Source organism: Microbacterium testaceum (assembly GCF_006539145.1).
Classification (GTDB): domain Bacteria; phylum Actinomycetota; class Actinomycetes; order Actinomycetales; family Microbacteriaceae; genus Microbacterium; species Microbacterium testaceum.
The window spans coordinates 789,835-842,184 of the sequence record NZ_BJML01000001.1 but is presented as its reverse complement, the minus strand read 5'-3'; the positions used below and the strand labels follow the sequence as shown (position 1 = coordinate 842,184).

The window sequence follows — 52,350 nt, the reverse complement described above, 5'->3', positions numbered from 1 at the left end:
CAACCCTGGGCGAGGATGGAGTAGAGCTTACGGCGGGCCTCGTCGAGGATCTCGACGGCTTGCGCCACCTGCTCTTTGTCACCCGTGCGTGCGACCTGGGCCGCTGCCTGCGCGAGTTCGACGCCCGCCTTGGGCAGTGCCGTCATGCGGCCGCTGTCGCGCGAACCGGCCGACTCCCACGGGGCGGTGCGCTCGGTGGTCTCATCTCCCGCCGCGGCGCGCCCCTCGGCGGTGAGCGAGTACGTCTTGCGGCCGTTCGACTCCTCGGCCTGCACGAGGCCCTCGTCGGTGAGCAGCTGCAACGTCGGGTAGACCGAGCCGGGGCTCGGCTTCCACGAGCCGCCGCTGCGGTCCTCGATCTCGCGGATGATCTGGTAGCCGTGCATCGGCTGCTCGAGCAGGAGCGAGAGGACGGCCGATCGCACGTCTCCCTTGTTCATGCGCGGCGTCGAGGCGGTCTTCTGCTCGAACTGCGTGCGCAGCTGCTCGAGACCCTCGAGGATGTTGGACATCGGCCAGCCGGGGGTGTTGCTCCCACCTCGCCCGCCGAACGCGTCTCCCAGGAATGAACCACTCATGACGACCTCCTTCGCGCGGACCCGACCTGAGTCAGCGATACATAACGATATATCGCTGACGCAGAGCGCGGGTCACCGTCGAGGGGATTCTCAGTACCAGTTCATCGCCTGCGAATGCCCCCAGGCGCTGCACGGCGTGCCGTAACCGCGGGAGATGTAGTCGAGGCCCCAGGCGATCTGGGTCGCCGCGTTCGATTCCCAGTCGGCACCGAACGACGCCATCTTGCTGCCGGGGAGCGCCTGAGGGATGCCGGTGGCCCCACCGTCGTTGTTGTAGGCCTTGTAGTTCCAGCCCGATTCCTTGGTCCACAAAGACGAGAGGCAGGAGAACTGGTCGCTCCCCCAGCCGTACTTCTCGGACGCGAGCTGCGCGGCGTACGCCTTGGCTCCGTCTGTGGTGTTGACGCGGGCGAGAGCCGCCGCGGCGTCGGCCTGGCGCTGAGCCTCGGCGGCAGCTGCGGCCTCGGCCTGGCGCTGCGCCTCGGCGGCGGCGTCGGCGGCCGCCTTCTCTGCCTTGGCCTGGTCCAGGCTCCCCTGGACCTCTGCGACACGGGCGCTCACGCGCTCGGTCTCGGTCTGAGCGTTCTGACTCAGGGCGGGAACGAGCAGCACGGGGAGCAGGTCGCGCGAGGTGAGCCGATCCACGGCATCCTGCAGGGCACTCGTGTCGATCGAGGCGTCGCCGATCGCGAGAGGGAGTCCGGTCGCGGCGACGTCAGCCTGCACCGCGTTCGCGCTCGAAAGCGCCGTCTGCGCTCCATCGAGGGCGGTGCTCGCCCCCGCGGTGACGGCGTCGAGGGTCGGCGCCGTCGACACGGGCACCGAGGTGCCGGGGGCGGAGAAGGAGGAGGCCGACGCGTCCGGCAGGGACAGCGGGGACGCCATCGCGAGGCCGGTCGTCGCGACCATGCCGAAGGCGAGGCCGGCACAGGTGGCCGCCGTGACCAGGGTGCGTCGGGCGCGGTTGACGTGGGTGAGTTTGATGTCGGAACGCAGCAAGAGAGATCTTTCGTCGGGGGCGCGCTCGTCGGGATCGAGCGCGATGTCGTGCCGTCGGGTCGGCACGGGCCCCGAGTGTGGGTGCTGGTTCTGGACGTTATCTTTTCGTTACCTGGAAGACCGGTGGGAGCCGAGTGCCGGTCGCACCGCGAGGCACAGGGCCTGAGCCGGTGAGTGCGTCTGTCGTTCGCCGCTATCACGGGGAGGCGAAAATAACCGCGTGAACTGGGATTATTCGACAGACCCATCGACCCGGATCCGTCAGTGTCCACTGAGCGTCCCCTCGCGCACAGCGAAAGGCCGATCCGGCGAAGGAAAAATCTCGCCCGATCGGCCTTTCGACATCGGATCTCGCCGTCGGACGGCGTCCGGCGGGCTAGCCGCGGTGCGCCCGGTAGTAGTCGAGCAGCGCACGCGTGGAGGAGTCCTGGGCGGCCAGGGCCTCGTCGTCGCCCTCGATCGCGGGGGCGATCTGGAGGGCGAGCTGCTTGCCGAGTTCGACACCCCACTGGTCGAAGGAGTTGATGCCCCAGATCGTGCCCTGCGTGAAAGTGATGTGTTCGTAGAGCGCGATGAGCTGACCGAGCACCGAGGGGGTGAGCGACGGCGCGAAGATGGATGTCGTCGGGCGGTTGCCGGGGAAGGTCCGGGCCGCGACGAGAGCTCCGGTGGTCCCCTCCGCCTCCACCTCTTCGGCGGTCTTGCCGAACGCCAGCGCCTTGGTCTGCGCGAGGAAGTTCGCCAGGAACAGTCCGTGCACATCGCGACCGTCATCGGCGCGGGGGTAGGCCGGGTTCACGAACGCGATGAAGTCCGCGGGGATGAGCCGCGTGCCCTGGTGAATCAACTGGTAGAAGGCGTGCTGACCGTTCGTCCCCGGCTCACCCCAGAACACCTCACCCGTGTCGGTCGTGACGGGCGTACCGTCCCACCGGACGGACTTGCCGTTGGACTCCATCGTGAGCTGCTGCAGGTAGGCCGCGAAGCGGTGCAGCTGCTGCGCGTAGGGCAGCACCGCGTGCGATTGCGCGCCGAGGAAGTTGGTGTACCAGACGTTCAGCAGTCCCATGAGGACGGGTACGTTCTGCTCGACCGGGGTGGATGCCACGTGCTCGTCGACCGTGTGGAAACCGGCCAGGAGCTCGCGGAACACGTCGGGACCCAGGGCGATGGCGAGCGACAGCCCGATCGCCGAGTCGACGGAATAGCGTCCGCCCACCCAGTCCCAGAAGCCGAAGGCGTTCGTCGGGTCGATTCCGAACGCTTCGACCTTGTCGAGCGCGGTCGACACGGCGACGAAGTGGTGGGCCACGGCGTCGGTGCGCGCGGCATCCGAATCGTCGATCGCACCCTTCTCGGCGAGCTGCGCCCAGAGCCAGTCCCGCGCGAGGCGGGCGTTCGTCAGGGTTTCGAGCGTGGTGAAGGTCTTCGAGGCGACGATGAAGAGGGTGGTCTCGGGATCGAGGTCAGCCGTCTTCTGCGAGATGTCGGTGGGGTCGATGTTCGACACGAAGCGCGCGTGGATGCCGGCGTCGGCGTACGGCAGCAGAGCCTCGTAGACCATCACCGGGCCCAGGTCGCTGCCGCCGATGCCGATGTTGACGACGTGCGTGACCTTCTTGCCGGTGACGCCGCGCCACTCGCCCGAGCGCACGCGGTCGGCGAAGGCGCTCAGCCGGTCGAGCACCTCGTGCACGTCGTGATCGATCTGCTGACCGTCGACGACGAGCGCGGGCTCGGCGCCGGCGGGCCGACGCAGAGCGGTGTGCAGCACGGCACGGTCCTCGCTGGTGTTGAGATGGGCACCGCGGAGCATGTCGGCGAAGCGCTCGCGGACGCCGGTTTCATCGGCGAGCGCGACCAGAGCATCGAGGACTTCGGGGGTGACGAGGTTCTTCGACAGGTCGACGTGGAGGTCGCCGACCGTGCGGGTGAGGTCGCGCGTGCGGTCGGCGTCGGCGGCGAACCAGCCGCGCAGATCGGGGGTGAAGCTCTCGCGCAGGGCGCTGAGGCGGGACCAGGCGGAGGTGGTGGTGGGGTCGATAGGCGCAGTCACGAAACCCACGCTAGCGACCTCGGACGATCGCCACGCCGCGGATGACGAAGTGCGCCTCACGCGCTACGACCGGGCCGGCGGCCCGGATCGGTCGCGGGCGCCCGCGGCGGCGTCGGCCAGGGGGATCTCGCGCGATCCGTCCCAGGGCTCCGTCCACCCGAGGCGGTCGAACAACCCGTCCAGCACCATCGCGGTGAATCCCCACACCGTCTGTGGGCCGCGTGCCGTCTGCAGGGCGAAGGCGGGCCCCCGCCACTCTCGACCATCACGACGCAGCACCGTCACGCCTCGGCGTTCGGGATCGAGCAGATCGGCTACGGGGGCGCGGAAGACCTCGGCCGACTCCGCCGCATCCACGGCACGGACCGGGGTCGGGCGCGCCCACCATCCGATCACCGGGGTGACCTCGTGGCGAGAGAAGGCCAGGGGCAGCGGCTCGAGGGTGCCCAGCACCTCGACACCGTCGGGCTCGAGCCCCGTCTCTTCGCGCGCTTCCCGCAGCGCCGCCGCCACGGCATCCGCGTCTTCGGGATCGACCCGGCCACCGGGGAACGCGACCTGGCCCGGGTGAGCGCGCAGGGTGCTCGCCCGCGCGAGCAGCAGCACGTCGAGATCGCGCGGGACGGTGCGCGAGACCCGGCGGCTGGGTACCCCGTCGAGCACACCGAAAAGGATGAGCACCGCGGCCGCTCGTGCCTCGCCCTCGACGGGTAGCGCCTGCAGCGCCGGGGAGACGTCGCCGAGACCGCGCGCGAGCAGGGCCTCGAGCTGGGCGCGGGGTGAGGGCATTCTTCGAGGCTAGCCGCGTCGCCGGCCGGCCGTGTCGAGCGATGCCGTCAGCGGGAGCCGTTGCAGGCCAGGCCGTCTCCATCGCCGTCGAGCTTGTAGATGTCGGAACCCACGACCCGGGCGACGCCGTCGAAGTAGGACGGGCCGTTGCCCTTTCCGCCCGCGCAGTCGACATCGGAATCGATCGGCACGCACGCGTCGGCGTAGTTCGGGTCGCATCCGCCCCCGCCGCCCGACGCCTTCTCGACCGGAGCGGGAGGAGGCGGAGCGACGAATGTCCCTCGTGAGGTGACCTCGGAGACCGGCGCTCGTCCGACGGATTCGCTGATCAGTACCCGCTCGGACTCCACACCGTCGATCGTCGTGACGCGGAACACCGAGACCTTCTCACCGTCGACGCCCGGCGTCGAGATGCGCGACTGCCCCGACGGGATCGTCGCGTCATCCACGGTCGCCCGCTCGAACGGTACCGCGGAGGTGACGGATTGCTCGGAAACGACGACGACGGGTGTCGGTGACGGCGTCGCGGACGGAGACGGTGCCGACACTCGACGGGCGTTGTCGGTGGCGGCCGGATCGGCAGCGGAGGTCGAGGACGAGCACCCCGAGACGAGCAGAAGCGCTGCCGTCACCGCTGTCAGCATGGAGACGGACCGCCCCCATCGGGTGAGGCGCGGGCGCGCCACGGCGCGATCGTTCACAACGGTCATCGAGATGTTCCCCCCAGAACAGGAGCCACGCCCCTTCGCGTCGCCACGGCTCAGCAGACCAGATCGGGGTCGCGGACGCAAGCGCAACCCCGGCCGCCTCGCTCACCTCGTCGCTTCGCGTCGTTTTCGCTGCGCTCCCTGACATCAGCGGCCGCCGGGCATGGCGCCCGCGGTCGGGGTGGTGGTGGTGTCGACGCGCACGCCGAGGGCGACCGTCCAGCCGGTGGAGTTGTCGCCGGTCGCGGTGGCGAGCTCCAGGGCTCCCCCGTCGTCGCCGAAGACGTTGTCGCTCTCCAGCGACACCCGGGACAGATTGGATGCCGAGGAGGGATACGCCGCGTCGGCGTAGACCACGTCGCACGCGGCCTGCGGCAGGGCGACCTGCGAGGTGGCGATCGCGTTCGAGGCGTCGGTGATGGCATCCACGTTCGGGTACACCTCGAAGTGGATGTGCGGCCACCGGCCGTCGTAGCAGCCGGGGAAGATCGAGGTGAACGACACGACACCGTCACTCCCGACCACCTGGACGCCGCGGAGGTAGCTCTCGTTCTCGATCCCCGAGGAATACATCGAGTAGCGCCCCTGGTCGTCGCAGTGCCAGACGTACACCGCGGCCCCCGTGAGGGGCACGTCGCCGGTGGCGGTGTCGAAGATCGTGAGGTTCAAGGTCATGGGAACGCCCGCGGCCGTGGCTCCGCCGTCGAGGCTCGAGCGCAGGTCGCTGCGGACGATTCCGGACTGTTCGAGGATGTCGGGGCCGTTCGAACCGTCGCCCGGGTAAGGGCCGGCGGTCTCGTCGGGGATCTCGCCCGAAGGAAGAGCGGCGGCCGCACTCGTCGCGGTGGCGCTGGGGGTCGCGCTCGCCGTGGGCGTCGCTGTCGAGGTCGCCGTCGCGGCCGTCGTGGCGGCGCCGGAGGCCGACGGGGCGCACGCGGCCAGCGTGGCGGTGCCCGCGCCCAGCACGACCAGGCCCAGGATGCCGCGCCGCGAAACCAGCGTGCGGATGTCGAAGGGCGCGCCCTGATCGACGACGGGCTCGTCGGCGCGGTCGAGCAGGCGACCTTCGTAGGCGGGACCGTCGGGGGTCATCTGGGTGTCGGGGATTCTGCTCATGGTCTGCTCCACTGGTCGCTGCGGGTGTCGATGAAGCGACGATGACGCAGCGACCCTGCCCCCTCCCTCACCGAATCTATGGACCGGCTATGCGCGCTGGATCCGCACGGTATTTACCGTCCCCGACCCCGGTGCGCGTGTCAGGATGAACGAGGGAGGTACGCGATGACCGGAACGCTGCACGCCGTGACCCTCGTCGTGAACATGCCGATTACCAAGATCGACGCCCTCGACGCGATCGCCTTCGCCGCCGACGGAGGCGTCGACGGTGCGGGCACGATGAGCCCGCGCGTCTGGCTCGCCCCGCACGCGTGGGCCGAGGTCGAGATCCCCAAGTTCGCCGATCCCCCGCCGTTCGCGATCGACGTGTACTCCGACGTCTCGGGCGCGGTGGCGTGGGCGCAGGCCCGCCGCCTGTTCGACGCCCTCGAGCGCTTCGGCTGGAACGTGAGCCCGCCGCGCGCGGGAGTGCAGTGAGCGAGGCCGCCGCACCGCGGCCGCGACTGCTCTACGTCGAGGACGACGCCGAGATCGCCGCGATGACGCTCGAGGTGCTCCGCGAGACCTACGAGGTCGCGCACGAGGCCGACGGGCTCGCGGGCCGCGATCGGGCGCTGCGCGACAGCTTCGAGGTGATCCTGCTCGACCGGCGTCTTCCCGGCCGCGACGGCGCCGAGATCGTGCGCGACCTGCGCACCGCGCACATCACGACCCCCGTGCTGCTGCTGACGGCGCTGGGGGCGGTCGCCGATCGCGTCGAGGGACTCGACGCCGGAGCGAACGACTATCTGCTCAAGCCGTTCGACTTCGACGAGTTGCTCGCCCGACTGCGGGCGCTGCGGCGCGGCTACCGGGCCGAGGGACGTCGCCGGGACGTTTCGGACTGGACCTATCTCCCCGACACGGCCGTGGTCTACGGTCCCTCCGGCGAGCGCGTCGCCCTCACCTCGACCGAGAACGCCGTGCTCGAGCTGCTCACCCGGAGCCCCGACCACGTCTACTCTCGCGAGGAGATCGCCCGCGCGGTGTTCTCGTCTCCGGATGCCATGACCACCGTCGACACGTACGTGCATTACCTGCGCCGCAAGACCGCGACCGACCTCGTCGAGACCGTGCGCGGGCGCGGGTATCGCGCGGGGGCCGAGCGGTGAGCGCCGACGACGACCGGCGGGTCGTCCGGCGGGCCGCCCTGCGGGTGGGCACGCTCGTCGCGGGCGCGTCGGCCGTCGCGATCGCCGTGGGGGTCGGCGTTCTCGTCTCTGTTCTGGTGGCGCAGGCGCGCACCGAGGGCAGCGGTCGGCACGGCCCGGGCGGCGCACCGACGGGCGATCGCTTCGTCGTCGACCTCGACGACGTGCTGCCGTGGGTCATCGGCCTGGGCCTCGTCGGGGTCGTGGTGCTCGGGCTCGTCGGCTGGGCCGCGGCTCGCTGGTCGGTGCGACCACTCGATGAGGCCCTGCGCCGGCAGCGCGCGTTCGTCTCGGACGCGAGCCACGAGCTGCGCACGCCCCTGACCGCCCTGACGAGCCGCATCCAGATCGTGCAGCGTCGCCTGCACCGCGGAGAACCCGCCGACGAGCCGCTGGATCAGCTGCGGCGCGACGCGCAGATCATGGACGACGTGCTCGCCGACATGCTGCTGACCGCCGAGGGCGAGGTGCACACGGGCACCGCGCGGGTCGACGACAGCGTGCGTGCGGCGACCGACGCCCTCGCCTCTCTCGCGGATGACGCGGGCGTGCACCTGCGTCCAGGCGCGCTGACGAACGCGACGGTCGCGATGCCGGGGGTCACCGTCGTGCGCGTGTGCACCGCCCTGCTCGACAACGCCATCGGGCACACGCCCGCGGGCTCGGAGGTCACGATCACCGCCGACGCCGACGAACGCGAGGTCGTCGTGCGCGTGGAGGACGGGGGAAGCGGCATCCGCGACGACGATCTGCCCCGCATCTTCGAACGCTTCGCGCGCGGGGCGGAGTCGGGCCGGCGCCGCGGCTTCGGGCTCGGGCTGGCGCTCGTGCGCGAGGCGGCGACCCGCTACGGCGGCAGCATCGAGGTGGAGCGCACCTCTCCCACGGGCACGGTGTTCGCCCTGCGACTCCCCCGCGCCAGCTGACGAGCGGACTCAGCCGACGAGCGCGTCGTGGAACGCCGACACCTCGACCCGCCCGGCGAAGCGACGCGTGCTGCCGTGTTCCCAGACGATCCCGGATGCCACGGGGGCCACCGGCAGCCAGTCGAGGTCGTCGATCCCGGCGATGGCCGCCACGGTGGCCCAGGCGTCGGCGGTGGTGAGGTCGTCGGCGACGATCGTCGCGCTCACGGGACCCGCGAGGTGTACGCCCGTGCGCGGATCGACGAGGTGCGCGCCGCGCTCGGACGTGCCCGAAGTGGCCACGGCCCCGTCGACGACCTCGACCGTGGCCAGCAGCTCCCCCTCGTGGGTCGGGTGCGCGATGCCGATGCGCCAGACGTGCTCGCTCGTCGCGGCCGTGCGCAGGCGCATGTCGCCGCCCACGTTGACGCCGACCGCCTCGATCGCGCCGTCGGCGAGAAGCTCGTCGAAGGCCCGGGTCGCGGCATCCGTCGACCATCCCTTCACGTACCCGGTCGGGTCGAACCACCCGCGCCAGTGCGCGTCGAAGCGGCCGCCGCTGCGCTCGCGCAGGTCGCGGCAGTCCGCTGCGACCTCGGCCACCCGCGGATCGACGTCGCCGAGCTCGAGACCGTCGTCGCGCAGCCGCGAGATGTCGGAGTCGTCGCGGTAGGTCGAGAACACCCGCTCGTCGTCGCGCAGGCGCGCCACGCACGCGGCGATTGCCCGCTCGACCCGCGCCGTGCGCTCGCCGATGACGGTGATCGAGGCGACCGTCCCCATCACGGGTTCGACGACCGTGAACCCGCCGGTCATGCGCGGGCCCGGTCGAGGGCGGACTGCAGCGAGGTGCGGTACCCGGTGCTGGTGTAGGTGGCACCCGAGACCATGTCGACCTCGGCGCTCTGCGCCTGCACGGTCTCTTTCACCAGCACGGGAAGGGCGCGGGAGTTGATCTGCTGGTCGCGTCCGCTCTCGGAGGGGTACTGCGGCACCTGCACGTCGGTGATCGCGCCGCCCGACACGGTGATCTGCACCTGCACGGGACCGAAGCGGGTGTTCGCCGCCTGGCCGGTGTAGGTGCCGTCGGTGAGGCCGCTCGACGAGGTCTGCACGCTGGACGATCCGCTGGAGGTCGAGCCGCTCGAGGTCGAGCTCGAACCCGAGGAGGTGGATGCCGAGGGGCTCGGCGTGGTCTTCGGCACCGTCGCGACACCCGACGAGGGGGCGTCGGCGAGCGCGCTCGTCGACTCGGGCACCGTCGAGGTGCGGTAGCTGAACAGCAGCACGAGGCCGGTGACGGTCGCCATGAGGGCGTAGACGATCTTCTTCATCGGATTCTCCTCAGACGGTGAAGGCTTCGAGGTGGACGCGCTCGGCGGGGACCCCGGCGCGGCGCAGGTCGGCGCGCACGGCATCCATCCACGGCTGGGGTCCGCAGAGGAACACGTCGGTGTCGGCGGGGCGCGGCGAGACGTAGCGGATGAGGTCGGCCCCGGCCCACGGGGCGTGCGAGGTCGGTAGCCACGACGAGGTGGTCAGTGCGCGACGGCCGGGCAGCGGCGCGTGGCGCAGGCCCCGCTCCCGCACGAGGTGATCGATCGCGTCGGCGCGGAGGGCGTCGGCGGCGCTGTGGTCGCGCACGATGAGCGTCGCCTCGCCCGGGGCCCAGTCGGCCTCTTCGAGCATGGCGACCAGCGGCGCGACTCCCGCACCCGCGCCGATCATGAGCAGGTGTCCGCCGCGGCGCTCGTCGGCGGTCATCGTGCCGTAGGGGCCCTCGATGAGCACGCGCGTGCCGGGGCGGAGCGCGGCGAGCCGCTGCGTGCCGTCGCCGACGAGGCGGGCCGAGATGACGAGCTCACCGCCGGCCGGGTCGGTGGCGAGCGAGAAGGGGTGTCCGCGCGTCCAGCCCGCCCCGTCGAGGAAGCGCCAGACGAAGAACTGTCCGCCTCGGGCCTTGAGGGCGCCGATCCGGCGCCCGGTCATGCGCACCGAGACGCCGCTCTGGCCGTCGCGTTCGACGGCGCTGACCCGGATGCCGTGGCGCAGCGACGTCGCCAGCGGAAGCCCGAGGCGGAAGACGACGACTGTCGCCACGGTCACGCCCCACATCGCCCACCAGTAGACGGTGGCGGCGGGCGAGACGGTGAAGTCGGCGCCCGTCCACAGCATGTGCGGAATGGCGAGGCCGACGCCGAGGTAGCCGTACAGGTGCAGCAGGTGCCACGACTCGTACCGCAGACGCTTGCGCGCCTTGCGCACCGAGGTGACCACGACCAGCAGCAGCAGGGCGGTCCCCGCGGTCGCCAGCAGCATGCCCGGGTACTCCCACACGAACTGCCACGCCTGCTCGAGGGGGTTGATACCCGCCTGCACGGCGTAGCCGAGGATCTGCAGCCCGATGTGCGCTGTGAAGAGGGCAAACGACCAGAAGCCGACGATGCGGTGCAGGCGGGTGATGCCGTCGCGGCCGAAACCGCGCTCGAACAGCGGCACGCGGGCCATGAGCAGCACCTGGTAGAAGAGCAGGTTCGCGGATGCCAGGCCCGCGGCGCGACCGAGGGAGTTGAGCGAGTCGACTCCCCCGGCCAGCAGCGACTGCACCTCGCCACCCGCGACCCAGACGGCCACGACGACGAGACTCGTCGCCCAGATGACGACGATCGCGGCGAGGTTCCACAGCGGCCGGGTGTTCGGCCTCCTCCGCGAGACCTGGCGAGCGCGGCGCACGGTGGCGACGGGCGGGGCGGCGAGGGCGGGTGCGGTGGCCATGCGGTCAGCGTGCCCGCGTGCTCCCCAGACGGCTCCAAGAATGCGGCGCACGGAGGTGATGCATAGGAATTGCGTAGGTTACGGCTTCGCCCGCGCCGAGTCGGCTACCTCGCGACGGGCGTGCTGAAGAGGTTCACGACGTTGCCGTCGGGGTCGTGCATCAGGGCCGACCGATTGCCCCACGGCATGGTGGTCGGTTCGAGGACGACGTCTCCACCAGGCGCCTGAAGCGCGGCGAACGCGGCGTCGACGTCGGCGACCTCGAACTCGATGAACACGGACCGGTTCGCGGCGGGCACGAGGGCTCCGTCGAGCATCGCGACCGTGGCGGTGCTGGCGATCGCGAGGGTCGCGCCGGGGCCGCTGAACTGCGCGAAGACGGGGGCGGGCCGCTCGGCCCGCTGACCGGTGACCCGCTCGTAGAACGCGACGAGCGCGTCGAGGTGATCGGTGACGATGCGGACGGAGGCGAACGACATGGGATTCCTTCGGTGAGGTCGGTGGAGGGAAGCTCCAGCCTCACCGGGGAGCGCGACACCGTCCTGTCGGTGTTTCGCGAAGTCCTTTCCGTTCAGTCCTCGATCACCGACCGCAATCGTCCGTACGGGATCGCGAGGTCGGCGGCACGCAGTGCGCGCTGCGGGGGTCGCTCCTCGGTCACCTCGATCGCCAGCATCCGATCTCCCCGGAAGGCTCGGACCCCGTCGCGCAGTCGACACCACGCGATGAGGTACCACTGCCCGTCTTTGCCGATGGACCCGAGGGGCTCGACCTCTCGAACGGACTCGGTGCCGCCGGCATCTTGGTAGCGCAAGCGCACGACGCGGTCGGCGCGCAGGGCTGCAGCGAACTCGGGCGGGGCGACGACCTCGTCCTCACCCTCGAGAAGGTGAACGCGTGAGGCGAGGGCGCTGGCGCGCGCCGCCTCGCCCTCCGGCATGACCGCGAGCATCTTGAGGGCTGCCGTGCGGGCGGAAAGCCGAAACGGGCTGCGCCCGAGGGTGCCGAGCCCGATCAGTACCGCGAGCGCCTCGTCGAGCGTGAACCCGGCCGGGCCCAGCGTGGCGGACGCGTCGATCACATACCCACCGGTGCGGCCGGGCTCCGCCCAGATCGGCAGACCCGATTGCTGTAGCGCCGAGAGATCCCTTTCGATGGTGCGCACCGACACCTCGAACCGTTCCGCGAGACGACGAGCACTTCGCGGTCGCGGCGAGACGGCCCGCAGTTCTTCCACCAGGCCATAGAGACGATCGGTGCGGTTCACTCCCCCATCATCGGACGCCTCGTCGCCCGGAGCACTCCGCGACGCCTCAGTGAGGTACTGGCGCAGATCACGCCTGGAAGGATGCCGTCACCCGTCTCGATGGGCGGGGAGGAGCGGATCGGACATTGCCCGACCAGTCGACTTACAGCGTAAGCTGATGCCGTGGAACACGAGAGCATCGAAGACTCGCCTCCGCGCCGTTCTCGTGTGCAGTTGCAGGAGTGGGTGCAGGAATTCGTCGATCTCGGGCACCCGATCGCCAGCCGGATCCGCGTTGCGGAGCAAGAGGACGCGGACGGACGCGACACCGGCCTCGTCGTCGTCGAGCTCATCCACGGCGGCGGATGGGTCTCGCTCGAACCCCGCGGATACGACGATCCCGTCTGGCAGGCCGCCCTCACCGGTGGGGACGACGACGTCATGCTGTCGCCCTACGCGCTGGCGGGGCTCGCGGCCGACCTCGTCGTCGCCGGCAACCTCTGCGCTTACCTGCAGTGGAAGTCGCTGGAGTGGGACCGAGCAAGCGGACGCCACATGGCGGGAGGGGCGAAAGATGCCTCAGGATGACGCGCACGAACTCCTGTCGAACATCCTCGACCGTTGCGCCGCCATGGAACGCCCGTTCTGGGAGGTCAGCGCCGAGAAGAGGGCCGAGGTGGCGCGCAACTTCGGGTCCCCCGCCGTGATCATGCGGGTCGGACACGCGGCCGACGAAGATCTGCGCATCGCCGGCGGGGCCGATCTCTTCTTGGGAACGGCGCTGTTGGCCGAGATCGCGATCGAGATCGCGGAGCAGGCGCACACGGGCCGCAGTCGGACGGAGGCCGTCTCCGCCCTCCGCGCACGCCTGAATGCTCTCCTCGGGCCAGCAGCCCACCCCGAAGACGCACCCGATCGGCACCGCGGATGAGGCGCGGGCCGGCCACTACTGGGACAGCTCACGGTCCAGTCGGTCCAGAAGCGCCTCGAGCGATTCCTCGAACTCGTCCTCGGAGCGATCCCTGCTGAGAAGACCGCGCAGTCGCTGCACGTGAGGAGTGTCTGCGAGCTCCTTCTCGGCGTCGCCCTGCCCGATCGCGGCTCCGCCCTCGTTGAGAGGTTCCTCGACCGGCGCGGTCTCGGCGCCGCGCACGGCCGCTTCGAGGAGCAGGTTTCCGAGCAGGAAGCTGCTGAACGAGCGGTAGGCCCTCACCGCCCGCTCATCGTCGAAGCCGAAACCGATCATCGCAGTGAGGAAATGCTCCACCACCTCCACGCTCCGCAGCGGCGGGCGCAGCCAGGGTGCCGCCGGGTGACGAGTGGCGACAAGGGGGAACGCCTTCGGGTGTTCGATCGCGATGCGACGGACTTCGTGGGCGACGACCTGGAGATACCGCTGCCACCCGTTGTCTTCCGCCACGAGCAGTGCGTCGGTGAGACCCCCCATGAGCCGATCGACGACGCCCTCGAGGAGATCCTCCCGGCCGTTCACGTACCGGTACAGCGACATGGCCTCGACCCCGAGCGCTTTGCCGAGATGGCGCATCGACAGCTCGTTGAGACCCCGCTCGTCGATCAGCGACAGGGCCACATCGAGGATCGCGTCCCGGCTGAGCCGAGGGGTGTTCGTCCGTTCGGTGTCCACGATGTTCTCGCCCATGTCCCACTCTCCGTGCGTAGAACACCATCGTGGCCGAGATCGGCTCCCCGAGGAGGTAGCTTGCCCCTCGAGCGAGGCGTGCGCTAGCCCGCCGTCGTCGGAGTCAGTCGTCGAGACCGACCAGCACCGCGCTGCGTTCCCATAGCTGCCGTGCGACCAGGGGGTCATCGGCGATGCGGCTGGTCGTGGCGGGTTTGTTGTTCGAGTAGAAGCCTCCGGGGGTCCAGTCGACACCGGGCTTGCCGAGCGCGAGCCAGGTCAGACGTGCGCCGCCCACCGCGGTCGAGGTCATGAGGCTCTTCGCGAGCGGGCCCCCGTAGAGGAACTTCCACGGTCCATCGCTCGACGATCCGAAGTTCGAGGCGATGACCCCCGGGTGGAAGGCCACGGCCGACACACCCTGGTCGCCGAACCGGCGGTTGAGTTCCTTGGTGAACAGCACGTTCGCGAGCTTCGCGTTGCCGTACGCCGCGGTCGAGGAGTAGCGGCGCTCACCCTGCAGGTCGTCGATGTCGAAGCGGGGGAAGAGTTTCGCCGCGGCGCTCGAGGTCTGGATCACCGAGGCGTCCGACTCGATGAGGCGCTCACGCAACAGGTTGGTGAGCAGGAATGGCGCGAGGTGGTTGACCTGGAACGTCGTCTCGTAGCCGTCCTTCGTCAGGGTGCGCTCGCCGAAGACGCCGCCGGCGTTGTTGGCGAGCACGTCGATGCGAGGGTATTTCTCGAGGAGGGATGCCGCGAGCTCCCGCACCTGCGCCAGGTCGCTGAAGTCGGCGACGAAGGAATCCACCCCGAGCGACCGCGCGACGCGGGCGGTCTTGTCGGGATTGCGCCCGACGACCACGACCTCCTCGCCCACCTGCGTAAGCTGCTTCGCGGCTGCGGCGCCGATGCCGTCGCTGGCTCCGGTGATGACGATCGTGCGGGTCATGCGTACCTCCTGGTCGATGTCGCCACGCTAGTGCGGGCACCGATGAGAACTCCGGGGCTTGCTCTCGGCATCCACTGTCGCGGAGAACTCACAGCCCGCTCCCAGCCCCGCGGGACCAAAACCGACGTGCCCCGCGTTCTTACCCGTGACGCCCGCCACAGGGCGACACGACGAAGGGATATGCACCGTGAGCACGGAGTACCGGAAGACGTCGGAGGCGCTGAGTCGCCTCACCGACCGCCAGTTCGCCGTCACGCAGGACGACGCCACCGAACCGCCGTTCCGCAACGAGTACTGGGACAACCACGAGGACGGCATCTACGTCGATGTCGTATCGGGACAGCCGCTGTTCTCCTCGACCGACAAGTTCGAGAGCGGCTCGGGATGGCCGAGCTTCACCAAACCGATCGACGACGCCGCCGTCGTGAACAAGACCGACCGCTCACTCTGGATGACACGCACCGAGGTGCGCTCATCCGGAGCCGACAGCCATCTCGGACACCTCTTCGACGACGGCCCCCGGGACGCCGGCGGACTGAGATACTGCATGAACTCGGCGGCGATGCGCTTCGTGCCCGTCGGCGAGCTCGAGGCACAGGGCTACGGCGCCTACCTCCCCCTGTTCCGAGAGAGCCGGGCCTCATGAACCTCTTCCCCTTCCGCAACCGCAAAAGGAGCACCACCATGACCAGCGGACCTTCCGACACTGGCGAGATCACCCGCCGCCCCGGCACCGAGACCGCCGTCCTCGCGGGCGGATGCTTCTGGGGCGTCGAAGACCTCATCCGGCGCCAGCCCGGTGTACTCGACACGCGCGTCGGCTACACCGGCGGTCAGAACGATCACGCGACCTACCGCAACCACCCCGGTCACGCAGAGGCCGTCGAGATCGTCTTCGACCCGACGCAGACCTCGTACCGCGACATCCTGGCGTTCTTCTTCCAGATCCACGACCCGTCGACCCTGAACCGTCAGGGCAACGACATCGGCACGAGCTACCGCTCGGCGATCTTCCCGCTCTCTCCCGAGCAGGAGAAGGTGGCGCGCGACACGATCGCCGACGTCGACGCGTCGGGCATCTGGCCCGCCAAGGTCGTCACGACCATCGAGCCCGAGGCGCCCTTCTGGGAGGCCGAGCCCGAGCACCAGGACTACCTGGTCCGCATCCCGAACGGGTACACGTGCCACTTCGTGCGCCCCGGCTGGGTGCTGCCCAAGCGCGAGGAAGCCTCGGCGTAAGTCGAGGACGAGGGCCCGGATGCCGCGGCATCCGGGCCCTCGTCGTATCAGCCGACGACGGGGCTGCGCCGCTCGATGAGGACCGTGTCGCGCCAGACGCCGCCGGCGTCGCGGGCGATGCGCTCGCGAAACCCGACGGTGCGGAACCCGTGGCGCGCATGCAGGGCGAGTGAGGCGTGGTTGTCGGCGAAGATCGACGACTGGATGGTCCAGACGCCGTCGCCTTCCGTCGAGGCGATGACGGCCTCGACCAGCAGGTGACCGATCCCCCGTCCGCGAGCGTCAGCCTCGACATAGACGGAATGCTCCACGACTCCGCGGTAGACGCACCGCGACGACACGGCCGACACGGCCGCCCAGCCGACGACGCGACCGTCGATGACCGCGACGAAGCGATGCGCGGCCAGCTTGCCGGTATCGAAGTCGTCCCATGTCGCCGGCGGCTCCGTCTCGAAAGTCGCGTGGCCGGTCGCGATGCCCTCCGCGTAGATGCGGCGCACCTCCGGCCAATCGTCCGCGGCGAGCGGGCGCAGCGACGCGCTCACGCGCAGCAGGACCCCGCGTCGGTCGTGCACACGCCCGTCTCGGGCAGCACGAGATCGACCTGCCGTGCCGCCACCCGGTCGCCGGCGAGTTCCGCCGCGATCGAGCGCACCTGCTCGTATCCGGTGAGCAGAAGGAAGGTGGGCGCCCGCCCGTACGACTTCATGCCCGCGAGGAAGAAGTCGGGCTCGGGGTGCGTCAGTTCGGCGACCCCGTGCGGCGGCACGGAGCCGCACGAATGCAGATTCGGGTCGATGAGCGGGGCGAGCGCGCGCGGTGCCTCGACGATCTCGTCGAGACCGAGGCGGATCTCGCGCAGCATCGTCAGGTCGGGACGGAATCCCGTGGCGTTGACGATCACGTCGACCTCGAGGGCGAACGGCTCTCCCGACCGCCGCCCCGTCACCCGCACGCCGTCGTCGCACAGCCGCACGTCGTCGATCTCGAACGAGGCGATCTGCTCGACACGGCCATCGGCCACCAGGTCGTGGACCGCCGTGCCGAGGCGTCCGCGCGCGGCGAGGTCGTCGGCGGCGTCGGCGGCCAGGCGTGCGGTGCCGTCGTTGCGCACCGCCCACGACACACGCGTCGCCGGATCCTCCTCGGCGAGAGCGGCGAGGGCGATCAGGGTGTTCGCCGCCGAGTGCCCCGCACCGACGACGAGCACGCGACGACCGACGAAACGATCGCGGTCGCGTCCTCGCACGTCGGGGAGTGCCGTCGTCACGCGATCACCGAGGTCGTCGTGCGCGAGACCCGACGACAGCAGCGACCGCGGCGAGCTCGTGGTGCCCGAGGTGTCGATGACGGCGCGAGCCGTGGCATCCGTCGTCTGCTCGGCCGTGCGCAGTCGCAGCACGAAAGGAGTGGCCGCCCGACCCACCGACCGCGTGCGGTCCATGCCCTGGCGGGCCACGGCCTCGACGCGCGTGCCGTACCGGATGACGGATGCCAGGGCGGCGGTGCGCGCGAGGGGTTCGAGGTAGCCGTCGACCAGCTCGTCTCCGGTGGGGAGTCCCTCGGCATCCGGGGCGGTCCACCCCTCGGCCTCGAGCAGGCGACGCGCGGCGGCGTCGACGACGTAGCGCCATGGCGAGAAGAGACGGGTGTGCCCCCACGCGCGAACGGCCGCGCCGGCGGTGTCGCCCGCTTCGAAGACCACGACCGGCAGCCCGCGTTCGATGAGGTGCGCGGCGGCAGCCAGGCCGACGGGGCCGGCGCCGATGATCGCGACGGGCAGACCCGCGCGGCGATCGGCCTCGAGCCGCGGCGGGACCGTGAGGGTCAGGCTCATGCGTCGACCCCGAGCTCGCGCAGCAGCGTGGTCACCCGCGCCTTGATGTCGTCGCGGATGGGGCGTACCTCGTCGAGACCCTTGCCGGCCGGGTCGGTCAGCTCCCAGTCCTCGTAGCGCTTGCCGGGAAAGATCGGGCACGCGTCTCCGCAGCCCATCGTGATGACGGCGTCGGAGGCACGCACGTCGTCGGTGAGCAGCAGCTGCGGCACCTCGGAGCTGATGTCGATCCCCTCTTCGGCCATCGCGGCCACCGCCATCGGGTTGAGAGCGTCGCCGGGAGCGCTGCCACCCGAGAGCACGCGTACGCGGTCGCCGCCCAGGGTGCGGGCGTAGCCCGCGGCCATCTGCGAGCGGCCGGCGTTGTGCACGCAGACGAAGAGGATCGTGGCGGTGTCGGACATGACGTTTCCTTCGAGTCGGGACGAACGGGAACAGCATGACGCAGTACATCGACGTTCGTCAATATTGACGTTCATCGATGAGCCAGCGATGATGGATGCCATGACCCCCGGTATCGCTCTGCCCCTGCTCGACGCCCCCTGCTGCGTCTCATCGGGCGATGCCGCGATGGCCCCCGCCGAAGCGGAGACCCTGGCGAAGACGCTCAAAGCGCTCGCCGATCCGGCTCGCCTGCGGATCGTGTCGATCATCGCCGCGCACGACGCCGGCGCCACCTGCGCGTGCGACCTGCAGGAGCCCCTGGGCCTCTCGCAGCCCACGGTCTCGCACCACACGAAGGTGCTGGTGGATGCCGGCATCCTGACCCGCGAGAAGCGCGGCACCTGGGCGTACTTCTCGCTCGTGCCGGGCGCTCTCGACAGCGTCGCTGCGGCAATCGCGCCCCGTCGCTGACGTTCGCAACCCCCGCTCCGCCCGGCTCGACCCTCCTTAGGCTCGCCCCATGAACGACTACGACGTCATCGTGGTGGGAGCCGGTCTCGCGGGGCTGCGCGCCGCGACCCGGCTGGCCGAGGCCGGGCGCGACGTCGTGATCCTCGAGGCGAACACCGCGGTGGGCGGGCGTGAACGCACCGACATCGTGGACGGTTTCCGCCTCGACCTCGGGTTTCACGTGCTCAATCCGGCCTACCCGGCCGTGCGGCGCTGGGTGGACATCGACGCCCTCGCCCTGCGGCGGTTCCCGGTCGCCGTCGGCGTACGGCTCGATGACCGGATCGCTCGACTGGCGCACCCGCTGCGTCACCCGTCCGCATTCCCCGAGACACTGCGCAGCGGACTCGTTCGCCCCGCCGATATCGCCGCCCTTGCGCGATGGGTAGGCCCCACCCTGCTGTCGGCACGGGCCGCCAAGAAGGGCCGCGATGTATCACTCGACGAGGGCTGGGACCGGGCCGGCCTGCGCGGCCCCCTCCGCGAAGCGATGCTTGAGCCGTTCCTCGCCGGGGTGATCGCCGACGACCGCCAGCGGACGTCCGACGCCTTCGTGCGCCTGCTGATCCGCAGCTTCGCGCTCGGGCGTCCGGGCGTTCCCGCCGCGGGGATCGGCGCCCTCCCCGCGCAGCTCGCCGACACCGCGCGACGTGCGGGTGTCGGCATCCGCCTCTCGCACCGCGTCGTGTCGACCCGGCGGCGCGCGCACGGCTGGCACATCGGGGTGGAGGGTCGGGATGCCGTGACCGCCCACACCCTCGTGCTCGCGAGCGGCCTGGACCACGCCCTCGACGCCCCGCACCCTCCCACGCGGGGCCTTCAGACCTGGTGGTTCGCCGCCGAAGAGGCCCCATCGGGCGATGCCGCGCTGCGGGTCGACGGCCGTCGCCGCGGGCCGATCGTCAACACCGCGGTCATGACGAACACCGCGCCCACGTACGCCCCACGCGGGCAGCACCTCGTCCAAGCCACGTGCGTCATGCCGTCCGCCGCCACCGAGCACGAGGTGCGGCGTCAGCTCGGCGACGTCTGGGAGGCCGACACCCGGCCGTGGCGTCTGCTGCGACGCGACGACATCACCCACGCGCTCCCCGTGCAGGATCCGCCTTTGCGCCTGCGCCGCCCCGTGCGGCTCGACGACGGTCGCTACGTCGCGGGGGACCATCGCGACACCGCATCGATCCAGGGAGCGCTCGTGTCGGGGCAGCGTGCCGCCGAGGCCGTCCTGGCCGACCTCGGCGGCTGAGCCGGGGCTCGCACCCGGCACGGAATGCGCGCAGCCACGGCACACTGGAGGCATGCCCGGTCTGCACCACCTCGACGTCTGGATCGCCCACGCGGACGAGCTCGACGATTGGTCGTGGCTGTTCGCGCGGCTCGGATGGAACTCGGACGCCTCTTGGACGGGTGGCGCGACATTCGCCGCCGGCGCCGTCTACATCACCGTCACGACGACCCCGAACACCGCGAATTTCCCACACGACCGGCGGCGCCCCGGTCTGAACCACCTCGCCTTCACGGGTGGGACCTCGGCCGAAGTCGACACGCTGATGGCGGAGGCTGCAGCGCACGGTTGGCGGCCCCTGTATGCCGAGCGGTACCCGCACGCCGGCGGTACGCAGCACTATGCCGGATGGCTCGAGAACGCCGCCGGCTTCAAGGTCGAGATCGTCGCGGTCTGAGCGCGCCGCGAACGCTACCGGCCTCGCGCCGCCAGCGCCGTCAGCGCGTCGCCGGTCACACGACGGGTCGTCCACTCGTCCATCGCTTCGGCGCCGAGCGCGCGGTAGAAGCCGATCGCGGGCTCGTTCCAGTCGAGCACCGTCCACTCCAGGCGCGAGTAGCCCCTGTCGAGGCACTCTGCCGCGAGCGCGGCCAACAGGGCCACGCCGTAGCCGTTCGCGCGGTACCGCTCGTGCACGTAGAGGTCTTCGAGCCAGATGCCGTGGCGTCCGGTCCAGGTCGAGTACGTGAGGAACCAGATCGCGATCGCCCGGATGCCGCCCTCCGGGCCATCGACCACGAAGGCGAACGCGCGCGGGTCGTCGCCGAACAGCGTCTCGGTGAGCATCGCGACGGTGTTGTCCACGGCATCCGGTTCGCGTTCGTAGTCGGCGAGCGCCTGGATGCACGCGAGGATTCCCTCTTCGTCTCCCGCACGGGCGGGGCGCAGCACGGCGCCGTCTTTCAGGTCGGTCATGACAGGGGCTCCCAGCTCTCGGCCGCCACGCGACGGAAGTTCCCGCCGAGCACGGCGGCGATGTCGGTGTGGTTCCATCCTCGCGCGGCGAGCGCTGAGCCCAGGAGCACGAAGGTCTCGGGCGGCATCCACTCCATCGGTCCCCACCGGGTGTAACTCGCGTCGTACAGCTCGGGCATGCGCACGATCTCGTCGCGAAAAGTCTCCCAGTCGAACGAGAAGTCGGTGCTGACGCCCACGTGCTCGATACCGACGATCTCGACGGCGTGCTCGAGGTGGCGGATCATCGCCTCGAGGGTCGGGGTGTTCGGCCCGAGGAAGATGCCCACGCCCGTGATACCCACGACTCCCCCGGTCGCGGCCGCCGCGCGGGCTTGGTCGTCGGTGATGTTGCGGGGGTGCTCCCACACCGAGCGCATGTTCGAGTGGCTGAAGACCACCGGCCGAGTCGACACCGCGCACATGTCGAACGTCGTCCGCGCGCCCACGTGCGAACCGTCGGGCACCATGCCGCACGCGTTCATCTCGGCGACGAGGGCGCGGCCCCACGCGGTGAGTCCGTCGTCGGCCGCGTCGAGGCAGCCGCCGCCGGCGCGGTTGGCGTGGTTGTAGGTCGGACCGAGGGTGCGCACCCCCTGCGCGACGAGGGTGGCCACGGCATCCAGATCTCCGCCGAGCGGCCCGCTGTCTTCGAGGTCGAAGGCCACGGCGGTGTCGCCACGCGCCGAGATCCGGTCGATGTCCGCCACCGTGGCGGCCAGCTCCAGCCCGTCGACCGCGTTCACCTGAGCGCGGAAGGAACGGAGGAGGGATGCCGTGAGCTCGGGCGCATGGGGCGCGTAGCCGACGTTGACCGAGACGTAGCCGCCCCCGGCCCCCCGATACCGCCGCAGGTCGCCGAGGTCGGCGGACTCGACGAGCTCGACGCAGGCGTGCTGATCCCAGAGCACGTCAGGACACGGCCCGGACGGAGAGCGAGGGGTCGAGGGCCTCGCGCTCGTCGAAGACGAAACAGTCGCCGTTCCAGTGAGCGGCGCCCTGCGCCTCGAACCACCCCAGGATGCCGCCCTCGAGCTGGTAGGCCTCGAGCCCCTCCGCGCGCAGATGCAGGGCGGCCTTCTCGCAGCGGATGCCACCGGTGCAGAAACTCACCACGGTCTTGCCCTCGAGCTCGTCGCGGTGGGAGTCCGCGGCATCCGGGAACTGGGTGAAGCGATCGATGCGCCAGTCTTTCGCGCCGGCGAACGTGCCGTAGTCGACCTCGAACGCGTTGCGCGTATCGACGAGCACGACCTCGCGGCCCTCGTCGTCCGCGCCGCGGTCGAGCCAGCGGCGCAGGGTGTCGGGGGTGACGGCGGGCGCACGACCGTCCTGCGGGCGCACCTCGGGGCGGTCCATACGGATGATCTCGCGCTTGACCTTGACGAGGAGCTTGCCGAAAGGCACCTCGTCCGACCAGCTCTCCGTGGCGGTGAGCGCCGCGAAGCGGGCGTCGGAGCGAAGGTCACCGAGGAAGCCGCGCAGGGCGTTCTCCTCTCCGGCGAGGAACAGGTTGATGCCCTCCTCCGCCAACAGGATCGTCCCGCGCAGACCCGCCGCGCCCGCACGCTCGAGAAGGACCGCGCGCACGGACGCGGGGTCGTCGATGCGCGTGAACAGGTACGCCGAGACGTTGAAGACGGATGCCATGGCATCCACGATACGAAAGGAGCACCCTGTCGGCCGACGACGCAGGCGTCAAGCCGGGAAACGCCCCTCGCCCATCGCCTAGCGTGGAAGCACTCGTCCCCGGGAGGAAGCGTGCCCCAAGGCCCCGTCGCGCCGGCCGTCACCGTGTCCGTCGTCATCCCCTGCCGTGACGACGGCGCGCACCTCTGGCGCTGCCTGCGCGCGCTCGCCGGGCAGACGCTCACCCCGACCGAGATCGTCGTCGTCGACAACGACTCGACCGACGACAGCGCCGCGATCGCCCGGGCCGCGGGCGCCCGCGTGGTGTTATGCGGCGAGCGCGGCATTCCCGCCGCCGCCGCGACCGGGTACGACGCCGCGCACGGAGACCTCGTTCTCCGGCTCGACGCCGACAGCATTCCCGCCCCGACGTGGGTCGAGAGCATGGTCGCGGCGCTAGAGGACCCGACGGTGGATGCCGTGACCGGAGGCGCCGTGTTCCACGACGGTCCCGCACGGCGGCGTGCGGCGATGGCGAGGCTGTTTCTCGGCACGTACGCGACGTTCGCGACCCCGGCCCTCGGCCACACGCCGCTGTGGGGGTCGAACATGGCGTTCCGCCGTCGCGCGTGGGAGGACGTACGCGGCGAGGTGCACCTCGACCCCGAGCTGCACGACGACCTCGACCTCGCGTATCACCTGGGTCGGCGGCACCGCATCGCGCGGGTGTCGGGAGCACACATGCGCGTCTCCTCGCGCACGGTCGAGCCGCGTCGGTTCGCGCGGTGCTTCCGCCGCGGTGCGGGCACGGTGTTCGCGCACTGGCCCGCCGACATCCCCCCGGCACGATGGGTGCGACTCGGACGGCGAGCGCGCTCGTGACCGGCATCCTGTTCCCGAACGTCGAGCCGCCCGAACTGCACGTGATGAGTTTCAACATCCGGCGCCGCTTCGACCGGATCACCTGGCCGCCCGCTGACCGGTGGCCGATGCGCAAGGAGCGGCTGCGCACCTTCCTGAGCGCCAACACGCCGCACCTGTTGGGGACGCAGGAAGCCATGCCCGATCAGGCGCAGTGGGTGCAGGCCTCGCTCGGCTCCGCGTACGGGCGCATCGGTCTCGGTCGCGGACCTCGACGCGACGGCGAGGGCACCCCGCTCTTCTACGACCGCGAGCGCATCGAGGTCGAGGACTGGGAGCAGGTCGCCCTGTCCGACACCCCGGACGTGCCCGCTTCGACCGGCTGGGGGAACACGATCCCGCGCATCGCGGTCATCGCGCAGCTGCGCGACCGGGCCACCGATGCCCGGTTCACCTTCGTGAACACGCATTTCGACGCGTTCTCGCGCCGCGCGCGGCGGCGGTCGGCGACGTGGCTGCACGATCTCGTGGCGCGCCGCGAGGTCCCGCTGCTGTTCACCGCCGATGTGAACGCCCACGTGCGCTCGAGCGAGCTCGCGGACATGTTCGCCGATGGTCTGCTCGTGGACACGTGGTCGTACGCCCCCGCCCGTCGCACCGCCGAGTGGGGAACCTTCAACAACTACGCGGCGCCCAAGGTCGGCGCTCGGCGTATCGACGCCCTGCTCGCGACCCCCGATGTGGGCGTTCGCGCGGTCGGCATCGATCCGCGCCCGACCGGCACGCAGTGGCCGAGCGATCACCTTCCGGTACAGGCGGTGGTGCGTATCCATCCCCCGGTGTCGCCGTGATCGGCGCGATGTACGCGAACCTGAAGCGCCCGCCGCGCAGCGCGACGGCGTGGCTGGCCGACGCCGTGCGAGCCGTGGCGATCGTCGTCGTGATCGTGTCGCTGTTCACCCTGCCGTTCACCGACGTCGCCGTGCTGTCGATGTCGTTACCCGCCGTGATGTTGTCACGCATGGCCGGTCTGCGTTCGGGCCTCGACCTCGTCACCTGCGTCACGGTGTTCGTGGCCGCGGGGAGCAACGTCGTCGACCTGTACCGCGCGTGGACGGGGTGGGACCTCGTGGTGCACCTCGCGTGCACCGGCGTTCTCGCCGCGGTGGCTCTCGTCATCCTCGCTGACACGCGCGTCATCGAAGCGACGGGCCGCCGCCGCACTCCCATCGTCGTCGCGACGATCGCCGGCCTCGCGCTGAGCGCCGTCTGGGAGATGATCGAGTGGTTCGGCTACCGCTTCATCACCGACGCGATCTTCGTCACGTACGACGACACGATCGGCGACATGCTGGCCGGCGGCGCGGGCGCGCTGATCGCCGGGGTCTTGGCATCCCGGTTCTCTCTGACTCGCGCGGACCGCGCCGCACTGTAGCCACCCACTCGGACGGGTGACGGCATCTCGCTGACGCATCGATGCCGACTCGCGCCCTCTCCCCCGGAAGAAGGCGGCGTCTCGCTCGTCCAGCGGCACGGACAGCGACCGGCGACATCCGCGTGAACGGATGCCGCCGGCCGGATCACCCCGCGGTCAGACGCGACCCGCCACATCCCGTCCGACGAGATCGCCGTCGGGGTTGGGCTCGCTGAGCTGTTCGCCCGGGGCGGTCGACCCCTCGAGCGGCGGGAGCCCCGCCTCGACGCGCGAGCCGATCTCTGCATCCACGTTCTTCCAGTACTGCACGGCGCGATCGCGCACCTCGGCGCGCGTCACTCCTCCGACGTGTCCGGTGATCGTCTCGACGAGACGGTCGCGTTCCTCAGCCGTCATGACCTCGCGCACGAGGGTTCCTGCCTGGCCCCAGTCGTCGTCCTCGGCGTGCAGGGTCGCGGCCGAGCGTACGAGTTCGCCGTCGCTGTGCCATCCCCCGTCGCCCGCGCGGCGCGGGTCGGCCGCCGGGCCGCCCACCGAGTTCGGCGCGTAGACGGGCACCTCGGGCGGGTTGTACTCGTAGCGCATCGCTCCCTCTTTCGAGTACGAATGCACCTCGGTGTGCGGACGATTCACCGGCAGCTGCTGGTAGTTCGTGCCCACGCGGTAGCGGTGCGCGTCGGCGTAGCTGAAGATGCGCGCCTGTAGCATCTTGTCGGGGCTGCCGTCGATGCCGGGCACGAAGTTCGACGGCTCGAAGGCGGCCTGCTCGATCTCGGCGAAGTAGTTACCCGGGTTGCGGTTGAGCTCCATGGTGCCCACCTCGATCTCGGGGTAATCGCTGTGCGGCCACACCTTCGTCAGATCGAACGGGTTGAAGCGGTACGTCTTCGCGTCCTCGTACGGCATGATCTGCACCTTGAGCGTCCACGTCGGAAACTCCTGCCGCTCGATCGCGGCGTACAGGTCGCGGATGTGGAAGTCGGCATCCTGGCCCGCGATCTGGTCGGCCTCGTCTTGGGTCAGCGTCTTGTGACCGAGATCGGTGTGGAAGTGGTACTTGACCCAGAACCTCTCGCCCTCGGCGTTGATCCACTGATACGTGTGCGAGCCGTAGCCGTTCATGTGGCGCCAGGATGCCGGGATGCCACGGTCGCCCATCAGCCAGGTGACCTGGTGCGCACTCTCGGGGGACAACGTCCAGAAGTCCCACTGCATCGTGTTGTCGCGCAGGTGGCTGCCCGGGAGGCGCTTCTGCGAGCGGATGAAGTCGGGGAACTTGATGCCGTCTTTCACGAAGAAGACCGGGGTGTTGTTGCCCACGAGGTCGTAGTTGCCCTCGGTCGTGTAGAACTTCAGCGAGAAACCGCGCGGGTCGCGCCAGGTGTCGGGGCTGCCCTGCTCGCCGGCGACCGACGAGAAGCGTGCGAGCATCTCGGTCTCGACGCCCGGCTGGAACAGCGCTGCCCGTGTGTATGCGGACACGTCACCGGTCGTGCGGAACGTTCCGAACGCGCCGCCGCCCTTGGCGTGGACCACCCGCTCGGGCACTCGCTCGCGGTTGAACTGCGCGAGCTTCTCGATGAGGTAATGGTCGGTGAGAGCGATCGAGCCATCGGCTCCGACGCTCTGGGAATGCTCGTCGCTGGCGACGGGCGCCCCGCCGTTTGTGGTGGTCGGCTCGGTCATAGCTCTCCTCACGTCGTGGGCCGCGAAACGAAGGCCCACTTAGACGGTACGCAGGGGGTCCGACATCGCCGAGGCATTGCGCATCCGCCGCCGAACACGTAGGCCCCCGATGGTGTCAATCCCCCGAGAGGCTCCGCCTCGACTCGACAGCATGGCGGAACCGAACGAGAGGAACGAGAGCATGTCGAAGGATCTGTCGAAGGGCGACCGCGTCAGCTGGGACACCCCGCAGGGACGCACGCAGGGCGAGGTCGTGGAGAAGAAGACGAAGGACTTCCAGCACGACGGCCAGAAGTTCACGGCATCCGACGACGACCCGGCCTACATCGTGAAGTCCGAGAAATCCGGCTCGAAGGCCGCGCACAAGGGTTCGGCGCTGAACAAGCTGAAGAGTTGAACGCCGGGCCGGACTCCTGAGTCGGTGGCACCGGAGAGCCTCCTCGCGCGCGTCGGCGGAGCGCACGGCGTGTCTCTCAGGAGTTCGGCCCGTCACCGTCCGGATCCCGCTCGTCCCGCCGCTTCCGCATCTGCGCCAGCGCCAGCCCGAGGCGGTGATTTCCCGCCAGCACGTCCTCGTGCCGTTCGAGGAACGCCCAGTACGCGTCGGTGAACACCGAGTCCTTGGCATCCTGGGCCGAGGGCCACCACGAGCCCATCTTCTGCAGGTAGGCCCCGCCCGACACGTACGGTTTGGTCGCGACGAACCCGCCGTCGGCGAACTGGCTCATGCCCATGACGTTCGGCACCATCACCCAGTCGTACGCATCGACGAAGAGCGCGAGGAACCACGCGTTCACCTGCCGCGGCGCGTATCCCTGCAGCAGGAACCAGTTGCCCAGCACCATCAGCCGCTCGATGTGGTGCGCGTAGCCCCACCGGTGCACCCGCTCGAGCACCGTGCGCACGGGGAGAGGCAGGTCCCGCGGCATCCGCTCGCCCGAGTACCAGTACTTCTCGATGCGCTTCTCGAGGTGCAGCGCGTTGACGTGCTCGAGCTTCGGGTGCGCCCGGTACATGCCGCGCATGTACTCGCGCCATCCGATCACCTGACGGACGAACCCCTCGACGGATGCCAGGGGTGCGTCGGTCCGGGTCGCCGCGGCGACCACTTCCTCGACGGTGAGCAGACCGATGTTCAGCAACGGCGAGATGATCGCGTGGAAGAGGAACGGCTCGTCGGCCCTCATGGCGTCTTCGTAGCGGCCGAAGTCGTGGAGGCGCTCCGCGACGAAGACGTCGAGCCAGTCGCGGGATTGCTCGGGGGTGACCGGCAGCCAGAAGTCCCCGGCGCTGCCGGGATGCTCGGGGTAGCGCTCGTCGACCTCGGCGATGACCGCGCGGGTGATCTCGTCATGCTCGACCTGCGGCAGGGGCGGAATCTCCACGCCCTTCTTCGGTAGCGCCTTGCGGTTGTCGGCGTCGAAGTTCCAGCGGCGACCGGCGGGTCTACCCCCGTCCATCAGGATGCCGGTGCGCCGGCGCTGCCAGTGGTAGAAGTCCTCCATCAGCGGCGTCGGGTGCTCGGCGAACCAGCCGTCGACGTCTTCTTCGGGCGTGAGGAAGAGCCCGTCCGAGAGCACATCGGTCTCGATGTCGTGATCGGCGCAGATGCGGGCGATCCGCTCGTCGACGGGTCGGTTCGGATCGCTCATCCACGTCAGCTCGGTCACCCGGTGCGTCTTCAACAGCTTCTCGAGGCCGGCCTTGAAAGAGAGGCCGTCGTCGAGGGTGATCCGGCGGACGGTCCTCCCCTCGGCTTCGAGGCGGGCGGCCGTGTGGCGCATCGCCGACAGCAGAAGCACGATCTTGTGCCGGTGGTACGGCAACTTGGCGAAGCGAGGTGCCGACTCGATGAAGAAGAACTCCTGGATGTCCTCGTCGGAGTACGCGGGGTGCTCGGCGAACTGCTGCGTCGCGAGGATCAGCGCGGCCTTCACGCGCGCCTCCTCTGCTTCGCGGCATTCGCCCGGCAACCGCGCGAGCAGTACAGCACCTGGTCCCACTGGTCACGCCCGCTCCACCGTTTGCGGTCAGTGAACGGGCGTCCGCAGTGAGCGCAGGGCTTGGAGCGCACCTCGGGTCGTGACATGCCGTCATCGTCGCAAAGCGCACCCGCGGCGTCCGGGGGCTTGCGCCAGCACGCCGATCCGGTTCGCGCAAGGCCCGCGCGGCAGCCGCCACCGGCGTGGTCGGGTGGGGCCATGGACACGACACCGCGCCGCACGCACGACACCGCCGATGAGCCCGACGAGCTCGAGACCGCCGACGCCCCCGCGATCCCCGACACGACCGACGAGGGCGGCGCCCCGGTCGACAACCCCTCGGGGGGCTGACACGAAAGGAGCCCCGCACTCTCGCGGTGCGGGGCTCCGGGCAGTGCTCTCAGTCGGTCAGGTCGAACTTCTCGTTCTCGCCACCCTGGGGTCGCTCACCCGTGACCTTCGAGGTGACCAGGGCGATCGCCGTGGCGAGGCGTCCCCCGGCGCTCCCCCAGTACTCGCCGGACAGCGCCGACACCTTCAGCAGCGTCACGCCGGGCGACTCGGGGCCGTCGGGGAACCATGCCTCGACGCTCGTCGACCACAGCTCCTTGAGCTTGGCGAGGTCGTCGATCACCTCGGCCTCACCCGCGAGCGAGAGCCAGGTACCGTCGGTGCTGAACGACAGACCGACCTTCGGGTCGCGGCGCACGTGCTCGACGGCCGAGGCGTGCGTGCCGACGATGAACCACAGGTCGCCGTCGGACTCGTTCTCCTGCACCGTCAGCGGGTGCGCGTGCAGCGCGCCGTCCTCGGCGCGAGTGGTGACCATGGCGAAGCGGAACTTCTTGAGCAGGTCGTTGAGCGTGTCGAGCTCGGATGCGGTGGTGGACATGGGACTCCCTCGGTTCGAACCTCCAGCGAATCGCGTGGGGACCCCCCGCGCTACGCGTTGACGTCGGCCGCCCCGTCTGCTCTCTTCGGAGGCATGAGCAGGTCGAGCTGCTCCAGCGCGTCGCGGGCCCGGCTCACACGGGCCTCGACCTCGTCGTCCCACCAGCGCGGCCCCCGCTCCCCCATACCGTGTTTCGCGTGGCCCACGCGCTCGCGCGCGGCGGCGACCGCGTCGTCATCGCCGTTCTTCTTCGCCACGCGCACGGCGGACCGCGCCGCGCCCAGGTGCGACCGCAGCCGCGTCGTCACGTCGTCGGGGAGCTCTGGATCGGTCCGCCGCCAGCGCCGCCCGTCGACCACGAGCCAGCGCTGATCGTGGGTGGTGTCGTCTCCGGATGCCATGACCCCAGTGCACCCGCTCGACGTCGGTCGAGAAATCTCTCGGGCATCAGAGCAGCATCCGTGCTACCGTCGTCAGTATTCGTTCTGGGACTTGCTTCATCGACGCCCGCCTCATCGCTGAGATGCCGGGCGCACGGCGCCGAGCCGTTTCCGACAGCAATCCCCCCTCTCACCATCGCGTGCCTCGCTCGACGGCTTCGGTCCTCGCCTCGCACTCGCGGAAAGTTCTTGTGTCTCTGCTTCACCCCTCGCCACTATCGTGGCGCCAGGCCGATCTCGACGTGTACGTCGCGACGGTCGGATCCGACTACGCCGGTTTCGTCGGCGCGGGAACCTCGGGCTTCGAAGCCCAGGGCCCCCTCGGCGAGAATCTCGGTGTCCACACGTCCGTCGACGCGGCTCAGGCCGCCGTCGACGGGCACCGCGTACGCGCCACCACCACGGTGACGCGGCGTCCCCGTCCGCTCCGCACTCGTCGGAGCGGCGCCCACGGCCGCATTGCGGCCCAACATGAATAAAGGAAGAACACGATGGCCACTGGCACCGTGAAATGGTTCAACTCCGAAAAGGGCTACGGCTTCATTGCTCCCGACGACGGCTCCGCCGACCTGTTCGCGCACTTCAGCGCGATCCAGGGCAACGGCTTCAAGGAGCTCACGGAAGCACAGAAGGTCGAATTCGACGCTGAGCAGGGCCCCAAGGGCATGCAGGCGGCGAACATCCGCCCCCTCTAAGCTCCGCTTACCTCGAGAGCCGGGTTCGTCGCCATCGCGACGACCCGGCTTTCGTCGGTTTCCGGCACGTTTTCGCTCGCTGGGTTTCGGTTTCCCGAGAGCCCGCTGAGCATCGCGACGTATTCCGAGTCGCCCATACGGCCAGCCGTAGTGTGGGCCTCAGCACGGAGTAGCCGCTCCGCCGTCCACCCCGGTCCTTCCCGATCCGAGGAGCAGAACATAGCCTCCACCGTCGTCGAGTCCCGTCTCGGCCCCGTTCGTCAGACCTATTCCGGTACCACCGAATTCCCCCCGATCACCAAGGCCTACACAGAGCTGTCTCAGGTCGTCCGTGAGAGCGGACTGCTCGTTCGCACTCCGGTGTTCTACTCCGTCGTCGCCGGCGCCATCGTGCTCGGCTTCGCCGGGTGCGTGACCGGCTTCATCCTCCTCGGCGACAGCTGGTTCCAGCTGATCGTCGCAGCGGTCCTCGGCATCCTGTTCACGCAGGTCGCCTTCCTCGCCCACGAGGCCGCGCACCGGCAGATCTTCGCCTCGGGACCCGCCAACGACCGCCTGGGCCTGCTCATCGGCAACGGCATCGTGGGCATGAGCCGTTCGTGGTGGGCGTCGAAGCACACGCGCCACCACGCGAATCCGAACCGGGTGGACAAAGACCCCGATATCGAGATCGACACGATCTCGTTCCTCGACGTCGACGCCGCCAAAGCCCGCGGTATCCAACGCTGGATCACCCGACGTCAGGGGTACCTGTTCTTCCCACTGCTGGCGTTCGAGGGCATCAACCTGTACGTCCTGGCCTTCCGACACCTTTTCTCGCGCGGCGAGGTCAAGGGGCGCTGGGTCGAGATCGCCCTGCTGACGCTGCGGCACGCGCTCTTCATCGCGCCGATCTTCATCTTCCTGCCCGTGGGGCTCGCCTTCGCCTTCTTCGGCGTCTCGGTGGCGGTCTTCGGCATCTACATGGGAGCGTCGTTCGCTCCCAACCACAAGGGCATGCCGATCATTGCGCCCGGCGCGAAGCTCGACTTCTTCAGCAAGCAGGTGCGCACCTCGCGCAACATCTCCGGCGGCTGGTGGGCCACGTGGCTCATGGGCGGGCTGAACTACCAGATCGAGCACCACCTGTTCCCGAACATGCCGCGAACGCACCTCAGCAGGGCCCGTGTCATCGTGCGCGAACACTGCGCCACCCTGAACGTGCCCTACGTCGAGACCACGCTGTTGCAGTCGTACGGCATCGTCATCGCGTACCTCAACCGGGTCGGCCTGGCCGCCCGCGACCCCTTCGACTGCCCGCTGACCTCTCCGACGCGTCAGCTCAACGTCGAGTAGGCATCCCGACGACGGCGCCGTCCCCTCCGGGGCGGCGCCGTCGTCGTTCACCCGCGCGCGTCCGCCATCGGCGCGGGGCATTCTCCTCCGGCGTCCGTGGCCTTCTCGAAGTGCCACCGCTCATTGGCGTAGGTCTGACACAGACCCCACTCACGTCCGTGATCGATGATCCACAGCTGCGCGTCGAGCGAGCCGATGTCGACGGCGTGACCGGTGACATGACTCGACCCCCCGGGCGAGGCGACGTACTGTCGCGCGATCGCTTCGGAGCCGTAGGTGCGGATCGCATCCCCCAGCAGCCACCGCTGGTAGTCGGCGCTGCGCCATCCGCTGGTGACGTCGAAGACGATCCCGTCGACCTCAGCGGCCCGCTGGGCCGAGCGCAGAGCATCGCGCAGCTCACCGTCGAGCCCGGTCATCGCGGGGTGCTGATCGTCGTCGACCGTCAGCGCCGCCTCGGCGGGGATCATCCCCTCGGCCTCGGTCGGCGAGAACGGCGCGTGCGCGCTCAGCCCGGCCGACAACGACGACGCCGTGCTCATCGCGAGCACTGCCGCGACCGCGGTGAGGACGACGGCGAGACCGACCGCGACAGCGACGAATGCGATACGGCCGCGGGAGGGGGATCGAGTGCGGGATGCCGAAGATGCCATGCCCCCATTCGAGCCGGGCCCGCGTTGCCGGGCCGTATGGCGGGGACCATACGACGGCGATACCCCCGAGTCGATAGCTCAGTCGCGTGAGACCTCGTGCAGCACCACGTCGCGAATCTCGCCGGTAGAGAGGGTCGCGGTCATCAGGGTGCACGCGGGCTGACGGCGGCGGTCGGTCGGCGAACCCGGATTGAGAAGGCGCAGACCGTTCGGGGTGACGGAGTCCCACGGGATGTGGCTATGCCCGAACACCAGCAGGTCGACGTCGGGGAAGGCGGCATCCATCCGCTTCTCTCGCCCGGCCGACGTCCCCGTCTCGTGGACGACGGCGACGCGCACCCCCTCGAACTCGGCGCGTGCGATCTCGGGCAGCCGCGAACGCAGGTCGTCGCCATCGTTGTTGCCCCAGACGCCCAGCACCGGACCGAGCCTCTCGAGGTCGTCGAGCACGCTCGCGCTCACCCAGTCGCCCGCGTGCACGATCAGATCGGCCCGGGATGCCGCCTCGCGCACCGCCGCGGGCAGAGCGCGCGCCCGCTTCGGCACGTGCGTATCGGCCACGAGGAGCAGTCGGGTCGCCATGCCCCCACGCTACCCACGGGTCTCGGTGACCGGGCGACCGAACGTCGCACCCGCGCATACGTCCGCGATACACGTCCCCGCCTACGATGACGGGATGCGCGTGCTGATCGTCGAGGACGAACCCTTCCTCGCCGAGGCCATCCGCGACGGGCTCCGTCTCGAGGCGATCGCGGCCGACATCGCCGGCGACGGCGACACGGCTCTCGAGGTGCTCGGCTACACCGCCTACGACGTGGTGGTGCTGGACCGCGACATCCCCGGTCCGGACGGCGACGAGATCGCCCGCCATCTGAGCGCGCAAGCCGCCGCCCCGCGGGTGCTCATGCTCACGGCCGCCGACCGGCTCGACGACAAGGCCCGCGGCTTCGAGAGCGGCGCCGACGACTACCTGACGAAGCCGTTCGTCCTGCGTGAGCTGGTGATGCGCCTGCGCGCCCTCGCGCGTCGCCCGGCGGCCTCGACCCCGCCGGTGCTCGAGCAGCACGGCATCCGGCTCGATCCCTTCCGCCGCGAGGTCTATCGCGACGGGCGCTACGTGTCGCTGACCCGTAAGCAGTTCGCGGTGCTCCAGGTGCTCATGGATGCGGGCGGCGGGGTGGTCAGCGCAGAGAGCCTGCTCGAGCGCGCGTGGGACGAGAACGCCGACCCGTTCACCAACGCCGTGCGCATCACGATCTCGACGCTGCGTAAGCGCCTCGGCGAGCCGTGGCTCATCCAGACGGTCGCGGGCGTCGGCTACCGCATGGGCCCCGCCGATGCGTGAACGCGCCCCCGGGCTCTCGGTGCGCCTCAAGTTGACCCTGAGCTACGCCGGTTTCGTCGTGATCGTGGGGATCGCGGTGTTCGTGGTCGGGTTCCTGGTCCTGCGGTTCCTTCCCGAGGGCAACCTCTACTCCGAGAGCGGCATCTTCACCCCGCGGCGCCGCGACCTCACCGAGGTGTTCGTCCGGTACGCGTGGTTCGCCGTCGGCGCTCTCGCGGTGGTCGGCCTCGGCGGCGGCTGGATCGTCTCGGGGCTCATGCTGCGCCCGCTTCATCGGATCACGGATGCCGCCCGTGCGGTGCGCGACGGCGATCTCGCGCACCGCGTCGACCTGCCGGGGCGCCGCGACGAACTCACCGACCTCGCCGACACCTTCGACGCGATGCTCGCCCGCGTCGAGGAGACGCTGGACGAGCAGAGACGGTTCGCCGCCAACGCGTCCCACGAACTGCGCACGCCGCACGCGACGATGCGCACGCTCCTCGAGGTGGCCCGGGCCGACCCCGCGGGCGTCGACCTGGAGCGGCTCCTCCATCGCCTCGACCTCACGAACGAGCGCGCGATCCGTCTGACCGAGGCACTGCTCGCCCTCGCCCGATCGACGCGCGGTGGCGCTCTGTCTCCCGAGCCGACGGGAATCGACGACCTCGTCGCGACCGTGCTGGCCGAGGCCGAGGGCGGCGTCGCGGGTCTCGACCTGGCGCTGGCCGGAGCTTCGGGCGGGATCGCACGGCTCGACGAGACGCTCGTGCACCAGGCGGTGACGAACCTGGTTCGCAACGCCCTCGTGCACAACGTCGAGAACGGCTGGGTGCGCGTCGCGGTGAGCGGCGAGCTCGACGAGGTGATCGTCGACGTCGTCAACAGCGGCGAGGAGCTCTCCCGCGAGCTCGTGGCCACCCTCCCCGAGCCCTTCGTGCGCGGGACCGGCCGCACGCGCGGGCGCGCCGACGGCACGGGACTCGGGCTCGCGATCGTGGCCTCGATCGCCCGCGCGCACCGCGGCCGCCTCGAGCTGTGGCCGCGAGAGGGCGGCGGTCTGCACGCCCGACTGCGCCTGCCGCGCTGACGGAGGATCAGCGGCGCCCCGCTCCCCGCGCCGTCACGCGAACAGCGATGACGACGACCGTCCCGATCGCGGCGCCGATCGTGTTCGACACCACGTCCTCGGCATCCGGAACCCGACCGGGGATCCCCGCCTGCAGCGCCTCGACCGCGAGCGACACGAGTGCACACAGCAGGAGGGATGCCGGCGCCCACCGCAACGGCAGCAGCAATGCGATCGCGGCACCGAGGGGCACGAAGAACGCGATGTTGAGGGCGACGTCGGCGCCCGCGCCGAGCACGAGCGCGCTCCACGACGGCGGCAGGTGATCGAGCGCGTCGAGGACGAGGGTGCGGGCCGGCCACGCGATCGCGCGAGGCGCGAGGGTCAGCGCGGCGACGGCGGCGAGCACGGCCCCCGCGGTCAGCACGCGCGCGGGGGTGAAGATGGAACGAGCGGACATGCGGCCTCCAGGTTCGGAAGGATCCATCCCATCGACCGAGCTGTTGCCCCGGTGTCTCGGTCTCGCGATACGCGGACGATAGGCCCGCCGGCGCGCGGGACAATGGGAGCGTGTCCCCTTCGCGCCGTTTCCCCGTGCTCGCCCTGATCATCGACGTCGTGCTCGTCGTCGTCTTCGCCGCGATCGGCCGGGCGACCCATGACGGCGACGTGTTGGGTCCGTTCGGTTCGGGGCTCGCCACCACCGCCTGGCCGTTCGCGGTGGCGCTGCTCGTCGGCTGGCTGGCGACGCGCGCCTGGCGACGCCCGGTCGCCGTCGTCAAGACGGGCCTGCCCGTGTGGGCCATCACCGTGGCCCTGGGCATGGTGCTGCGCGCGCTCAGCGGTCAGGGGGTCGCGGTGGCGTTCGTCATCGTCGCCACGATCACGCTGGCGGTCCTGCTACTGGGGTGGCGCGCGATCGCCCGCCTCGCGTCGCGGTCGCGGCGGGCCTGAAGCCGAGCGTCTGCGCTCGCGTCAGACGCGGCATGCGCAGGCCCGCGGCTCCCTTCCCGCTCCGTGGAAACCCCCGGGCGCGTCGAGCTGCGGCCTCGGACCCGCAGAACTCAGTCCGCGAGCGTGACGTCGACCTGGATCTCGGTCGCGAGGCGCTCGAGCTGCGCCACGAGGTCGTCGACGGAGACGTCGGGTTCCACCGTCGCGGTGATCGACGCCTCGAACAGGCGTCCGCCCGCCATCGCGGCATCCGTCGTCTGGGTCGACATGCGTTCGATGCTCGCGCCGTGCGCGCCGAGGGCGGCCGAGACCTCGCGTACGATCCCGGGGCGGTCGTTGCCGACCACGTCGAACGTGACGGTACGCCCCGCCGGCCCGGCCGATCCCGATCCCGATCCCGCGTGAACGGTGACGGTGAGCGTGCCAGCGAGTCCTTCGAGCGCCATACGCACCGCGTCGGCGCGTTCGGCGGCGACCGAGACCTCGATGATCCCGGCGAAGGCCCCCGCGAGTTCGGCGAGCTCGCTGTTCTCCCAGTTGCCGCCGTGGGCGTCGACGATGTCGGCGACCGCGGACACGAGGCCCGCGCGATCGTCGCCGACGACGGTGAGGACGAGGGTGGTCATGGCGACAGCGTAGCGACACCCGCGCTGCTACCGTGGGTGTTCAACCGGAGGGGGTGAGTTCGTGATCGCATCGCTGATCGCCGCGTTCAACCTGCTCCTGTCCACGGCCGAGCTCGCGCTGACCCCCGGCGGCGGCGCGCCCCTGCTGGCGGTGGTTCTCGCCGCGGCCGTCGTGCTGACCGCCGTGATCGTCCTCGTCGTGGCACCGGCGCTCGTCGCCGCGACACCGCCGCCGTCCGCACGGCCGATCGACCCCTCGGCATCCCTTCCCCAGAGCGATCCCGACGCCGCGGGTCACCCGCGCCCTCGAGCGCCGGGGCTCGTGACCCGCGTCGCGTAGCTCCTGCCTCGTCGCCTCGGCGACGGTTCGGCGGTGACCGCGACGCCGGTCGCCCACGCGCCGTCGGTGCGCCCCGCGACCGATCAGCCCGTGATCACTCGCTCTGATGGGATGCCCCGTGGACCTCTTCGCCTTTCCGCCCCTCGCCCTCCTGCTCGACCTGACGACGCGCGCTCTGCTCGCTCTCATCTCGTTCCTCGAACCCCTCACCGGGGGTCTCGCCGCCGCTGTCGCCGTCGTCGTCGTGACGCTGGCGGTGCGGGTGCTGCTCGTCCCCGTCGGAGTGTCGCAGGCGCGCGCCGAGCAGACGCGGGCCCGCCTCGCTCCGCGGCTTCGCACCCTGCAGAAGCGGTGGGCCAAGAACCGCGAACGCCTGCAGCGCGAGACGATGCAGCTGTACCGCGACGAGGGCGCCTCGCCCTTCGCCGGATGCCTGCCCGTCCTGGCGCAGGCGCCCGTCGTCGGACTGCTCTACGCGGTGTTCCTGCACCCGCAGGTCGGCGGACACGTCAACACCCTGCTCGAATACGACGTCCTGGGCGCTCCGCTCGGCCGGAGTCTCGTCGGCGCCCTGTCGACGGGGACGGCGGATGCCACGACCCTCGCCGTCTTCGCGGTGCTCGTCGCCGTGATCGCCGGCGTCGCCGAGTTGACGCGTCGGCTGCTGCGCCCCGCGGTCGATCCCTCGGCTCCCGCGTGGACGACGGGGATGGTCGGCATCCTGCCGTTCACGACGGCCGGCGTGGCACTGTTCGTGCCGCTGGCGGCCGGGCTCTACCTCACCGTGACGACCGCGTGGACGCTGTGCCAGCGTCTGCTGCTGCGGCGACGCTACCCGCTGCCGCGCTGAGACCGGCGGCGGGGAACGCCCGGTCCCACCGCGGTGCGGCCGCGGCGTTCACCGCCGCCATGGCGAGCACGAGGAGCGCGGCTCCGGCGGGGAAGAGCATCGCGGTGCCGACGGACACGTTCTCGGCCACCGCCCCGGCCACGGCCGACGACAGCGCCTGCGCGAGAGTCAGCGCCGAGGCGAGGATCGTCATCGTCGAGGCCGACCGGCCGCGCGGCGCGCGGTGTCCGGCGAGGCTGAAGAGCGTGACGAGAGCCGGGCCGACCCCGATGCCCATGAGGCACAGCACGAGGGTCACGGTCGGCACGGATCCGCCGACCGAGTACGCCCCGGCGGAGGCCGTCAGCACGCTGGCGAACAGCACGAGGCGCCAGCGCAACGGGAAACGCTCGGGCACGAGGGCGACGGCGAGGGCCAGCACCGCGGAACCCACGCCCATCACGCCGTACAGCAGCGCACCCGCCTCGGGCGCCCCCTGCGCCTCCATGAACGCCGTCAACGAGGTGAGAGTGGAGCCGAAGAACAGACCGACGCCGAACACGGCGGCCACGAGCACGAGCATGCGCGGGTGCATCACCTCGCGCATCGGCGCCATCGCGGTGCGCTCCGAGCGCTCGGGGACAGCGCGGCCGGTGGGGTGCAGGGCGAAGGCGGTCACGAAGACGAAGCTCAGGATCGCGGCCCCCGCGATCGGCGCCCAGGGAGCGATCACCGCCGCCAGCACACCGACCACGAACGGCCCGATGACGAAGGCGGTCTCGTCGGCCGCCGACTCGTAGGCCATGGCGCGCGAGAATGTCCGGTCGCGCCGCTCGGGGTGCACGCGCAGACCGATGAGCGCCATCACGCGACTGCGCGACATCGCCGCGGTCTGAGGACCGGTCAGGCCGATCGCCACGGCCGCTCCGAGCAGCAGGGCGTCGGAGGTCGCGAATTCCACCACGAGGGGGAAGACCGCCAGCAGGATGCCGTTGGCCAGCCCCACCGGCACGAGCACGCGACGCTGCCCGTACCTGTCGGCGAGGTCACCGAGCACGGGGCCCGCGACGACGACGCCGAGACCCACGGCCGCGGAGGTCAACCCGCCAAGGGCGACCGAACCGCGCAGCGCGACGACGAGGGCGAGGACGCCGACGGTCATCATCGCGAACGGCAACCGAGCCACGAAGGCGACCGGGAAATACCAGAAGCCGGTGTGGTGGATCAGGGGCCGATGGTCGACGGCGGGCGCGGTCATGTAGCGGGTCTCCAGGGAGGGGCGATGGAACGTGCCGCCTTGCCGGACCGGTAGGTAGTTGCACAGAGTGCGGCGGGAAATCCCGCGCTATGAGTCTACCGCGGGCACCTCCCGGGCGCCTGGGCGCCCGGGATCAGCTGACGAGAGCGGCGATCGCGGCGATCACCGACGCGACCGCGAGCACGAGGGCCAGACCGATGAGCACCGTGTGCACGATGAGGAACGGTGTGGCCTTGCCCGCGGCGTTCTTGGCGCGGGGGTCTTTCGCGACTCGCACGTAGAAACGCGGCCAGACGACGACGTTGAAGACGGCGTTGGCGAACAGCAGCGCGATGAGGACGGGTTCCATGCGTCGAGCCTAAGCGCCGCCTGCCCCTCGCTTCTTCAGCCGCGACCCGGAGCTCACGCCGCGCACGCGATGCAGCGGCGCGCGAATGGGAGCACCTCGAGCCGGGCGTCGGCGATCGGCTGCTCGCAGTTCTCGCACACGCCGAACGTCCCGGATGCCACTCGCTCGCGCGCCGCGGCGATCTCGGCCTGCTCCGCTTCGGCGCCCCGGCGGAGGGCATCGACCTGGGCCCACTCCCCCGACAGCGTCGAGCCCTCGGGGTCGTGCTCATCGTCGGCCGTGGCATCGGCACGGTCGTGCCGCAGGCTCGCTTCATCGTCTCGCAAGCGCGAGAGGCGGTGCTCCACCTCGCGCTCGCGGTCGTCGAGCATGCGCGTCGCCGTCGTGGCATCCATCCTTCGACGCTAGCCCCCACCGCCGACATGCGGGCTGCGGGAGGATCGGCTCATGAGCGCACTCCGACGACACTGGACCCCCACCGCCGCGGCCTTCCTCGTGCTGGCCCTCGCCGGTCTCGTGGGCACGTGGACCTTCAACGTCTTCGCGATCGTGCAGATGCGGGACTTCCTCGGCGATCTCGTGTCCAGCGGACCGGCGGTGTCGTCGATCACCGTCGACCTGCTCGTCGTCGCGGTCGCGGGGAGCATCTTCGTGATCGTCGAGGGGCGACGGCTCGGCATGCGCTTCGTGTGGCTGTACGTCGTGCTCTCGGGGGTGACCGCTTTCGCGTTCACCTTCCCTCTGTTCCTCGCGATGCGCCAGCGGCGCATCACCGCCCTCGCCGCAGAGGGTCCGGCACGCCTCTCATGAGGCGCACCGGACCCTCAGCCTGGACGTCGCGACGCGAGCGCTCAGCGCGCGGCGAGACCCTGACGCAGGCCCTCGGCCAGCGGGGTGGTGGGGCGACCGATGATGCGCGACAGCGAGCCGTCGGTCGTGCCCAGCGCGCCGCGGGCGATCGCGTCGTCGATCCCGGCCACGAACGCCGCGGTGCCGGCATCCAGTCCCGCCGCCTTCAGCCCCTCCGTCAGTTGCTCGACCGAGACGCGCGTGTAGGTCACCGGTCGGCCGAGCACCTCGGACGCGGCCGCGGCGAGTTCGTCGTAGGTCCATGCGACGTCGCCACCGACCTCGACGGTCCGACCGGCCAGCTCGTCGGTGGTCAGGGCGATCGCCGCCGCTTCGGCATAGTCGCGACGGCTCGCGCTCGCCACGCGGGCATCGCCGGTCGCCGCGACGATCTCGCCGGTGTCTGCTGCACGCGCGACGGTGTCGAGGTAGTTCTCGGTGTACCAGTTGTGGCGCAGGATCGTGGCGCTCACTCCCGAGTCCGCAATGGCCTGCTCGGTGGCCTTGTGGTCGGCGCCGAGGGCGTAATCGACCTCGTCGACGCGCGGAGCGCTGGTGTACACGAGACGCTCGATGCCGGCGGCGCGGACGGCCTCGACGACGGCGCGGTGCTGAGCGACGCGGTCGGCGTCGGTGCCCGAGATGAGCAGCACGCGCGTCACGCCCGCGAGAGCGGGGGCGAAGGTCTCGGGGCGGGCGTAGTCGAGCTCGGCGACGCGGATTCCGCGGGCCGCGAGGTCGTCGACCCTGGCGGGCGTACGCACGCCCGCCACGATGTCGGATGCGGGAACGTCGCGCTCGAGCAGAGCGTCGATGACGAGGCGACCGAGGTGACCGGAAGCGGCGGTGACGAGGAGGGTCATGGTGGAATCCTTTCGATGGGTTCGTGGGGCTCAACGCCCCGTCGACCTCAACATTCCGAAATGCCGGTACCCACTTTGTGGTTAGGTACTCACATGAGCGTCAGTCTTGCGTCGATGCGCGCCGAACACCCCGGAATCTTCGCCGACGGGTGCCCGACCCGCACGGTCCTGGATCACGTGATGGGCAAGTGGGGCATCCTCGTGCTTCTCACGCTCTCGGACGGCACCCAGCGATGGGGAGCTCTGCGGCGCAACATCGACGGGATCAGCGAGAAGATGCTCGCGAGCACGCTGAAGACGCTCGAGGCCGACGGCTTGGTCCTGCGCACCGCCTACCCCGAAGTGCCGCCGCGCGTCGAGTACGCGCTGACCGACCTCGGACACGACCTCATGACGCACGTCATCCCCCTCATGGGCTGGGTGGCCGACAACGCGAACGACATCGTCGGCCCGCGGGAGTGAGCGTGCGCGTTCCCTCTGCCCGCGCCATGCGCGACAGTCTCACCTTCCGCGCCCCGCGCCGTGTGCCCCTGCTCCAGGTTGCCAAGTCGGCCATCGCGATCGTCGCCGCGTGGCTGCTCGCCGGGTGGCTCGTGCAGGGTCCTCCGCCGATTTTCGCCGCCATCGCCGCGCTGCTGGTGGTGCAGCCGAGCATCAATCAGTCCTTCACCCGGGCGGTCGAGCGCAGTGTGGGCGTGATCGTCGGCGTCCTCATCGCGGCTCTGCTCGGTCTGGTTTTCGGGTCGCAGCCCTGGGTGGCGCTGCTCTCCGCCGGGGTGGCGCTCCTGGTGGCATGGGCCGCGCGCATCTCCCCCGGAGCGACCAATCAGATCGCCATCAGCGCCCTGCTCGTGCTCGCCCTGGGCACGGCGACCCCGAACTACGCCCTCGACCGCGTGCTCGAGACCCTCATCGGCGCGGCCATCGGCATCGTCGTGAACGCCGTCCTCGTGCCTCCCGTGCTCGTTCCCCCCGCTCGGACGAAGGTCGACGTCCTCGGTCGCGAACTCGCCGCGGCGCTCGAGCGTCTCGCCGATGCCCTCGAAACTCCGCAGACGCCGGCCTCTCTCGAGGGACTTCTCCTCGAAGCACGCCTTCTCCGTCCGGTTCGGGATGCCGCAGCCGACGCGATCCGCGACGGAGCCGACTCGCTGGCGCTGAACCCCCGCAGCGGCCGACACCGCACCGACCTCGCGGAGATGGATGCACTCGTCGACCGCTTCAGCCCCGTCGTCACGCAGACCATCGGGATGACCCGCGCGGTCTACGACGGCTACGAGCAGACGATCGCCGACGAACCCGCCGTCCGCGCGATCGCCGAGCAGTTGCATCGCGCCGCGCACGACGTGCGACTGGCCTTCGCCCTCGACGCGGGCCCCGAGCGCGCGGTCGACGAGGAGCCGGCCCTGACGCGTCCCCTGCAGATCCGAACGCCGTCGACCGCGCACTGGGTGCTCGTGGGCTCCCTGCTGATGGACCTCCACCGCGTCCACCAGACGCTGCGCGACGAGCACGAGTGACCTCCACCTGGGAACTCTCTCGCTGATCGCGCCCACTCGCCCCCGGGTCGGTCCTCCCCTGGTTGACTGAGGACATGGGTACCGCGATGTTCCCCCTCGGGGCCGTGCTCTTCCCGCACACGCCCCTCGCGTTGCGGATCTTCGAGGAGCGTTATCTCGTCATGCTCGGACGCCTGCTCGATGAGACGGATCCCGCCTTCGGCGTCGTCCTCATCGAGCGTGGCAGCGAGACCGGTGGCGGGGATCAGCGCTTCCCCCTCGGCACGATGGCGCAGCTCAGCCAGGTGGTTCCGCAGGCCGGCCAGATGCAGATCGTCGCGCGGGGAACCGAACGTTTCGAGATCGTCGCGTGGCTCGACGACGACCCCTACCCGAGGGCCGACATACGCGCGCTTCCCGACCTCGAGTGGAACGATGCTCTTCTCCCCCTCCTCGAGGAAGCCGAGCGAATCGTGCGTCGCGTGCTCGGCCGCGCGCAACTGTTCGGCGGAACGCGGTGGGATCCCGAGGTGGAGCTGGCGGAGGAGCCGCTCCCCCGCGCATGGCAGGTCGCGGCGATCGCCCCGCTCGGAGAGCTCGACCAGATGGAGCTGCTGCGGTCGATGACTCTCGGCGGCCTCTTGCGCGCCACGATCGACCTCACCCTCGCGGCCGAGCCGTTGCTCGGCGACCCCGTTCCCGACGGCGTGATCGTCGTCGACGACGAGGGACCGACCGACGAGGACTGAGCCCGCGAACACCCGGAGAGGGCCGGGACGCCACGCGGGGCGAGTGACGCCCCGACCCTCTCGTCAGTTGAGTTCGCGCACCGACGACGGAATGACCCCGTCGCCGTAGAGGTCGATGGCGAGGTCCTGCAGCGCGGTCAGGGCGACGCGCTGCGTGAGCGGGCCGTACGAGATCCGAGCGACGCCGAGCTTCTCGTATTCTCCGGCTGACAGTGCTCCGGGGAAGCCGATGACACTCAACCGCTGGTCTCCGAGCCCCTCGACCAGTCGACGGGTTGTCTCGGCGTCGAGCAGACCGGGAACGAACACCGAGGTCGCTCCGGCGTCGAGGAAGGCGCGGCCGCGCTTCACCGCATCCGCGATCTTGTCGTCGAGTGGACGATCGCCACCCTTGACGAAGACGTCGGTGCGCGCGTTGAGCACGAAGGGGACGCCCTCGGCCTCACCCGCCGCGATCACGGCCTCGACCGCGGCCACCGCCTCATCGAACGGCTTGACCCGGTCCTCGACGTTCGCGCCGACGACGCCCACCCCGATCGCGCGACGCGTCGTCTCGCCCGGGTCGCCGAAGCCGGCGTCGAGGTCGGCCGTCACCGGCACGTCCACCGCGGCGACGATACGCCCCACCATGTCGAGCATCACCTCGAGCGGGATGTTCTCTCCGTCCTCGTACCCGAAGGTCGCGGCGATCGAGTGTCCGGCCGTGGCGAGGGCCCGGGTCTCGGGCAGGGCCGCGATCGCGCGGGCCGAGACGACGTCCCACACGTTCACGACCCGCAGGATCTCGGGGGCGGTGTGCAGCTTCGCAAAGGACTCGGCCCTTTCGCTCAGGGCGCTCATGCCTGTCCCCCCTCCGAACGACCGGCATCGGCCACGATGGCCTCGGCGATGAGCGTCTCACCCGCGCCGAAACGGATGAACCGCCCCACCGAGGCGGGCTGCACGAGCACCGCGGCGACGACGGCCGCCACGTCCGCACGAGAGACCTCCGCCTTGCCCTGGGGCGCGGTGGTGATGCGGCCGGTGGGCTCGTCCGTCGTGAGCGTCCCGGGACCCAGAATGGTCCAGTCCAGATCGCTGGAGCGGAGATGGTCGTCGGCGGCGAGCTTCGCGTCGGCGTAGGCGAAGAAGGAGTCGTCCGGGTCGATGCCGTGCTCCGGCGTCGAGCCGATCCACGACACCATGACGAAGCGCCGGACGCCGGCCTTCGAGGCCGCGTCGATCGCTCGTTGCGCGGCATCGCGGTCGACCGCATAGGTGCGCTCGGCGCTGCCGCCGCCCGCTCCCGCCGACCAGACCACCGCGTCGGCTCCCGAGAAGGCCTCGGCCATCTCGTCGACATCGGCCTTCTCGACGTCGAGCACGAGCGGCGTGCCGCCCGCCTTCTCGACGTCGGACGACTGCTCCGTCTTGCGGATGACCGACGTCGCCTCGTCGCCCCGGTCGGCGAGCAGCCGAGCCAGGTGGAGGGCCACCTTGCCGTGCCCTCCGATGATCACGATGTGTTCCATGTCACTGTCCTCCTACTTTGTCGATCGACATCTTCAGGATCACTCGGTCGGCGCTGTCCGGCGGCGCCTCCTGCTGGGCGTTGCCGTAACGCTGTCCGAGGCGGACGTAGAACGCCCCCGTCGGGTCGGGTTCCGCCGCGACGAGGCGCCCGCGCACCTCGATGTACCGGTACGGGCGTTCGGGGTCGAACACCATCAGGCTCATCGAGGGGTTCCGCTGCAGATTGCGGAACTTCTGACGCGTCGTGGTGTGCGTGAAGAGCACATGCTCACCGTCGAACTCGAACCACATCGGGTTGACCTGCACCGTGCCGTCGGGACGGACGGTGCCGAGGCTGCCGTAATTCGCGTTCTCGAGAAGATCGCGCTGGTCGTCGGGGATCATCCGTGTCCTTTCGCCGAGGATCCGCGACCGACCCTACGCACGACCCCCGACATCGCCCGCGGGGTTGACGGCTTCGGCGAGCCGCCCCGACTCAGTCGATGTCGCCGTCCACGTAGACCCAGCGCCCGCCACGCCGGGAGAACCGGCTGCGTTCGCGCACCTCGCCGCGCTCACGGCCGTGCCGCCAGGCGGCGCGGAACGCCACGGTCGCGGCGTCCCCGTCCTCGGACGCATCCTCGATCACGAGCCCCGTCCACTCCGTGCCGTCGTCGACGGTGATGTCGTCGGGGCGGGTGCGCGGATGCCATGACCGGGCGAGGTGAACCGCATCGCCGACCGAGAAGGCGGTGTATCGAGACCGCATCAACCGCTCGGCGCTCGGAGCGGTCGCACCGTCCAGGATCGGTCCACAACACTCGCCGAACGGCGCGCGACCGCACGGACACGTCGCATCCGGTGCCGGACGACGTGAGACGGAGCCGAAGGACATCCGGCCACTCTAGGTCAGCGGGCCATCCCGCGTGCCAGGATCGACAGCGTGACCGATCGCCTCATGCTCCTCGACACCGCCTCGCTCTATTTCCGCGCGTTCTACGGGGTGCCCGACAAGGTCAAGGCGGCCGACGGGTCCTCGGTGAACGCCGTGCGCGGGCTGCTCGACATGATCGCGAAGCTCGTGACGGCTTACGAGCCCTCGCGTCTCGTCGCCTGCTGGGACGACGATTGGCGCCCCGCCTGGCGCGTCGACCTGTTGCCGAGCTACAAGGCCCACCGCGTGGTCGAAGCCGTTTCGGCCGGACCCGACGTCGAGGAGGTGCCCGACCCCCTCGAGGCGCAGATCCCCCTCATCCGCGAGGCATTGGCCGTGCTCGGCATCCCGGTGGTGGGGGCGGCCGAGCACGAGGCCGACGACGTGATCGGAGTCCTCGCCACCCGTTCCGACGTCCCGGTCGACATCGTCACCGGAGACCGCGACCTCTTCCAGCTGGTCGACGACGATCGCGGCATCCGGATCGTCTACACCGCTCGAGGGATGAGCACTCTCGAACTCGTCGACGACGCGGCCGTCTTCGCCAAGTACGGCGTCCACGCGAAGCAATACGCCGACTTCGCCGTGCTGCGCGGCGACCCCTCCGACGGGCTGCCCGGCGTGTCGGGCATCGGAGAGAAGTCCGCGGCGGCGCTGCTCACCGCGTGCGGCGACCTCGATGGCATCCGCGCGGGGGTCCTCGAGGGCACCGCGGGAACACCCGCCCAGCGCGCGAAGATCGCCGCCGCCGCGGACTACCTCGAGGTCGCCCCGACCGTGGTGCGTGTCGCGCGCGAGCTCGACCTCGAGCCCTTCGACGACCGCCTCGGTCCCGTGGACCGGTCCGCCGCCGAAGAACTCGCCGAGCGCTGGAACCTCGGGTCGTCGATGACGAGGGCGCTGGCCGCCCTCCCCGCCTGAGCGGTCTCAGCGACCGCGCTCGAGCCAGGCGCGCAAGCGCTCGAGCGGCCAGGTCGTGACGATCCGGTCGACGGGCACCTGCAGAGCCTCGGCGCGCGCGGCACCGAAGTCCAGCAGCGAGAGCTGACCGGGAGCGTGCGCGTCCGAATCGATCGAGAAGAGGCACCCGGCGTCGATCGCGAGGGCGAGCAGGTCGTCCGGCGGATCCTGCCGCTCGGGCCGCGAGTTGATCTCCACCGCCACCCCCGAGGCCGCGGCCGCGGCGAACACCTCGCGTGCATCGAACTCCGACGGAGGTCGTGTTCCGCGCGCCCCCTCCACGAGACGGCCGGTCACGTGCCCGAGGACGTCGACCCGCGGGTCGCTCGCCGCCGCGACGAGCCGTTTCGTCATCGGCCCGCGCTCCATGCGCAGTTTCGAATGAACGGATGCCACCACCACATCGAGCGCGCGCAGCAGCTCGTCCTCCTGGTCGAGGGCTCCGTCGTCGAGGATGTCGACCTCGATACCGCTGAGGAGCGTGAACCCGTCGACCCGATGACCACGGACGATGTCCATCTGCGCGCGGAGCCGCTCGGGCGAGAGTCCGTTCGCGACGGTGAGTCGCGGAGAGTGATCGGTGAGAGCGAGGTACTCGTGACCGAGTCCGCGCGCCGCGTCGACCATGGTCTCGATCGGCGTCAGTCCGTCGGACCATTCGCTGTGGCTGTGCAAATCGCCCTTCAGCTGCGCCCGCAGCTCCGCGCCTCCGGTGGGGGCGGACTCCGCGCGCAGCGTCGCCAGGCGTTCGGGCACCTCGCCCCTCAGCGCCTGCTGGATGACCGCGAAGGTGGACTCCCCGATGCCCGCGCGGCGACGAAGCGACGGATCCCGCAACTGCGCGTCGCTCAGCCCCTCGATCGCGGCGGCCGCCGTGCGGAACGCCTTCGACTTGTACCGCGAGGACCGCTCCCGCTCGAGCAGGTACGCGATCTCCGTGAGCGCGTCGAGCGGGTCCACGCCTACTCCGCCAGCGCCTTCGAGGCCTCGACCCAGTCGTCGAGCTTCGCCGATGCGCGGCCGTCGTCGATCGCCGCCGCCGCGTCGGCCATGGCCTCACCCAGCCGCTCGAGGATCGGCCGCTGCACCTGCGCGGCATCCTGGAACAGACGGAACGACACGAGCCCCGCCGCCGCGTTCAGCAGCACGATGTCACGCACGGCCCCGCGGTCGCCGCCGAGCACCCGCCGCACCACGGCGGCGTTGTGATCGGGAGACCCGCCCAGCAGGTCGTCCATGTCGGCGAGAGGGATGCCGAGATCCCGGGGATCCAGATCGTGCTCGTGGACGTCGCCACGGCTGATCTCCCAGACACGACTGTGCCCGGTGGTGGTCAGCTCGTCGAGACCGTCGTCGCCGCGGAACACCAGGGCGGTCGCCCCGCGCGTGCGGAAGACCCCCGTGATGAGTGGAACGCGGTCGAGGTGCGCGACGCCGACCGCGTTGGCCTCGGCACGCGCGGGATTGCAGAGCGGACCGAGGAAATTGAACACCGTCGGCACACCGAGCTCCGAACGGGTGGCCGCCGCGTGGCGGAAGCCCGGATGAAACGCCGAGGCGAAGGCGAAGGTGATTCCCGTCCGGTCGAGGATCTCGGCGACCTTCTCGGGAGAGAGCGTCAACCCGATGCCCAGCGACGACAACACGTCCGACGAGCCCGAGGCGGAGCTCGCGGCGCGGTTGCCGTGTTTGACGACGGGAACTCCGGATGCCGCGGCCACCACGGCCGCCGTCGTCGATATGTTCACGGTGCCATAGCGGTCACCGCCCGTACCCACGATGTCGAGGACGTCGGCGCGGACCGGGAGCGGCACCGCTGCTTCGAGGATCGCGTCGCGGAAGCCGACGATCTCCTCGACCGTCTCGCCTTTGGCCCGCAACGCCATGAGGAATCCGCCGAGTTGCGACGGTGTCGCCTCCCCCGCCATGACCTTGCGCATGGCCCAGGTGGACTCCGACACGCTGAGGTCGGTGCCGGCCAGCAGCGACGAGAGGAGATCGGGCCAGGTGAAGCGTTCCGCCATGTCACGATCCTTCCACACGCGTGTCGCGCGGCGGCCCCCGGGACCCGGCGATGAAACAGCCTCCGTACCGGGGCTTATGTGCAGATTCTGAGGCTTCCCTAAGTCTCGACGATGGAATATCGCAGGGTGGGGATGGGAATATCGAGCTCCCGGATCGCGCATAATGGAACGGTGACGACCTCAGCGACGTATTCCCAGGCTGTGCGTGCCGTGAAGCGGCCCGACCCGGTCGCCGTGGGCACCATCGTGTGGCTGGGCAGCGAGGTCATGTTCTTCGCCGGCCTGTTCGCGATCTACTTCACTCTCCGCAGCACGTCGGCCTCTCTGTGGGCCGAAGAGACGCAGCTGCTGAACGTTCCCTTCGCGACCGTCAACACGATCATCCTCGTGCTGTCCTCGGTCACCTGCCAGATGGGCGTCTTCGCCGCGGAGCGGTACCAGCCGTACCGCACCGGCGGACGCACCGGCTTCCTGAAGTGGGGAATGGTGGAGTGGTTCTACCTCACCTTCATCCTCGGCGCGGTGTTCGTGTCGGGTCAGGTGTGGGAGTACGCGACCCTGGTGGCCGAAGGCATGCCCATCAGCGCCAACCCCTACGCCTCGGCCTTCTACATCACCACCGGCTTCCACGCCCTGCACGTGACGGGTGGCCTCATCGCCTTCCTGCTCGTGATCGGTCGTGCATACGCCGTGAAGAACTTCGGTCGGAAAGAGATGACCACCTCGATCGTCGTGTCGTACTACTGGCACTTCGTCGACGTCGTCTGGATCGCCCTGTTCTTCGTCATCTACTTCCTCAAGTAAGAGAGCAGTACTCCACATGGCACGCGAGAAGAAGACTCGTCGGGCGTCCGGGCGTCGTAGCCCCCTGGCCGCCGCCGCGCTCATCGGCATCGGACTCCTCCTGACCGGAGGCGTCTACGCCGGCGCATCGGCCGCGATGGCCGCCACCTCCAGCACCCCCACGAGCGAGGCGAACTCGGCGTCGGCGGTCGAAGAAGGGCAGAAGCTCTTCCAGGCCAACTGCGCCACGTGCCACGGTCTCGACCTGCAGGGCAGCCAGCAGGGTCCGTCCCTCTTCGGCGTCGGAGAACTGTCGGTGCACTTCCAGGTGTCGACCGGTCGTATGCCGCTGCAGGCGCAGGGGCCGCAGGCTCCGGTCAAGCCGGTGCAGTTCACCGAAGAGCAGATCAACGCGATCGCCGCTTACGTGCAGTCCTCTGCGCCCGGCCCCAGCTACCCCAGCGAGGACATCGTCGACGGTCAGGGCGACCTCTCTCACGGCGCCGAGCTGTTCCGTATCAACTGCGCCATGTGCCACAACGTGGCCGGCGCCGGTGGAGCGTTGACCGAGGGCAAGTACGCCCCCGACCTGCACACGGTCTCGCCGGTCAACATCTACGCGGCCATGGTCACCGGCCCGCAGAACATGCCGGTGTTCAACGACCTGAACCTGACCCCCGAAGACAAGCGCGACGTCATCTCGTACCTGATGTACCTGCAGAAGAACGAGTCCCCCGGCGGCTACGCCCTCGGCTCGCTCGGCCCGGTCTCTGAGGGCCTGTTCATCTGGATCTTCGGTATCGGAGCGCTCATCGCCCTGACCGTGTGGATCACGGCGAAGTCCAACTGACCGTCGTCTTCGACATTACGTAAACGCACGAGGAGCACCATGGCACACGAGGACGACGCACTCGAGCACGAGAGGGCTTCCTGGAAGCCCACCTCGGGGCTCGCCGTCGCGGTTCCCGACGCCGTACAGAACCCCGGCCTTCCCGGCCACCGTCAGCGCATGACCGACCAGGACCCGCAGTCGATGAAGCGTGCGGTTCGCACGGTCTACACGCTGTTCTACTTCTCGGTTGCGGCGAGCATCTGGGCGAGCATCGCCTACATGATCTTCCCGATCGAGTCGGGCGCGCTGATCGACATCCGCTACAACAACCTCTTCATCGGGCTCGGCATCGCGTTCGCGCTGCTCGCGATCGGCATCGGCACCATTCACTGGGGCAAGTCGGTCATGTCCGACAAGGAGTACATCGAGGACCGCCACGCCACTCGTGGTCGCGACGAGGTGCGCGAGGGCGCGATCAACGTCTTCGAAGAGGCGAACAAGGACTCCGGCTTCGGTCGTCGCGAGATCATCCGCAACTCGATGTTCGCCGCTCTGGCCGCATCCGTCATCCCCGGCATCACGCTGTTCCGCGGCCTGGCTCCGCAGGACCAGGACCCGGTCAAGCTCCTCAGCCACACCATGTGGAAAGAGGGCATGCGCCTGACGCACGACCCCTCGGGTCGTCCGATCCGCGCGGCTGACGTCACTCTCGGCTCCGCATTCCACGTCATCCCCGAAGAACTCGCGGGACTCGGCCATGACGAGGGCTACCTCGAAGAGAAGGCCAAGGCGATCGTCCTGCTCATGCGCATGCAGCCCGAGCAGCTCAACCCCGAGACCAACAACCTGGACTGGTCGTACGACGGCATCATCGCGTACTCGAAGGTCTGCACCCACGTCGGTTGCCCCGTCGCGCTCTACGAGCAGCAGACCCACCACCTCCTGTGCCCCTGCCACCAGTCGCAGTTCGACGTCGCCAACGGTGCGGCCGTCATCTTCGGCCCGGCCGCCCGTCCCCTGCCGCAGCTCCCCATCACCGTCGACGCCGAGGGCTACCTCGTCGCGCAGAGTGACTTCCACGAGCCCGTCGGCCCCAGCTTCTGGGAGCGCTCATGAGCATCGGTACCCATCCCACCGAGAACGTCACCACCGAACCCGCAGTGCACGCGGGTGCGCCGGCGACGAGCGGACGCGACGGAAAGCCGCTCGGCGGCCGTTTCGTCGGCTCCGTCGCGAACTACATGGACGAGCGCACGAGCATGTCGGGCATCGTCAAGGAGCTCGGCCGCAAGGTCTTCCCCGACCACTGGTCGTTCATGCTCGGCGAGATCGCCCTGTGGAGCTTCGTGGTCGTGCTGCTCTCGGGCACGTTCCTGACGTTCTTCTTCCAGGCGTCCATGGTCGAAACGCACTACAACGGCGCCTACGAGCCCATGCGCGGCATCGCGATGTCGGCCGCCATGGAGTCGGCTCTGCACATCTCGTTCGACCTGCGCGGCGGCCTGCTCGTCCGACAGATCCACCACTGGGCCGCCCTCGTGTTCGTCGCCGGTATCGGCGTCCACATGCTCCGCGTCTTCTTCACCGGTGCGTTCCGCAAGCCCCGCGAGCTCAACTGGGTCGTCGGCTTCATCCTCTTCATCCTCGCGATGGCCGAGGGCTTCACCGGCTACTCGCTCCCCGACGACCTGCTCTCCGGTAACGGTCTGCGCATCATCGACGGAATGATCAAGGGCCTGCCGATCATCGGCACCTGGACGTCGTTCCTGCTCTTCGGCGGCGAGTTCCCCGGTACCGCGATCGTCGGACGCCTGTACACGCTGCACATCCTGCTGCTGCCCGCGATCC

At 70.1% G+C, this 52,350-nt stretch carries 70 protein-coding genes (2 of these 70 cut by a window edge); 32 read left to right on the top strand and 38 right to left on the bottom strand.

The features are described 5' to 3' along the window. From MTE01_RS04135 to MTE01_RS04110, 6 genes are all read right to left on the bottom strand, one after another. On the bottom strand, positions 1-578 hold the 5' portion of the coding sequence (locus tag MTE01_RS04135; RefSeq protein ID WP_103210829.1) for a PadR family transcriptional regulator. It extends 1 nt beyond the left edge of the window; the window shows 578 of its 579 coding nt (coding positions 1-578); its start codon is at positions 576-578; only part of the stop codon is in view: it crosses the left edge, with 2 bases visible at positions 1-2. Between the two features lie 90 nt (positions 579-668). Next, on the bottom strand, positions 669-1,643 hold the full coding sequence (locus MTE01_RS04130; protein WP_246077962.1) for an aggregation-promoting factor C-terminal-like domain-containing protein: 975 nt from the start codon (positions 1,641-1,643) through the stop codon (positions 669-671). A 310-nt stretch (positions 1,644-1,953) separates the two neighbouring features. Next, positions 1,954-3,633 carry a glucose-6-phosphate isomerase gene (pgi, locus tag MTE01_RS04125; protein ID WP_116238857.1) on the bottom strand — a complete coding sequence of 560 codons (1,680 nt, stop codon included), beginning with the start codon at positions 3,631-3,633 and terminating at the stop codon, positions 1,954-1,956. A 63-nt stretch (positions 3,634-3,696) separates the two neighbouring features. Beyond that, entirely contained in the window at positions 3,697-4,422 is a 726-nt protein-coding gene (locus MTE01_RS04120) for an NUDIX hydrolase (protein ID WP_103210828.1), read from the bottom strand. Positions 4,423-4,469: 47 nt separating this feature from the next. Beyond that, positions 4,470-5,132 (bottom strand): G5 domain-containing protein, encoded by a 663-nt coding sequence (locus MTE01_RS04115; RefSeq protein WP_246077961.1) that lies wholly within the window; start codon positions 5,130-5,132, stop codon positions 4,470-4,472. A gap of 144 nt (positions 5,133-5,276) precedes the next feature. Continuing rightward, a complete protein-coding gene (locus MTE01_RS04110) occupies positions 5,277-6,245 on the bottom strand; it encodes an intradiol ring-cleavage dioxygenase (RefSeq protein WP_116238858.1) in 969 nt (322 codons plus the stop codon). Between the two features lie 165 nt (positions 6,246-6,410). On the opposite strand from MTE01_RS04110, the gene MTE01_RS04105 reads away from it, so the two are divergent. From MTE01_RS04105 to MTE01_RS04095, 3 genes are read left to right on the top strand one after another with little or no spacing between them, the layout of a single operon-like run. Beyond that, positions 6,411-6,722, top strand: a complete 312-nt coding sequence (locus tag MTE01_RS04105) for a hypothetical protein (protein WP_056227956.1) — start codon at positions 6,411-6,413, stop codon at positions 6,720-6,722. Next, on the top strand, positions 6,719-7,396 hold the full coding sequence (locus MTE01_RS04100; protein ID WP_141375808.1) for a response regulator transcription factor: 678 nt from the start codon (positions 6,719-6,721) through the stop codon (positions 7,394-7,396). The genes MTE01_RS04105 and MTE01_RS04100 overlap by 4 nt, the downstream gene beginning before the upstream one ends. Continuing rightward, positions 7,393-8,361, top strand: a complete 969-nt coding sequence (locus MTE01_RS04095; protein ID WP_103210826.1) for a sensor histidine kinase — start codon at positions 7,393-7,395, stop codon at positions 8,359-8,361. The genes MTE01_RS04100 and MTE01_RS04095 overlap by 4 nt, the downstream gene beginning before the upstream one ends. A gap of 9 nt (positions 8,362-8,370) precedes the next feature. Here the strand turns inward: MTE01_RS04095 and MTE01_RS04090 are convergent, their stop codons facing one another. The 5 genes from MTE01_RS04090 to MTE01_RS04070 form a co-directional block, all read right to left on the bottom strand. Next, a complete protein-coding gene (locus tag MTE01_RS04090; protein WP_141375806.1) occupies positions 8,371-9,156 on the bottom strand; it encodes an FAD:protein FMN transferase in 786 nt (261 codons plus the stop codon). Beyond that, the gene (locus MTE01_RS04085) at positions 9,153-9,674 is read right to left on the bottom strand and encodes an FMN-binding protein (RefSeq protein ID WP_116238292.1); all 522 of its coding nucleotides are present in this window, start codon (positions 9,672-9,674) and stop codon (positions 9,153-9,155) included. The genes MTE01_RS04090 and MTE01_RS04085 overlap by 4 nt, the downstream gene beginning before the upstream one ends. A 10-nt stretch (positions 9,675-9,684) precedes the next feature. Further along, positions 9,685-11,115: a ferredoxin reductase family protein gene (locus MTE01_RS04080; RefSeq protein WP_141375804.1), complete on the bottom strand. Its 1,431-nt coding sequence runs from the start codon at positions 11,113-11,115 to the stop codon at positions 9,685-9,687. A gap of 104 nt (positions 11,116-11,219) precedes the next feature. Next, complete coding sequence (locus MTE01_RS04075; RefSeq protein ID WP_116238293.1) at positions 11,220-11,594, bottom strand: VOC family protein; 375 nt, start codon at positions 11,592-11,594, stop codon at positions 11,220-11,222. 92 nt (positions 11,595-11,686) lie between these two features. Next, positions 11,687-12,382: a helix-turn-helix transcriptional regulator gene (locus tag MTE01_RS04070; RefSeq protein ID WP_103210821.1), complete on the bottom strand. Its 696-nt coding sequence runs from the start codon at positions 12,380-12,382 to the stop codon at positions 11,687-11,689. A gap of 162 nt (positions 12,383-12,544) precedes the next feature. On the opposite strand from MTE01_RS04070, the gene MTE01_RS04065 reads away from it, so the two are divergent. Both MTE01_RS04065 and MTE01_RS04060 read left to right on the top strand, forming a co-directional pair. Continuing rightward, on the top strand, positions 12,545-12,949 hold the full coding sequence (locus MTE01_RS04065) for a hypothetical protein (protein ID WP_103210820.1): 405 nt from the start codon (positions 12,545-12,547) through the stop codon (positions 12,947-12,949). Beyond that, positions 12,936-13,292, top strand: coding sequence for a hypothetical protein (locus MTE01_RS04060; RefSeq protein WP_116238294.1), 357 nt, complete (start codon positions 12,936-12,938; stop codon positions 13,290-13,292). The genes MTE01_RS04065 and MTE01_RS04060 overlap by 14 nt, the downstream gene beginning before the upstream one ends. Before the next feature lie 15 nt (positions 13,293-13,307). On the opposite strand, the gene MTE01_RS04055 is transcribed toward MTE01_RS04060, so the two are convergent. Continuing rightward, positions 13,308-14,021, bottom strand: a complete 714-nt coding sequence (locus MTE01_RS04055) for a TetR/AcrR family transcriptional regulator (RefSeq protein WP_103210818.1) — start codon at positions 14,019-14,021, stop codon at positions 13,308-13,310. Positions 14,022-14,124: 103 nt separating this feature from the next. Next, on the bottom strand, positions 14,125-14,952 hold the full coding sequence (locus tag MTE01_RS04050) for an SDR family NAD(P)-dependent oxidoreductase (RefSeq protein ID WP_103210817.1): 828 nt from the start codon (positions 14,950-14,952) through the stop codon (positions 14,125-14,127). Positions 14,953-15,139: 187 nt separating this feature from the next. Here MTE01_RS04050 and msrB point away from each other — a divergent pair, with 187 nt between their 5' ends. Together msrB and msrA are read left to right on the top strand one after the other, a co-directional pair. Beyond that, positions 15,140-15,598, top strand: a complete 459-nt coding sequence (gene msrB / locus MTE01_RS04045) for a peptide-methionine (R)-S-oxide reductase MsrB (protein WP_103210816.1) — start codon at positions 15,140-15,142, stop codon at positions 15,596-15,598. A gap of 38 nt (positions 15,599-15,636) precedes the next feature. Next, on the top strand, positions 15,637-16,191 hold the full coding sequence (msrA, locus tag MTE01_RS04040) for a peptide-methionine (S)-S-oxide reductase MsrA (RefSeq protein WP_103210815.1): 555 nt from the start codon (positions 15,637-15,639) through the stop codon (positions 16,189-16,191). Positions 16,192-16,238: 47 nt separating this feature from the next. Here the strand turns inward: msrA and MTE01_RS04035 are convergent, their stop codons facing one another. From MTE01_RS04035 to MTE01_RS04025, 3 genes are read right to left on the bottom strand one after another with little or no spacing between them, the layout of a single operon-like run. Further along, positions 16,239-16,766, bottom strand: a complete 528-nt coding sequence (locus MTE01_RS04035) for a GNAT family N-acetyltransferase (RefSeq protein ID WP_246077960.1) — start codon at positions 16,764-16,766, stop codon at positions 16,239-16,241. Beyond that, positions 16,733-18,028, bottom strand: a complete 1,296-nt coding sequence (locus MTE01_RS04030; protein ID WP_116238295.1) for an FAD-dependent oxidoreductase — start codon at positions 18,026-18,028, stop codon at positions 16,733-16,735. Before MTE01_RS04030 ends, MTE01_RS04035 begins: the two co-directional genes overlap by 34 nt. After that, positions 18,025-18,432: an arsenate reductase ArsC gene (locus MTE01_RS04025; RefSeq protein ID WP_103210809.1), complete on the bottom strand. Its 408-nt coding sequence runs from the start codon at positions 18,430-18,432 to the stop codon at positions 18,025-18,027. Before MTE01_RS04025 ends, MTE01_RS04030 begins: the two co-directional genes overlap by 4 nt. 100 nt (positions 18,433-18,532) lie before the next feature. Here MTE01_RS04025 and MTE01_RS04020 point away from each other — a divergent pair, with 100 nt between their 5' ends. The 3 genes from MTE01_RS04020 to MTE01_RS04010 are packed head-to-tail and all read left to right on the top strand — an operon-like array spanning position 18,533 to position 20,604. Continuing rightward, a complete protein-coding gene (locus tag MTE01_RS04020) occupies positions 18,533-18,883 on the top strand; it encodes an ArsR/SmtB family transcription factor (RefSeq protein WP_103210871.1) in 351 nt (116 codons plus the stop codon). A gap of 49 nt (positions 18,884-18,932) precedes the next feature. Then, on the top strand, positions 18,933-20,168 hold the full coding sequence (locus tag MTE01_RS04015) for an NAD(P)/FAD-dependent oxidoreductase (RefSeq protein WP_141375802.1): 1,236 nt from the start codon (positions 18,933-18,935) through the stop codon (positions 20,166-20,168). Positions 20,169-20,220: 52 nt separating this feature from the next. Continuing rightward, a complete protein-coding gene (locus MTE01_RS04010) occupies positions 20,221-20,604 on the top strand; it encodes a VOC family protein (RefSeq protein ID WP_141375800.1) in 384 nt (127 codons plus the stop codon). 14 nt (positions 20,605-20,618) lie between these two features. Here MTE01_RS04010 and MTE01_RS04005 read toward each other — a convergent pair whose 3' ends face one another. The 3 genes from MTE01_RS04005 to MTE01_RS03995 are packed head-to-tail and all read right to left on the bottom strand — an operon-like array spanning position 20,619 to position 22,811. Continuing rightward, positions 20,619-21,122 carry a GNAT family N-acetyltransferase gene (locus MTE01_RS04005; protein WP_174799633.1) on the bottom strand — a complete coding sequence of 168 codons (504 nt, stop codon included), beginning with the start codon at positions 21,120-21,122 and terminating at the stop codon, positions 20,619-20,621. Then, a complete protein-coding gene (locus MTE01_RS04000; protein WP_116238297.1) occupies positions 21,119-22,072 on the bottom strand; it encodes a dipeptidase in 954 nt (317 codons plus the stop codon). Before MTE01_RS04000 ends, MTE01_RS04005 begins: the two co-directional genes overlap by 4 nt. Position 22,073: 1 nt before the next feature. Next, positions 22,074-22,811, bottom strand: a complete 738-nt coding sequence (locus MTE01_RS03995) for a sulfurtransferase (RefSeq protein ID WP_141375798.1) — start codon at positions 22,809-22,811, stop codon at positions 22,074-22,076. A gap of 111 nt (positions 22,812-22,922) precedes the next feature. Between MTE01_RS03995 and MTE01_RS03990 the strand changes: the two genes are divergently transcribed. The 3 genes from MTE01_RS03990 to MTE01_RS03980 are packed head-to-tail and all read left to right on the top strand — an operon-like array spanning position 22,923 to position 25,086. Beyond that, the gene (locus MTE01_RS03990; RefSeq protein ID WP_141375796.1) at positions 22,923-23,672 is read left to right on the top strand and encodes a glycosyltransferase family 2 protein; all 750 of its coding nucleotides are present in this window, start codon (positions 22,923-22,925) and stop codon (positions 23,670-23,672) included. Then, positions 23,669-24,502 (top strand): endonuclease/exonuclease/phosphatase family protein, encoded by an 834-nt coding sequence (locus MTE01_RS03985; protein WP_141375794.1) that lies wholly within the window; start codon positions 23,669-23,671, stop codon positions 24,500-24,502. The genes MTE01_RS03990 and MTE01_RS03985 overlap by 4 nt, the downstream gene beginning before the upstream one ends. 8 nt (positions 24,503-24,510) lie before the next feature. Then, entirely contained in the window at positions 24,511-25,086 is a 576-nt protein-coding gene (locus MTE01_RS03980; protein WP_246077959.1) for a DUF2238 domain-containing protein, read from the top strand. Positions 25,087-25,242: 156 nt separating this feature from the next. Here MTE01_RS03980 and MTE01_RS03975 read toward each other — a convergent pair whose 3' ends face one another. Continuing rightward, a complete protein-coding gene (locus MTE01_RS03975; protein WP_141375790.1) occupies positions 25,243-26,772 on the bottom strand; it encodes a catalase in 1,530 nt (509 codons plus the stop codon). Between the two features lie 181 nt (positions 26,773-26,953). On the opposite strand from MTE01_RS03975, the gene MTE01_RS03970 reads away from it, so the two are divergent. Continuing rightward, a complete protein-coding gene (locus MTE01_RS03970) occupies positions 26,954-27,169 on the top strand; it encodes a hypervirulence associated TUDOR domain-containing protein (RefSeq protein ID WP_103210869.1) in 216 nt (71 codons plus the stop codon). 76 nt (positions 27,170-27,245) lie between these two features. Here MTE01_RS03970 and MTE01_RS03965 read toward each other — a convergent pair whose 3' ends face one another. Next, a complete protein-coding gene (locus MTE01_RS03965) occupies positions 27,246-28,709 on the bottom strand; it encodes a cryptochrome/photolyase family protein (protein WP_170210602.1) in 1,464 nt (487 codons plus the stop codon). Further along, on the bottom strand, positions 28,706-28,861 hold the full coding sequence (locus tag MTE01_RS03960; protein ID WP_103210787.1) for a DUF2256 domain-containing protein: 156 nt from the start codon (positions 28,859-28,861) through the stop codon (positions 28,706-28,708). The genes MTE01_RS03965 and MTE01_RS03960 overlap by 4 nt, the downstream gene beginning before the upstream one ends. Positions 28,862-28,973: 112 nt before the next feature. Here MTE01_RS03960 and MTE01_RS17420 point away from each other — a divergent pair, with 112 nt between their 5' ends. Beyond that, on the top strand, positions 28,974-29,105 hold the full coding sequence (locus MTE01_RS17420; RefSeq protein ID WP_258027975.1) for a hypothetical protein: 132 nt from the start codon (positions 28,974-28,976) through the stop codon (positions 29,103-29,105). Positions 29,106-29,154: 49 nt separating this feature from the next. On the opposite strand, the gene MTE01_RS03955 is transcribed toward MTE01_RS17420, so the two are convergent. Together MTE01_RS03955 and MTE01_RS03950 are read right to left on the bottom strand one after the other, a co-directional pair. After that, entirely contained in the window at positions 29,155-29,646 is a 492-nt protein-coding gene (locus MTE01_RS03955; protein ID WP_116238302.1) for a pyridoxamine 5'-phosphate oxidase family protein, read from the bottom strand. Between the two features lie 50 nt (positions 29,647-29,696). Next, a complete protein-coding gene (locus tag MTE01_RS03950) occupies positions 29,697-30,047 on the bottom strand; it encodes a biopolymer transporter Tol (RefSeq protein WP_141375786.1) in 351 nt (116 codons plus the stop codon). A 230-nt stretch (positions 30,048-30,277) separates the two neighbouring features. On the opposite strand from MTE01_RS03950, the gene MTE01_RS03945 reads away from it, so the two are divergent. The 3 genes from MTE01_RS03945 to MTE01_RS03935 all read left to right on the top strand — a co-directional run bounded on the left by MTE01_RS03945 (position 30,278) and on the right by MTE01_RS03935 (position 32,116). Beyond that, entirely contained in the window at positions 30,278-30,565 is a 288-nt protein-coding gene (locus MTE01_RS03945) for a hypothetical protein (RefSeq protein WP_103210781.1), read from the top strand. A 12-nt stretch (positions 30,566-30,577) separates the two neighbouring features. Continuing rightward, the gene (locus MTE01_RS03940) at positions 30,578-30,781 is read left to right on the top strand and encodes a cold-shock protein (protein WP_013583139.1); all 204 of its coding nucleotides are present in this window, start codon (positions 30,578-30,580) and stop codon (positions 30,779-30,781) included. A 219-nt stretch (positions 30,782-31,000) separates the two neighbouring features. Then, entirely contained in the window at positions 31,001-32,116 is a 1,116-nt protein-coding gene (locus tag MTE01_RS03935; RefSeq protein ID WP_174799638.1) for a fatty acid desaturase family protein, read from the top strand. Between the two features lie 47 nt (positions 32,117-32,163). Here the strand turns inward: MTE01_RS03935 and MTE01_RS03930 are convergent, their stop codons facing one another. Beyond that, positions 32,164-32,769: a M15 family metallopeptidase gene (locus MTE01_RS03930; protein ID WP_141375782.1), complete on the bottom strand. Its 606-nt coding sequence runs from the start codon at positions 32,767-32,769 to the stop codon at positions 32,164-32,166. A gap of 78 nt (positions 32,770-32,847) precedes the next feature. Beyond that, positions 32,848-33,351, bottom strand: coding sequence for a metallophosphoesterase family protein (locus MTE01_RS03925; protein WP_141375780.1), 504 nt, complete (start codon positions 33,349-33,351; stop codon positions 32,848-32,850). A gap of 94 nt (positions 33,352-33,445) precedes the next feature. On the opposite strand from MTE01_RS03925, the gene MTE01_RS03920 reads away from it, so the two are divergent. Further along, positions 33,446-34,114 carry a response regulator transcription factor gene (locus MTE01_RS03920; RefSeq protein WP_141375778.1) on the top strand — a complete coding sequence of 223 codons (669 nt, stop codon included), beginning with the start codon at positions 33,446-33,448 and terminating at the stop codon, positions 34,112-34,114. Beyond that, positions 34,107-35,183 carry a HAMP domain-containing sensor histidine kinase gene (locus tag MTE01_RS03915; RefSeq protein ID WP_141375776.1) on the top strand — a complete coding sequence of 359 codons (1,077 nt, stop codon included), beginning with the start codon at positions 34,107-34,109 and terminating at the stop codon, positions 35,181-35,183. Before MTE01_RS03920 ends, MTE01_RS03915 begins: the two co-directional genes overlap by 8 nt. Positions 35,184-35,190: 7 nt before the next feature. On the opposite strand, the gene MTE01_RS03910 is transcribed toward MTE01_RS03915, so the two are convergent. Further along, a complete protein-coding gene (locus MTE01_RS03910; RefSeq protein ID WP_141375774.1) occupies positions 35,191-35,622 on the bottom strand; it encodes a VanZ family protein in 432 nt (143 codons plus the stop codon). Between the two features lie 110 nt (positions 35,623-35,732). On the opposite strand from MTE01_RS03910, the gene MTE01_RS03905 reads away from it, so the two are divergent. Further along, entirely contained in the window at positions 35,733-36,116 is a 384-nt protein-coding gene (locus MTE01_RS03905) for a DUF3054 domain-containing protein (RefSeq protein ID WP_141375772.1), read from the top strand. 110 nt (positions 36,117-36,226) lie between these two features. Here the strand turns inward: MTE01_RS03905 and MTE01_RS03900 are convergent, their stop codons facing one another. Then, positions 36,227-36,742, bottom strand: a complete 516-nt coding sequence (locus tag MTE01_RS03900) for a glycine cleavage system transcriptional repressor (RefSeq protein ID WP_141375770.1) — start codon at positions 36,740-36,742, stop codon at positions 36,227-36,229. A gap of 61 nt (positions 36,743-36,803) precedes the next feature. Between MTE01_RS03900 and MTE01_RS03895 the strand changes: the two genes are divergently transcribed. Next, complete coding sequence (locus MTE01_RS03895) at positions 36,804-37,082, top strand: DUF6412 domain-containing protein (protein ID WP_218026316.1); 279 nt, start codon at positions 36,804-36,806, stop codon at positions 37,080-37,082. A gap of 118 nt (positions 37,083-37,200) precedes the next feature. Next, a complete protein-coding gene (locus MTE01_RS03890; protein WP_141375768.1) occupies positions 37,201-37,932 on the top strand; it encodes a YidC/Oxa1 family membrane protein insertase in 732 nt (243 codons plus the stop codon). On the opposite strand, the gene MTE01_RS03885 is transcribed toward MTE01_RS03890, so the two are convergent. The 3 genes from MTE01_RS03885 to MTE01_RS03875 form a co-directional block, all read right to left on the bottom strand. Further along, positions 37,862-39,169 (bottom strand): MFS transporter, encoded by a 1,308-nt coding sequence (locus tag MTE01_RS03885; RefSeq protein ID WP_141375766.1) that lies wholly within the window; start codon positions 39,167-39,169, stop codon positions 37,862-37,864. The two genes, MTE01_RS03890 and MTE01_RS03885, sit on opposite strands and share 71 nt — an antisense overlap. Positions 39,170-39,302: 133 nt before the next feature. Further along, the gene (locus MTE01_RS03880) at positions 39,303-39,518 is read right to left on the bottom strand and encodes an SCO4848 family membrane protein (RefSeq protein ID WP_103210757.1); all 216 of its coding nucleotides are present in this window, start codon (positions 39,516-39,518) and stop codon (positions 39,303-39,305) included. 53 nt (positions 39,519-39,571) lie between these two features. Then, positions 39,572-39,913, bottom strand: a complete 342-nt coding sequence (locus tag MTE01_RS03875; RefSeq protein WP_103210754.1) for a TraR/DksA family transcriptional regulator — start codon at positions 39,911-39,913, stop codon at positions 39,572-39,574. Between the two features lie 52 nt (positions 39,914-39,965). On the opposite strand from MTE01_RS03875, the gene MTE01_RS03870 reads away from it, so the two are divergent. After that, entirely contained in the window at positions 39,966-40,328 is a 363-nt protein-coding gene (locus tag MTE01_RS03870) for a DUF2834 domain-containing protein (protein WP_141375764.1), read from the top strand. A 41-nt stretch (positions 40,329-40,369) separates the two neighbouring features. On the opposite strand, the gene MTE01_RS03865 is transcribed toward MTE01_RS03870, so the two are convergent. Continuing rightward, positions 40,370-41,230, bottom strand: coding sequence for an SDR family oxidoreductase (locus MTE01_RS03865; protein WP_103210749.1), 861 nt, complete (start codon positions 41,228-41,230; stop codon positions 40,370-40,372). Between the two features lie 93 nt (positions 41,231-41,323). Here MTE01_RS03865 and MTE01_RS03860 point away from each other — a divergent pair, with 93 nt between their 5' ends. From MTE01_RS03860 to MTE01_RS03850, 3 genes are all read left to right on the top strand, one after another. Further along, the gene (locus MTE01_RS03860; protein WP_103210747.1) at positions 41,324-41,692 is read left to right on the top strand and encodes a winged helix-turn-helix transcriptional regulator; all 369 of its coding nucleotides are present in this window, start codon (positions 41,324-41,326) and stop codon (positions 41,690-41,692) included. Positions 41,693-41,694: 2 nt separating this feature from the next. After that, complete coding sequence (locus tag MTE01_RS03855; RefSeq protein ID WP_307723121.1) at positions 41,695-42,750, top strand: FUSC family protein; 1,056 nt, start codon at positions 41,695-41,697, stop codon at positions 42,748-42,750. A gap of 74 nt (positions 42,751-42,824) precedes the next feature. Continuing rightward, on the top strand, positions 42,825-43,478 hold the full coding sequence (locus MTE01_RS03850; protein WP_103210745.1) for an LON peptidase substrate-binding domain-containing protein: 654 nt from the start codon (positions 42,825-42,827) through the stop codon (positions 43,476-43,478). A gap of 63 nt (positions 43,479-43,541) precedes the next feature. Here the strand turns inward: MTE01_RS03850 and MTE01_RS03845 are convergent, their stop codons facing one another. The 4 genes from MTE01_RS03845 to MTE01_RS03830 all read right to left on the bottom strand — a co-directional run bounded on the left by MTE01_RS03845 (position 43,542) and on the right by MTE01_RS03830 (position 45,864). Further along, a complete protein-coding gene (locus MTE01_RS03845) occupies positions 43,542-44,318 on the bottom strand; it encodes an isocitrate lyase/PEP mutase family protein (protein WP_103210743.1) in 777 nt (258 codons plus the stop codon). Beyond that, on the bottom strand, positions 44,315-44,989 hold the full coding sequence (locus MTE01_RS03840; protein ID WP_141375762.1) for an SDR family oxidoreductase: 675 nt from the start codon (positions 44,987-44,989) through the stop codon (positions 44,315-44,317). Before MTE01_RS03840 ends, MTE01_RS03845 begins: the two co-directional genes overlap by 4 nt. Before the next feature lies 1 nt (position 44,990). Further along, positions 44,991-45,374: a PPOX class F420-dependent oxidoreductase gene (locus tag MTE01_RS03835; RefSeq protein ID WP_103210739.1), complete on the bottom strand. Its 384-nt coding sequence runs from the start codon at positions 45,372-45,374 to the stop codon at positions 44,991-44,993. A gap of 91 nt (positions 45,375-45,465) precedes the next feature. Continuing rightward, positions 45,466-45,864, bottom strand: a complete 399-nt coding sequence (locus MTE01_RS03830) for a YchJ family protein (protein WP_141375760.1) — start codon at positions 45,862-45,864, stop codon at positions 45,466-45,468. A 48-nt stretch (positions 45,865-45,912) separates the two neighbouring features. Between MTE01_RS03830 and MTE01_RS03825 the strand changes: the two genes are divergently transcribed. Continuing rightward, a complete protein-coding gene (locus MTE01_RS03825; protein ID WP_141375757.1) occupies positions 45,913-46,824 on the top strand; it encodes a 5'-3' exonuclease in 912 nt (303 codons plus the stop codon). Between the two features lie 6 nt (positions 46,825-46,830). Here MTE01_RS03825 and MTE01_RS03820 read toward each other — a convergent pair whose 3' ends face one another. After that, positions 46,831-47,823, bottom strand: coding sequence for a PHP domain-containing protein (locus tag MTE01_RS03820; protein ID WP_141375755.1), 993 nt, complete (start codon positions 47,821-47,823; stop codon positions 46,831-46,833). Positions 47,824-47,825: 2 nt separating this feature from the next. Then, a complete protein-coding gene (trpD, locus tag MTE01_RS03815) occupies positions 47,826-48,887 on the bottom strand; it encodes an anthranilate phosphoribosyltransferase (RefSeq protein WP_103210728.1) in 1,062 nt (353 codons plus the stop codon). A gap of 132 nt (positions 48,888-49,019) precedes the next feature. Here trpD and ctaE point away from each other — a divergent pair, with 132 nt between their 5' ends. The 4 genes in view from ctaE to qcrB are tightly spaced (at most 39 nt apart) and all read left to right on the top strand, a layout consistent with a single transcriptional unit that may run on beyond the window. Then, positions 49,020-49,691, top strand: a complete 672-nt coding sequence (ctaE, locus tag MTE01_RS03810; protein ID WP_103210726.1) for an aa3-type cytochrome oxidase subunit III — start codon at positions 49,020-49,022, stop codon at positions 49,689-49,691. Positions 49,692-49,707: 16 nt separating this feature from the next. Beyond that, entirely contained in the window at positions 49,708-50,520 is an 813-nt protein-coding gene (qcrC, locus tag MTE01_RS03805; protein WP_103210724.1) for a cytochrome bc1 complex diheme cytochrome c subunit, read from the top strand. 39 nt (positions 50,521-50,559) lie between these two features. Then, positions 50,560-51,618, top strand: a complete 1,059-nt coding sequence (gene qcrA / locus MTE01_RS03800; RefSeq protein ID WP_141375753.1) for a cytochrome bc1 complex Rieske iron-sulfur subunit — start codon at positions 50,560-50,562, stop codon at positions 51,616-51,618. Continuing rightward, positions 51,615-52,350, top strand: the start of a protein-coding gene (gene qcrB, locus MTE01_RS03795; protein ID WP_103210719.1) for a cytochrome bc1 complex cytochrome b subunit. The gene runs 1,106 nt beyond the window's last position; only the first 736 of its 1,842 coding nucleotides appear in the window; it begins with the start codon at positions 51,615-51,617; its stop codon lies beyond the right edge, outside the window. Before qcrA ends, qcrB begins: the two co-directional genes overlap by 4 nt.

Bases quoted from the DNA above. Each gene is read 5' to 3' on its own strand.
- MTE01_RS04010 (WP_141375800.1), top strand. From the start codon at position 20,221: ATGCCCGGTCTGCACCACCTCGACGTCTGGATCGCCCACGCGGACGAG.
- MTE01_RS03845 (WP_103210743.1), bottom strand. From the start codon at position 44,318: ATGAGCGCCCTGAGCGAAAGGGCCGAGTCCTTTGCGAAGCTGCACACC.
- MTE01_RS04015 (WP_141375802.1), top strand. From the start codon at position 18,933: ATGAACGACTACGACGTCATCGTGGTGGGAGCCGGTCTCGCGGGGCTG.
- MTE01_RS04005 (WP_174799633.1), bottom strand. From the start codon at position 21,122: ATGACCGACCTGAAAGACGGCGCCGTGCTGCGCCCCGCCCGTGCGGGA.
- MTE01_RS03880 (WP_103210757.1), bottom strand. From the start codon at position 39,518: ATGGAACCCGTCCTCATCGCGCTGCTGTTCGCCAACGCCGTCTTCAAC.
- MTE01_RS03875 (WP_103210754.1), bottom strand. From the start codon at position 39,913: ATGGATGCCACGACGGCGACGCGCATGCTCGACGACCGCGAGCGCGAG.
- MTE01_RS03925 (WP_141375780.1), bottom strand. From the start codon at position 33,351: ATGGCGACCCGACTGCTCCTCGTGGCCGATACGCACGTGCCGAAGCGG.
- MTE01_RS03970 (WP_103210869.1), top strand. From the start codon at position 26,954: ATGTCGAAGGATCTGTCGAAGGGCGACCGCGTCAGCTGGGACACCCCG.
- trpD (WP_103210728.1), bottom strand. From the start codon at position 48,887: ATGGCGGAACGCTTCACCTGGCCCGATCTCCTCTCGTCGCTGCTGGCC.
- MTE01_RS03920 (WP_141375778.1), top strand. From the start codon at position 33,446: ATGCGCGTGCTGATCGTCGAGGACGAACCCTTCCTCGCCGAGGCCATC.
- MTE01_RS04075 (WP_116238293.1), bottom strand. From the start codon at position 11,594: ATGTCGTTCGCCTCCGTCCGCATCGTCACCGATCACCTCGACGCGCTC.
- MTE01_RS03865 (WP_103210749.1), bottom strand. From the start codon at position 41,230: ATGACCCTCCTCGTCACCGCCGCTTCCGGTCACCTCGGTCGCCTCGTC.
- MTE01_RS03940 (WP_013583139.1), top strand. From the start codon at position 30,578: ATGGCCACTGGCACCGTGAAATGGTTCAACTCCGAAAAGGGCTACGGC.
- MTE01_RS03955 (WP_116238302.1), bottom strand. From the start codon at position 29,646: ATGTCCACCACCGCATCCGAGCTCGACACGCTCAACGACCTGCTCAAG.
- MTE01_RS04085 (WP_116238292.1), bottom strand. From the start codon at position 9,674: ATGAAGAAGATCGTCTACGCCCTCATGGCGACCGTCACCGGCCTCGTG.
- MTE01_RS03850 (WP_103210745.1), top strand. From the start codon at position 42,825: ATGGGTACCGCGATGTTCCCCCTCGGGGCCGTGCTCTTCCCGCACACG.
- MTE01_RS03930 (WP_141375782.1), bottom strand. From the start codon at position 32,769: ATGGCATCTTCGGCATCCCGCACTCGATCCCCCTCCCGCGGCCGTATC.
- MTE01_RS04050 (WP_103210817.1), bottom strand. From the start codon at position 14,952: ATGACCCGCACGATCGTCATCACCGGAGCCAGCGACGGCATCGGCGCC.
- MTE01_RS03835 (WP_103210739.1), bottom strand. From the start codon at position 45,374: ATGATCCCCGACGACCAGCGCGATCTTCTCGAGAACGCGAATTACGGC.
- MTE01_RS03900 (WP_141375770.1), bottom strand. From the start codon at position 36,742: ATGACCACCCTCGTCCTCACCGTCGTCGGCGACGATCGCGCGGGCCTC.
- MTE01_RS03950 (WP_141375786.1), bottom strand. From the start codon at position 30,047: ATGGCATCCGGAGACGACACCACCCACGATCAGCGCTGGCTCGTGGTC.
- MTE01_RS03830 (WP_141375760.1), bottom strand. From the start codon at position 45,864: ATGTCCTTCGGCTCCGTCTCACGTCGTCCGGCACCGGATGCGACGTGT.
- MTE01_RS03995 (WP_141375798.1), bottom strand. From the start codon at position 22,811: ATGGCATCCGTCTTCAACGTCTCGGCGTACCTGTTCACGCGCATCGAC.
- MTE01_RS03980 (WP_246077959.1), top strand. From the start codon at position 24,511: ATGTACGCGAACCTGAAGCGCCCGCCGCGCAGCGCGACGGCGTGGCTG.
- qcrC (WP_103210724.1), top strand. From the start codon at position 49,708: ATGGCACGCGAGAAGAAGACTCGTCGGGCGTCCGGGCGTCGTAGCCCC.
- MTE01_RS03860 (WP_103210747.1), top strand. From the start codon at position 41,324: ATGAGCGTCAGTCTTGCGTCGATGCGCGCCGAACACCCCGGAATCTTC.
- MTE01_RS04115 (WP_246077961.1), bottom strand. From the start codon at position 5,132: ATGACCGTTGTGAACGATCGCGCCGTGGCGCGCCCGCGCCTCACCCGA.
- msrA (WP_103210815.1), top strand. From the start codon at position 15,637: ATGACCAGCGGACCTTCCGACACTGGCGAGATCACCCGCCGCCCCGGC.
- MTE01_RS03975 (WP_141375790.1), bottom strand. From the start codon at position 26,772: ATGACCGAGCCGACCACCACAAACGGCGGGGCGCCCGTCGCCAGCGAC.
- MTE01_RS03910 (WP_141375774.1), bottom strand. From the start codon at position 35,622: ATGTCCGCTCGTTCCATCTTCACCCCCGCGCGCGTGCTGACCGCGGGG.
- MTE01_RS04120 (WP_103210828.1), bottom strand. From the start codon at position 4,422: ATGCCCTCACCCCGCGCCCAGCTCGAGGCCCTGCTCGCGCGCGGTCTC.
- MTE01_RS17420 (WP_258027975.1), top strand. From the start codon at position 28,974: ATGGACACGACACCGCGCCGCACGCACGACACCGCCGATGAGCCCGAC.
- MTE01_RS04025 (WP_103210809.1), bottom strand. From the start codon at position 18,432: ATGTCCGACACCGCCACGATCCTCTTCGTCTGCGTGCACAACGCCGGC.
- MTE01_RS04055 (WP_103210818.1), bottom strand. From the start codon at position 14,021: ATGGGCGAGAACATCGTGGACACCGAACGGACGAACACCCCTCGGCTC.
- MTE01_RS04110 (WP_116238858.1), bottom strand. From the start codon at position 6,245: ATGAGCAGAATCCCCGACACCCAGATGACCCCCGACGGTCCCGCCTAC.
- MTE01_RS03885 (WP_141375766.1), bottom strand. From the start codon at position 39,169: ATGACCGCGCCCGCCGTCGACCATCGGCCCCTGATCCACCACACCGGC.
- ctaE (WP_103210726.1), top strand. From the start codon at position 49,020: ATGGGAATATCGAGCTCCCGGATCGCGCATAATGGAACGGTGACGACC.
- MTE01_RS03915 (WP_141375776.1), top strand. From the start codon at position 34,107: ATGCGTGAACGCGCCCCCGGGCTCTCGGTGCGCCTCAAGTTGACCCTG.
- qcrA (WP_141375753.1), top strand. From the start codon at position 50,560: ATGGCACACGAGGACGACGCACTCGAGCACGAGAGGGCTTCCTGGAAG.
- MTE01_RS04105 (WP_056227956.1), top strand. From the start codon at position 6,411: ATGACCGGAACGCTGCACGCCGTGACCCTCGTCGTGAACATGCCGATT.
- MTE01_RS04080 (WP_141375804.1), bottom strand. From the start codon at position 11,115: ATGGCCACCGCACCCGCCCTCGCCGCCCCGCCCGTCGCCACCGTGCGC.
- MTE01_RS04030 (WP_116238295.1), bottom strand. From the start codon at position 18,028: ATGAGCCTGACCCTCACGGTCCCGCCGCGGCTCGAGGCCGATCGCCGC.
- MTE01_RS03840 (WP_141375762.1), bottom strand. From the start codon at position 44,989: ATGGAACACATCGTGATCATCGGAGGGCACGGCAAGGTGGCCCTCCAC.
- MTE01_RS03960 (WP_103210787.1), bottom strand. From the start codon at position 28,861: ATGTCACGACCCGAGGTGCGCTCCAAGCCCTGCGCTCACTGCGGACGC.
- MTE01_RS04060 (WP_116238294.1), top strand. From the start codon at position 12,936: ATGCCTCAGGATGACGCGCACGAACTCCTGTCGAACATCCTCGACCGT.
- MTE01_RS04020 (WP_103210871.1), top strand. From the start codon at position 18,533: ATGACCCCCGGTATCGCTCTGCCCCTGCTCGACGCCCCCTGCTGCGTC.
- MTE01_RS03870 (WP_141375764.1), top strand. From the start codon at position 39,966: ATGAGCGCACTCCGACGACACTGGACCCCCACCGCCGCGGCCTTCCTC.
- MTE01_RS04090 (WP_141375806.1), bottom strand. From the start codon at position 9,156: ATGACCGGCGGGTTCACGGTCGTCGAACCCGTGATGGGGACGGTCGCC.